The 57,671-nt window shown below is 41.9% G+C and carries 56 protein-coding genes and 3 pseudogenes (2 of these 59 cut by a window edge); 25 read left to right on the forward strand and 34 right to left on the reverse strand.

What is annotated here, in order from left to right:
- The 3 genes and pseudogenes from treC to ACTWPM_RS09965 all read right to left on the reverse strand — a co-directional run.
- Positions 1-77, reverse strand: partial view of an alpha,alpha-phosphotrehalase gene (treC, locus tag ACTWPM_RS09955; protein WP_443132956.1) — the beginning only. 1,606 nt of this gene lie to the left of the window's left edge; only the first 77 of its 1,683 coding nucleotides appear in the window; its start codon is at positions 75-77; its stop codon lies beyond the left edge, outside the window.
- Positions 78-92: 15 nt separating this feature from the next.
- Positions 93-1,502 carry a PTS system trehalose-specific EIIBC component gene (gene treP, locus ACTWPM_RS09960; protein WP_443132895.1) on the reverse strand — a complete coding sequence of 470 codons (1,410 nt, stop codon included), beginning with the start codon at positions 1,500-1,502 and terminating at the stop codon, positions 93-95.
- Between the two features lie 125 nt (positions 1,503-1,627).
- Positions 1,628-1,729 (reverse strand): annotated as a pseudogene (locus ACTWPM_RS09965) (PTS sugar transporter subunit IIA); the annotation flags it as partial.
- 431 nt (positions 1,730-2,160) lie between these two features.
- On the opposite strand from ACTWPM_RS09965, the gene ACTWPM_RS09970 reads away from it, so the two are divergent.
- The 6 genes and pseudogenes from ACTWPM_RS09970 to ACTWPM_RS09995 form a co-directional block, all read left to right on the forward strand.
- A complete protein-coding gene (locus tag ACTWPM_RS09970; protein WP_443132896.1) occupies positions 2,161-3,348 on the forward strand; it encodes an MFS transporter in 1,188 nt (395 codons plus the stop codon).
- Positions 3,349-4,446: 1,098 nt separating this feature from the next.
- Positions 4,447-4,995: a cysteine hydrolase family protein gene (locus tag ACTWPM_RS09975; protein WP_443132897.1), complete on the forward strand. Its 549-nt coding sequence runs from the start codon at positions 4,447-4,449 to the stop codon at positions 4,993-4,995.
- A 140-nt stretch (positions 4,996-5,135) separates the two neighbouring features.
- Complete coding sequence (locus ACTWPM_RS09980; RefSeq protein WP_443132898.1) at positions 5,136-6,497, forward strand: MFS transporter; 1,362 nt, start codon at positions 5,136-5,138, stop codon at positions 6,495-6,497.
- A gap of 84 nt (positions 6,498-6,581) precedes the next feature.
- Positions 6,582-7,523 (forward strand): oxygen-dependent tRNA uridine(34) hydroxylase TrhO, encoded by a 942-nt coding sequence (trhO, locus tag ACTWPM_RS09985; RefSeq protein ID WP_443132899.1) that lies wholly within the window; start codon positions 6,582-6,584, stop codon positions 7,521-7,523.
- A gap of 161 nt (positions 7,524-7,684) precedes the next feature.
- A pseudogene (locus ACTWPM_RS09990) lies at positions 7,685-7,882 on the forward strand (transposase family protein); the annotation flags it as partial.
- A pseudogene (locus tag ACTWPM_RS09995) lies at positions 7,879-8,337 on the forward strand (RNA-guided endonuclease TnpB family protein); the annotation flags it as partial. The pseudogenes ACTWPM_RS09990 and ACTWPM_RS09995, both read left to right, overlap by 4 nt.
- 57 nt (positions 8,338-8,394) lie before the next feature.
- On the opposite strand, the gene ACTWPM_RS10000 reads toward ACTWPM_RS09995, so the two are convergent.
- From ACTWPM_RS10000 to thiD, 3 genes are all read right to left on the reverse strand, one after another.
- Positions 8,395-8,643, reverse strand: coding sequence for a YrvL family regulatory protein (locus ACTWPM_RS10000; protein ID WP_443132900.1), 249 nt, complete (start codon positions 8,641-8,643; stop codon positions 8,395-8,397).
- Between the two features lie 100 nt (positions 8,644-8,743).
- Positions 8,744-9,379 (reverse strand): Type 1 glutamine amidotransferase-like domain-containing protein, encoded by a 636-nt coding sequence (locus ACTWPM_RS10005; protein ID WP_443132901.1) that lies wholly within the window; start codon positions 9,377-9,379, stop codon positions 8,744-8,746.
- A 65-nt stretch (positions 9,380-9,444) separates the two neighbouring features.
- Positions 9,445-10,245 carry a bifunctional hydroxymethylpyrimidine kinase/phosphomethylpyrimidine kinase gene (thiD, locus tag ACTWPM_RS10010; protein WP_443132902.1) on the reverse strand — a complete coding sequence of 267 codons (801 nt, stop codon included), beginning with the start codon at positions 10,243-10,245 and terminating at the stop codon, positions 9,445-9,447.
- A gap of 114 nt (positions 10,246-10,359) precedes the next feature.
- On the opposite strand from thiD, the gene ACTWPM_RS10015 reads away from it, so the two are divergent.
- The 4 genes from ACTWPM_RS10015 (at position 10,360) to ACTWPM_RS10030 (ending at position 13,808) form a co-directional block, all read left to right on the forward strand.
- Positions 10,360-10,704: an MGMT family protein gene (locus ACTWPM_RS10015; protein ID WP_443132903.1), complete on the forward strand. Its 345-nt coding sequence runs from the start codon at positions 10,360-10,362 to the stop codon at positions 10,702-10,704.
- Positions 10,705-10,734: 30 nt separating this feature from the next.
- Positions 10,735-11,670: a PD-(D/E)XK nuclease family protein gene (locus ACTWPM_RS10020; protein WP_443132904.1), complete on the forward strand. Its 936-nt coding sequence runs from the start codon at positions 10,735-10,737 to the stop codon at positions 11,668-11,670.
- 99 nt (positions 11,671-11,769) lie between these two features.
- Complete coding sequence (locus ACTWPM_RS10025) at positions 11,770-12,402, forward strand: SDR family oxidoreductase (protein WP_443132905.1); 633 nt, start codon at positions 11,770-11,772, stop codon at positions 12,400-12,402.
- 143 nt (positions 12,403-12,545) lie between these two features.
- Positions 12,546-13,808 (forward strand): helix-turn-helix domain-containing protein, encoded by a 1,263-nt coding sequence (locus ACTWPM_RS10030; RefSeq protein WP_443132906.1) that lies wholly within the window; start codon positions 12,546-12,548, stop codon positions 13,806-13,808.
- A 30-nt stretch (positions 13,809-13,838) separates the two neighbouring features.
- On the opposite strand, the gene ACTWPM_RS10035 is transcribed toward ACTWPM_RS10030, so the two are convergent.
- On the reverse strand, positions 13,839-14,714 hold the full coding sequence (locus ACTWPM_RS10035) for a 5'-3' exonuclease (RefSeq protein WP_443132907.1): 876 nt from the start codon (positions 14,712-14,714) through the stop codon (positions 13,839-13,841).
- Positions 14,715-14,912: 198 nt separating this feature from the next.
- Here ACTWPM_RS10035 and exaC point away from each other — a divergent pair, with 198 nt between their 5' ends.
- Both exaC and ACTWPM_RS10045 read left to right on the forward strand, forming a co-directional pair.
- A complete protein-coding gene (gene exaC / locus ACTWPM_RS10040) occupies positions 14,913-16,433 on the forward strand; it encodes an acetaldehyde dehydrogenase ExaC (RefSeq protein WP_443132908.1) in 1,521 nt (506 codons plus the stop codon).
- A 25-nt stretch (positions 16,434-16,458) separates the two neighbouring features.
- A complete protein-coding gene (locus ACTWPM_RS10045; RefSeq protein ID WP_443132909.1) occupies positions 16,459-16,824 on the forward strand; it encodes a DUF779 domain-containing protein in 366 nt (121 codons plus the stop codon).
- A 32-nt stretch (positions 16,825-16,856) separates the two neighbouring features.
- On the opposite strand, the gene ACTWPM_RS10050 is transcribed toward ACTWPM_RS10045, so the two are convergent.
- Positions 16,857-17,567 (reverse strand): alpha/beta fold hydrolase, encoded by a 711-nt coding sequence (locus ACTWPM_RS10050; RefSeq protein WP_443132910.1) that lies wholly within the window; start codon positions 17,565-17,567, stop codon positions 16,857-16,859.
- Positions 17,545-18,309 carry a GNAT family N-acetyltransferase gene (locus ACTWPM_RS10055; protein WP_443132911.1) on the reverse strand — a complete coding sequence of 255 codons (765 nt, stop codon included), beginning with the start codon at positions 18,307-18,309 and terminating at the stop codon, positions 17,545-17,547. The genes ACTWPM_RS10050 and ACTWPM_RS10055 overlap by 23 nt, the downstream gene beginning before the upstream one ends.
- 147 nt (positions 18,310-18,456) lie before the next feature.
- Here ACTWPM_RS10055 and ACTWPM_RS10060 point away from each other — a divergent pair, with 147 nt between their 5' ends.
- The 5 genes from ACTWPM_RS10060 (at position 18,457) to ACTWPM_RS10080 (ending at position 22,142) form a co-directional block, all read left to right on the forward strand.
- Positions 18,457-19,467 carry an NADP-dependent oxidoreductase gene (locus ACTWPM_RS10060; RefSeq protein ID WP_443132912.1) on the forward strand — a complete coding sequence of 337 codons (1,011 nt, stop codon included), beginning with the start codon at positions 18,457-18,459 and terminating at the stop codon, positions 19,465-19,467.
- A 332-nt stretch (positions 19,468-19,799) separates the two neighbouring features.
- Positions 19,800-20,366 carry a biotin transporter BioY gene (locus ACTWPM_RS10065; RefSeq protein ID WP_443132913.1) on the forward strand — a complete coding sequence of 189 codons (567 nt, stop codon included), beginning with the start codon at positions 19,800-19,802 and terminating at the stop codon, positions 20,364-20,366.
- Positions 20,367-21,421: 1,055 nt separating this feature from the next.
- Positions 21,422-21,631, forward strand: a complete 210-nt coding sequence (locus ACTWPM_RS10070) for a helix-turn-helix transcriptional regulator (RefSeq protein ID WP_443132914.1) — start codon at positions 21,422-21,424, stop codon at positions 21,629-21,631.
- Positions 21,624-21,935 (forward strand): DUF2178 domain-containing protein, encoded by a 312-nt coding sequence (locus ACTWPM_RS10075; RefSeq protein ID WP_443132915.1) that lies wholly within the window; start codon positions 21,624-21,626, stop codon positions 21,933-21,935. The genes ACTWPM_RS10070 and ACTWPM_RS10075 overlap by 8 nt, the downstream gene beginning before the upstream one ends.
- A gap of 30 nt (positions 21,936-21,965) precedes the next feature.
- Complete coding sequence (locus tag ACTWPM_RS10080; RefSeq protein ID WP_443132916.1) at positions 21,966-22,142, forward strand: hypothetical protein; 177 nt, start codon at positions 21,966-21,968, stop codon at positions 22,140-22,142.
- A gap of 12 nt (positions 22,143-22,154) precedes the next feature.
- On the opposite strand, the gene ACTWPM_RS10085 is transcribed toward ACTWPM_RS10080, so the two are convergent.
- Genes ACTWPM_RS10085 through ACTWPM_RS10095 form a run of 3 tightly spaced genes read right to left on the reverse strand, consistent with a single transcriptional unit; the run spans position 22,155 to position 24,925 of the window.
- Positions 22,155-22,523, reverse strand: a complete 369-nt coding sequence (locus ACTWPM_RS10085; RefSeq protein WP_443132917.1) for a thiol-disulfide oxidoreductase DCC family protein — start codon at positions 22,521-22,523, stop codon at positions 22,155-22,157.
- Positions 22,524-22,556: 33 nt separating this feature from the next.
- On the reverse strand, positions 22,557-24,281 hold the full coding sequence (pabB, locus tag ACTWPM_RS10090) for an aminodeoxychorismate synthase component I (protein WP_443132918.1): 1,725 nt from the start codon (positions 24,279-24,281) through the stop codon (positions 22,557-22,559).
- Positions 24,278-24,925 carry an anthranilate synthase component II gene (locus ACTWPM_RS10095; protein WP_443132919.1) on the reverse strand — a complete coding sequence of 216 codons (648 nt, stop codon included), beginning with the start codon at positions 24,923-24,925 and terminating at the stop codon, positions 24,278-24,280. The genes pabB and ACTWPM_RS10095 overlap by 4 nt, the downstream gene beginning before the upstream one ends.
- A 146-nt stretch (positions 24,926-25,071) precedes the next feature.
- Between ACTWPM_RS10095 and ACTWPM_RS10100 the strand changes: the two genes are divergently transcribed.
- From ACTWPM_RS10100 to ACTWPM_RS10110, 3 genes are all read left to right on the forward strand, one after another.
- Positions 25,072-26,424, forward strand: a complete 1,353-nt coding sequence (locus ACTWPM_RS10100; protein ID WP_443132920.1) for a sensor histidine kinase — start codon at positions 25,072-25,074, stop codon at positions 26,422-26,424.
- The gene (locus ACTWPM_RS10105) at positions 26,402-27,025 is read left to right on the forward strand and encodes a response regulator (RefSeq protein WP_443132921.1); all 624 of its coding nucleotides are present in this window, start codon (positions 26,402-26,404) and stop codon (positions 27,023-27,025) included. Before ACTWPM_RS10100 ends, ACTWPM_RS10105 begins: the two co-directional genes overlap by 23 nt.
- 126 nt (positions 27,026-27,151) lie before the next feature.
- On the forward strand, positions 27,152-27,874 hold the full coding sequence (locus ACTWPM_RS10110; protein WP_443132922.1) for a Bax inhibitor-1/YccA family protein: 723 nt from the start codon (positions 27,152-27,154) through the stop codon (positions 27,872-27,874).
- A 45-nt stretch (positions 27,875-27,919) separates the two neighbouring features.
- On the opposite strand, the gene ACTWPM_RS10115 is transcribed toward ACTWPM_RS10110, so the two are convergent.
- On the reverse strand, positions 27,920-29,224 hold the full coding sequence (locus tag ACTWPM_RS10115) for an alpha/beta hydrolase (protein WP_443132923.1): 1,305 nt from the start codon (positions 29,222-29,224) through the stop codon (positions 27,920-27,922).
- Between the two features lie 802 nt (positions 29,225-30,026).
- Positions 30,027-31,202, reverse strand: a complete 1,176-nt coding sequence (locus tag ACTWPM_RS10120; RefSeq protein ID WP_443132924.1) for an MFS transporter — start codon at positions 31,200-31,202, stop codon at positions 30,027-30,029.
- 238 nt (positions 31,203-31,440) lie between these two features.
- Between ACTWPM_RS10120 and ACTWPM_RS10125 the strand changes: the two genes are divergently transcribed.
- A complete protein-coding gene (locus ACTWPM_RS10125) occupies positions 31,441-31,545 on the forward strand; it encodes a putative holin-like toxin (RefSeq protein ID WP_014645089.1) in 105 nt (34 codons plus the stop codon).
- Between the two features lie 147 nt (positions 31,546-31,692).
- Here ACTWPM_RS10125 and ACTWPM_RS10130 read toward each other — a convergent pair whose 3' ends face one another.
- Positions 31,693-32,157: an NUDIX hydrolase gene (locus tag ACTWPM_RS10130; RefSeq protein WP_443132925.1), complete on the reverse strand. Its 465-nt coding sequence runs from the start codon at positions 32,155-32,157 to the stop codon at positions 31,693-31,695.
- A 356-nt stretch (positions 32,158-32,513) separates the two neighbouring features.
- Between ACTWPM_RS10130 and nagZ the strand changes: the two genes are divergently transcribed.
- Complete coding sequence (nagZ, locus tag ACTWPM_RS10135) at positions 32,514-33,755, forward strand: beta-N-acetylhexosaminidase (protein WP_443132926.1); 1,242 nt, start codon at positions 32,514-32,516, stop codon at positions 33,753-33,755.
- A 123-nt stretch (positions 33,756-33,878) separates the two neighbouring features.
- On the opposite strand, the gene ACTWPM_RS10140 is transcribed toward nagZ, so the two are convergent.
- Positions 33,879-35,276: an amidase gene (locus ACTWPM_RS10140; RefSeq protein WP_443132927.1), complete on the reverse strand. Its 1,398-nt coding sequence runs from the start codon at positions 35,274-35,276 to the stop codon at positions 33,879-33,881.
- Between the two features lie 189 nt (positions 35,277-35,465).
- Between ACTWPM_RS10140 and ACTWPM_RS10145 the strand changes: the two genes are divergently transcribed.
- Positions 35,466-36,101 carry a hypothetical protein gene (locus tag ACTWPM_RS10145; protein WP_443132928.1) on the forward strand — a complete coding sequence of 212 codons (636 nt, stop codon included), beginning with the start codon at positions 35,466-35,468 and terminating at the stop codon, positions 36,099-36,101.
- Positions 36,102-36,132: 31 nt separating this feature from the next.
- Here the strand turns inward: ACTWPM_RS10145 and ACTWPM_RS10150 are convergent, their stop codons facing one another.
- The 12 genes from ACTWPM_RS10150 to ACTWPM_RS10205 all read right to left on the reverse strand — a co-directional run bounded on the left by ACTWPM_RS10150 (position 36,133) and on the right by ACTWPM_RS10205 (position 46,735).
- Entirely contained in the window at positions 36,133-37,422 is a 1,290-nt protein-coding gene (locus tag ACTWPM_RS10150; protein WP_443132929.1) for a TRAP transporter large permease, read from the reverse strand.
- On the reverse strand, positions 37,419-37,898 hold the full coding sequence (locus ACTWPM_RS10155) for a TRAP transporter small permease (protein ID WP_443132930.1): 480 nt from the start codon (positions 37,896-37,898) through the stop codon (positions 37,419-37,421). Before ACTWPM_RS10155 ends, ACTWPM_RS10150 begins: the two co-directional genes overlap by 4 nt.
- Before the next feature lie 68 nt (positions 37,899-37,966).
- The gene (locus ACTWPM_RS10160) at positions 37,967-39,004 is read right to left on the reverse strand and encodes a TRAP transporter substrate-binding protein (protein ID WP_443132931.1); all 1,038 of its coding nucleotides are present in this window, start codon (positions 39,002-39,004) and stop codon (positions 37,967-37,969) included.
- A 40-nt stretch (positions 39,005-39,044) separates the two neighbouring features.
- A complete protein-coding gene (locus tag ACTWPM_RS10165; RefSeq protein ID WP_443132932.1) occupies positions 39,045-39,683 on the reverse strand; it encodes a bifunctional 4-hydroxy-2-oxoglutarate aldolase/2-dehydro-3-deoxy-phosphogluconate aldolase in 639 nt (212 codons plus the stop codon).
- Positions 39,684-39,697: 14 nt separating this feature from the next.
- A complete protein-coding gene (hxlB, locus tag ACTWPM_RS10170) occupies positions 39,698-40,252 on the reverse strand; it encodes a 6-phospho-3-hexuloisomerase (protein ID WP_443132933.1) in 555 nt (184 codons plus the stop codon).
- The gene (hxlA, locus tag ACTWPM_RS10175) at positions 40,224-40,874 is read right to left on the reverse strand and encodes a 3-hexulose-6-phosphate synthase (protein ID WP_443132934.1); all 651 of its coding nucleotides are present in this window, start codon (positions 40,872-40,874) and stop codon (positions 40,224-40,226) included. Before hxlA ends, hxlB begins: the two co-directional genes overlap by 29 nt.
- Positions 40,875-40,883: 9 nt before the next feature.
- Positions 40,884-41,837 carry a sugar kinase gene (locus ACTWPM_RS10180; protein WP_443132935.1) on the reverse strand — a complete coding sequence of 318 codons (954 nt, stop codon included), beginning with the start codon at positions 41,835-41,837 and terminating at the stop codon, positions 40,884-40,886.
- Positions 41,838-41,863: 26 nt separating this feature from the next.
- Complete coding sequence (locus ACTWPM_RS10185) at positions 41,864-42,868, reverse strand: LacI family DNA-binding transcriptional regulator (protein WP_443132936.1); 1,005 nt, start codon at positions 42,866-42,868, stop codon at positions 41,864-41,866.
- A 265-nt stretch (positions 42,869-43,133) separates the two neighbouring features.
- Positions 43,134-43,892 carry a CAP domain-containing protein gene (locus ACTWPM_RS10190; RefSeq protein ID WP_443132937.1) on the reverse strand — a complete coding sequence of 253 codons (759 nt, stop codon included), beginning with the start codon at positions 43,890-43,892 and terminating at the stop codon, positions 43,134-43,136.
- 184 nt (positions 43,893-44,076) lie between these two features.
- A complete protein-coding gene (locus ACTWPM_RS10195) occupies positions 44,077-45,216 on the reverse strand; it encodes a DEAD/DEAH box helicase (protein WP_443132938.1) in 1,140 nt (379 codons plus the stop codon).
- A gap of 111 nt (positions 45,217-45,327) precedes the next feature.
- The gene (locus ACTWPM_RS10200) at positions 45,328-45,768 is read right to left on the reverse strand and encodes an SRPBCC family protein (protein ID WP_443132939.1); all 441 of its coding nucleotides are present in this window, start codon (positions 45,766-45,768) and stop codon (positions 45,328-45,330) included.
- A gap of 106 nt (positions 45,769-45,874) precedes the next feature.
- Entirely contained in the window at positions 45,875-46,735 is an 861-nt protein-coding gene (locus tag ACTWPM_RS10205; protein WP_443132940.1) for a GAF domain-containing protein, read from the reverse strand.
- A 208-nt stretch (positions 46,736-46,943) separates the two neighbouring features.
- Here ACTWPM_RS10205 and ACTWPM_RS10210 point away from each other — a divergent pair, with 208 nt between their 5' ends.
- Positions 46,944-48,353, forward strand: a complete 1,410-nt coding sequence (locus tag ACTWPM_RS10210) for a Na+/H+ antiporter NhaC family protein (RefSeq protein WP_443132941.1) — start codon at positions 46,944-46,946, stop codon at positions 48,351-48,353.
- Positions 48,354-49,123: 770 nt separating this feature from the next.
- On the opposite strand, the gene ACTWPM_RS10215 is transcribed toward ACTWPM_RS10210, so the two are convergent.
- The 4 genes from ACTWPM_RS10215 to ACTWPM_RS10230 form a co-directional block, all read right to left on the reverse strand.
- Positions 49,124-49,651: an RDD family protein gene (locus ACTWPM_RS10215; RefSeq protein ID WP_443132942.1), complete on the reverse strand. Its 528-nt coding sequence runs from the start codon at positions 49,649-49,651 to the stop codon at positions 49,124-49,126.
- A gap of 132 nt (positions 49,652-49,783) precedes the next feature.
- Positions 49,784-50,989, reverse strand: coding sequence for a type III PLP-dependent enzyme (locus ACTWPM_RS10220; protein ID WP_443132943.1), 1,206 nt, complete (start codon positions 50,987-50,989; stop codon positions 49,784-49,786).
- 24 nt (positions 50,990-51,013) lie between these two features.
- Positions 51,014-53,002 (reverse strand): IucA/IucC family protein, encoded by a 1,989-nt coding sequence (locus ACTWPM_RS10225; RefSeq protein ID WP_443132944.1) that lies wholly within the window; start codon positions 53,000-53,002, stop codon positions 51,014-51,016.
- Between the two features lie 6 nt (positions 53,003-53,008).
- Positions 53,009-54,904 (reverse strand): IucA/IucC family protein, encoded by a 1,896-nt coding sequence (locus tag ACTWPM_RS10230; RefSeq protein WP_443132945.1) that lies wholly within the window; start codon positions 54,902-54,904, stop codon positions 53,009-53,011.
- 262 nt (positions 54,905-55,166) lie between these two features.
- On the opposite strand from ACTWPM_RS10230, the gene ACTWPM_RS10235 reads away from it, so the two are divergent.
- Positions 55,167-55,913, forward strand: coding sequence for a hypothetical protein (locus tag ACTWPM_RS10235; RefSeq protein WP_443132946.1), 747 nt, complete (start codon positions 55,167-55,169; stop codon positions 55,911-55,913).
- Between the two features lie 809 nt (positions 55,914-56,722).
- On the opposite strand, the gene ACTWPM_RS10240 is transcribed toward ACTWPM_RS10235, so the two are convergent.
- Both ACTWPM_RS10240 and argF read right to left on the reverse strand, forming a co-directional pair.
- The gene (locus ACTWPM_RS10240) at positions 56,723-57,208 is read right to left on the reverse strand and encodes a GyrI-like domain-containing protein (RefSeq protein WP_443132947.1); all 486 of its coding nucleotides are present in this window, start codon (positions 57,206-57,208) and stop codon (positions 56,723-56,725) included.
- Positions 57,209-57,416: 208 nt separating this feature from the next.
- A protein-coding gene (gene argF / locus ACTWPM_RS10245; RefSeq protein WP_443132948.1) for an ornithine carbamoyltransferase crosses the window boundary here: on the reverse strand, positions 57,417-57,671 show its final stretch. The gene runs 702 nt beyond the window's last position; the window shows 255 of its 957 coding nt (coding positions 703-957); its start codon lies beyond the right edge, outside the window — the gene reads right to left on this strand; the stop codon is at positions 57,417-57,419.

Genomic DNA, 57,671 nt, shown 5'->3' on the forward strand with positions numbered 1-57,671 from the left:
CCATTGCCGGTTGTATCATTAAAGCTTTTTGGGTAGATTTGATAAACAACAGCTTTTTTCCACCATGGTTGTTCAATCACAATAACGCCTCCTTACACATCTTTTTTACGTTTCGCGTATAAATACGTACCTACTAGCGGTAGGACGATAACGATAACCATCCCAATAATGAAGTCGAACCAATAATCCGATACGATGGAAAAGATTCCCGGAACACCGCCGACTCCAATTGAGTTTGCGAGTACGCCTTGAGCAGAAATATACAAACCAGCGATCGCTGATGAAGAAATAGCGATAATAAATGGATATTTGAATCGTAAGTTAACACCAAACAACGCAGGCTCCGTAATACCTAGCCATGCGGAGACACCAGAAGATAATCCAAGACCTTTCAGCTTCTCATCTCTTGAGGCAAGCATGATCGCAAAAGCGGCAGACCCTTGAGCGATATTGGATAGGGCTAGCATTGGCCATAAGAACGTTGTATTTGTACTGCCTATCAATTGAATATCAACAGCTAAGAACGTATGGTGCATACCTGTAATAACAAGAACTCCGTATAGTGCACCGTAAATAAGTCCGCCTAGTGCAGCAAAGTTATCAAAAATAGATACAAGACCGTCAGTAATAGCATTACCGATCGCAAATGTAACCGGTCCGATGAATAAGAAGGTTAAGAAACCTGTTACAAGGAGGGCAACCGGTCCGACGATAAGCAATTGAATACTATCCGGTACACGGTTTCTCATGAAAACTTCAATCTTCGTTAATACATAGGACGCAACGAGAACTGGTAATACTTGTCCCTGGTAACCAATTTTTTCAATTTCCCATCCGAAGAGGTTCCAAGTAGGAACAGTCCCCTCTTTTACGGCTTCCCCGTAAGACCAAGCATTCAGTAACTCTGGATGAACAAGAATAAGACCCATAACAATACCTAGAATTGGGCTACCACCAAATTTCTTAACGGCAGACCAGCCAATCAGCCCGGGTAAGAACGTAAAGGCTGTATTCGCTATAATGATAATCATGTTGGCAATATCTGACCATTGCGGATAAACATCAATAACAGATTGCTCGTCCCAGAATATACCTGGAGCTGTAAGTATGTTGTTTATACCGAGCAGCAAACCAGCTGTAACAATGGCTGGCAGAATCGGAATAAAAATATCGGCTAATGTTTTGATCGCTCTTTGAATTGGATTCATCTTTTGTGTGGAAGCTTCTTTTACTTCCTCTTTAGATGATTCACCAATTCCCGCTAAAGCTACAAATTCTTTATAAACTTTATCTACAGTACCTTGCCCTACCACGATTTGAAATTGACCGTTGGTAGAAAAAGATCCTTTTACAGCATCAATGTTGTTCAATTTTTCCTGATCGACAATGCCTTCATCGTGAAGGGCCAATCGAAGACGGGTTACACAATGAGTAGCAGCTGATAAGTTCTCTTTTCCACCTATTGCTTCCAAAATCTGCTCGGCTTGCTCTTTGTGATTCATTTCCATTCCTCCCGAGTGTGGGTTATTTTTTCTTGACGGTCATTAATTGAGTTGAGAAATATATGCCTCAAAGCCTCTTCCTTCCATACTGACCGATTCCAAACCGATGTGAATAAGTGTTTAAGCTATGTTTTCTGCTTTAATCCTTTCACATGTTTAATATGGAAGATTTGTACCACCACTCCTTTCACTGGACTAAGAATCATTCCATCAGTTAATTCGATGGCAAAACCTCTCCCCTCATCTTCTGAGAGGACACGGGGCGCGACACTTTTTCTAGTGCAACTTTGCTACTCTCTAGTGCCGCTGCGATAATCGCCCCATTTTTATATCCAAAAAGCTTCAGGAACGTGAATCTTCCTCCAAAACCACAAACTTGTATATACATCAATTACTTACGATTATAATTTGTATATACAAGTTTTGCAACCGTTATCAAAAAATATTTATAGTATCCATCTATCACTCTTTCACCTTTCCAAAACCTGGTGACAGATCCTTTTTTGTGGGCATATTCCACAATTTCAGTGTATAAAGTTAATTTTCTTTTATATACCAGGGATTCGTGGTATATATTTAGAGTGTCGAAATTTCGTTTTTGGAAGAAGGGATTTCTATCCTTAGGACAAAACACCAAACACAAAAAAATTTATGGATTATGTGGTTTGCCAATTTTTTTATTGCTGGCAGTATCACAATGGTTTTACCTTTTTTGTCTTTATATATTGATCAATTAGGTGATTTTTCAGATTCATACGTTCAAACTTGGTCCGGCTGGATCTTTGGGATTACCTTTGTGACCGCTTTTATTTTTTCTCCGATCTGGGGTCGTATTGGTGATAGATACGGCCGAAAAAATATTTTGATTATGTCTGCTGTTGGTCTCGCCGTCTCTGTACTGCTTATGGGGTTTGTTTCAACTGTGTGGCAATTATTCTTATTGAGGTTGTTTATGGGGGTATTTACAGGATTCATCCCTATGTCACAAGCGCTCATTTCAACTCAGACCCCAAAAGAAACCGCCGGACAGGTTCTTGGAACCCTGCAGACTGGAAGCATAACAGGCAGCTTGCTTGGTCCTATGCTCGGTGGGTGGATTGCTGACCAAATCGGTTTCGCATCTACATTCCAACTAGTATCGATAACCGTAGCTCTATCCGCGGTGATCGTTTTCCTTGGTATTTCAGAAGAGCGGGTGGAAGTAGAGGGAGTAGACGAGAAAACCAGTTATAATTCAAAAGAAGTGCTTTCTCATATTGTGAAACACCCCACCCTCCTAATCGTTATGGTCATTTCACTATTTGTTCAAATAGCTCATTTTAGTATTCAGCCGATCCTGTCGCTTTTTGTAGGAAATCTACATGGACCTGAGAATTTAGCTCTTTTCTCTGGAATTGCCTTTTCGGCTGCTGGGTTAGGGAACCTATTAATGGCCAAACGATGGGGAAGAATATCGGATCGAAAAGGCTATATCAAGATATTGATATTCCTTCTCTTTATGGCCGGTATCGTGTACTTTCCAGCTGCATTTGTAACAAATATCTGGCAGTTAGTGGTATTGCGCTTCTTGCTAGGGATATCTATTGGAGGAATCATCCCTGTACGAACTGCTTATATTCGTCAGGAGGCTCCCATTGCTATGCAAGGGGAAGTCCTTGGTTATAATACAAGCCTGCGTTTTTTAGGGAATATTATCGGTCCTGCTATGGGAGGCGTTTTGTCGGGAGCTTTCGGTTTTTCAGCTGTATTTTTTGTCACAAGCGGTCTCCTCCTTTCTTGCGGAGTTCTATTACTCATCACAAAACAAAAACATCCACAATCAATGACTCAGGCCGCCTCCTATTAGAATGGTCTGCTGTTCCTTATCCTTTAGGATCTTTTAAACCTTCGTATCTTAAAGAATAGCTCCCTTTTCTGTAATACTCAGTTTCGAGATAATCGGGGCCCTTTACTATATTTGGAAGAGGCTGGTGGGGAAATAACTCGTCTTGTTCCATCACCCAGACCCTCGAGACATAAGCCGTTCATCAACGGATGGAAAAACCGCCATCCTTTTGATGGTCGGCTTATGCTGTTCGTGTCTATCGGGGTGATTCCACATTTGAACACTTTCCTATGGCCCTACACGAGGTAGGGTCGATCGACGGTGCCACAGGACGTGGCGACCTTAGTCGATCCTCCTTTTACCATGAGCTTCCTCGCTCGTTTCACTCCCTGCGGGATCTCACCTAGTTCCTTCTCCCGCTCTTACACTTATTAGAAAAGTAAGCGTAAATGAGTGCCTAAACGTTGAAGAGAGCTATCCAGCTCCAGCACCTAGCGGCTAGTGAGACTTCCCTCACTTCTGTACGATAAGTCAACATCGAATCGCTACGCTCTTCGTGTTTCCTTTATCTCCGCCAGCTCAGTCCAGTCCATACGTCGCTGACCAAGGTGCCTCCGCTTTTAACCGGGGAGTCTCGCCATTTCCCCACCAACCCAGCCATTTCTTGTGAACGGACCCTGCTATAGGAGATAGAATCCATGCCACATCTGCTTCCAATGCTTATATAACAGGGTTTCTACAGCTAAACACACGTAAAGACCAGTGTGAAACATAGATGATCCTTGTTCATTGGAAGACGTTTATGCAGACAATTTTGAGCTCTCAATGATCACAAAGGGGCGGAAGGGAACGGCGAAGACTCCTGCGGGATGAACATGACCGGTGAGATCCCGGAAGGCGAAGCCTGAGGAAGCTCACCACATGCCCGCGGAAAGCGAGTCGTTCCCTGGAGCCCCTTTCTCTACAAAATATCTCGAAACTGAGTCTTCAACTATACGGCCCTATAGCTTAATAAACCTCATGCGAAAAGTCAGTAGCCCCTTTTAACAGAACTATATTTAATGTGGAAAGTATTTCTGTCTGTTAATATAAGTGTATAGACATATTAGGAGGGATTGGATGAAGCAAGCCTTGATCGTTATTGATTATACGAATGACTTCGTTGCTTCTGAAGGTGCGTTAACCTGCGGGGAACCTGGTCGGCGAATTGAAGAAAGCCTCACTCAATTATGTAAGGAATTCTTATCCAATGATGATTTTACGGTACTCGCGGTGGACCTTCACGAAGAAAATGATCCTTACCATCCAGAAACAAAGCTTTTCCCACCCCATAATATTCGCGGTACTGAAGGTAGAAGGTTATACGGCGAGTTGCATCATTTGTACGAAAGAAGCCAATTCAAGCCCAATCTCTATTACATGGATAAAACCAGGTATAGTGCTTTCGCCGGAACAGAGCTTGATATAAAGCTGCGTGAACGAGGAGTTACAGATGTTCATCTATCCGGGGTCTGCACAGACATTTGCGTTCTCCATACAGCTGTTGACGCTTACAACCTTGGATATAATTTGACCATTCATAAAGATGCTGTAGCCAGTTTTAATCAACTGGGTCACGAATGGGCGCTTGAACATTTTGAATCCGTACTAGGAGCTTCTATCAGATAACACTAAGACCGCCTGAGAATTGCAGGCGGTCCTTTTTATTTACTACTCGTAAAGCCGCCTTAGTCTATTTCCTATTAAAGGATGTTATGGTATAGTATTTCGAGTGTCTAAATATTTTAGTAGAAAGGAAGGGACAAAGAATGATTGAAAGCCCCCGCCCTTCAAATAAGCATTTCCGTACGGTGCTCATTTTAAGTGCCTCTATCCTGATTGTAGTTATGAATACTACGATGTTTAATATCGCCTTACCTAATATATTAAGAGACTTCTCTTTACAACCTTCAGAAGGCGCATGGATTGTATCGGGATATTCTATTGTACTCGCTATTTCCACTATTACATTCACCCGTCTTTCTGATTACCTTCCCATACGTAAGCTTCTGACCATCGGCATTTTGATCTTCGGCTTATCCTCCATTCTTGGATTCTTTGCTGATTCTTATTTCTGGCTGTTATTTGCGAGACTTTGTCAGGCCTCTGGGGCAGCAGCGATTCCAGGGTTATCAATGGTGTTCGCCGGAAGATATATACCGATGTCACGCCGGGGAAGTGCTTATGCGTTAATAGCTTCGGCTACTTCATTAGGGTTTGGCCTTGGTCCTGTAGCAGGCGGCTTTATTACAGATTACTTAAACTGGAATTTTTTATTTATCGTCACTATTTTAGTAGTTTTTGTTATCCCTGTTCTCTTTAAATATATGCCGGTAGAAACTTCTACTAAAACTAGTTTTGATGTGTTGGGCGCTCTACTTTCTGGAATTAGCGCCACATTGTTTCTATTATATATATCTACATTCAACAACCTTTATCTTCTTGGCGGGTTGCTTTCTGCTGCCCTGCTCTGGTGGAGGATTAACAAAACATCCACTCCTTTTATACAGCCTGAGTTAATAATGAATAGACTTTACCGCCGCATTGTTTTTATGAGTTATATCGGATTTACTCTCCATTTCGCTGTGTTATTCTTAATGCCTATCATGCTTGAACAAGTATATGATCGGGGAGCAGCTGCTATTGGGCTGATCATCTTTCCAGGAGCTATGCTTTCTGCAGTGGCTGCTATTTATGTAGGCCGACTCATTGATGCTTATGGAAACATTAAAGTACTTTTCCTGGCGCACGGGCTTTTACTAATCTCCGCTCTTGTATTTTTCTTGTTAGCCAGAGTAAGCCCCTATATGATTATGCTTGCTTATATGTTTACTAGTTTTGGCTTTTCAAGCTTATCTTCCAGTTCAACAAACGAGGTGTCCCGAATATTACCCAGCGAGCAAATTGGTGCAGGGATAGGATTGAAACAGCAGACACATTTTATAGGCAGTGCCACCGGATCAGTGCTGGCCGGTATCTTGCTTGAACTGAATCGTCAGCCTTATACTGCTCAAGATTTCAGCCTCCCGTTTGGCATTCTAATCGCACTTATGTTTGCTTCAAGTGCAGTACTGATGGTCTATTCCGCTAGAATTAAGAAGTTTATACCTGTTCAAGAAATTGACATTTGAAATTTAAGATCGAATCGAATATGATTGAGTATGGACATTTATGCTAATAACTGATATATAGATCCTATATAGGAGGAATCACTTATGAGCTCAAAGGATTATCGAGTTCTGCTGTATTATAAGTATGTCGACCTTCCTGATTATGAAGAATACTGTCAAAACCACCTGAAGTTCTGTAAAGACCTTGGTCTTAAAGGGCGAATTATCGTAGCTCCAGAAGGAATAAACGGAACCGTTTCCGGCACCGTGGACCAAGTAGAGGAATATATGGACTTTGTCCGTTCAGATGAACGTTTTGCAGATATCCAGTTCAAAATGGATGAACATGAAGGCCATGCCTTTAAGAAGATGCATTGCCGAGTGAAACCAGAACTTGTAAACTGGAGCATTGAAAATGATGATATCGACCCTAAAGAATTTGGTGGAAAGCACGTAAAACCAAAAGAATTCTATGAACTTCTTCAAGAAGAGGACACGGTGGTCATTGACGGACGTAACGAATATGAATACCGTATCGGGCATTTCCGTAACGCCATTCGTCCAGAAGTGAACCATTCTCGTGAGTTTCCGGAATGGATCGCTGAAAACGCAGATGAATGGAAAGATAAACGAGTAATCACTTACTGCACAGGTGGAATTCGGTGTGAAAAACTGACTGGAATATTGAAGAAGAATGGTGTAGAGGATGTCTATCAGCTAGAAGGTGGAATTAACACGTATAGTAAAGACCCAGAAATAAAGGGCCAGCTCTTTGATGGTAAAATGTATGTGTTTGATGAACGTATCTCTGTACCTATTAATCAGGTGGAGGAAAAAGTTATCGCACAGTGTGAACACTGCGGTAAACAAGAAGATCGCATGATCAATTGCAGCAACCCGGTATGTAATAGACAATACGTTTGTTGTGAAGATTGTGAAGAGGAACAACATGCGGCATGTACAGCAGAATGTAAAGAGCACCCTGAGAACCGTTGGGATGCGGAACGTAAAAAACAAATCGATAAATATGACAGGATTTCTAAATAAATTGAAATCATTGTAAAAAACTCGTCTTGACTCAATGTCAGGCGAGTTTTTTGGCTCTAAAATATTTGTTGGGGTAGATAAAAAATTTGGTATAAAAAAACACGCAAGCTCCAATCTTTACTACACTTGAATTGTCGAGAAACAAGCAGTAAAGGAGTTGCGTGTACGTGTATTCTAACATGCCCATACCAGGACTACAAAAGGCGATAATAAAGAAAAGTGAAGAAGTAGAAGGAGAATTTCATCTTCATGTGGAATTGCCGAGAAAGAATCACAGGTGTACGGATTGCGGAGAATGGACCGATCGCATCCACGACTACAGAATACAGAAAATCCAACACCTTAAAATCTTTGAAAGGGATCTTCGAATTGGCATAAGCAACGGATTAAAGTAGCCAGACTCCACGAAAAGATTACGAACTCTCGCAAAGATTATCTGCATAAGATTTCTACCGAAATCATCAAAAACCACGATGTGATCGGGGTAGAAAATCTCCAAATTTCCAATATGCTCAAAAACCGAAAACTATCCAAATCGATTAGTGATGCGAGCTGGTCGATGTTCACTACTATGCTCGAATACAAAGCAGAATGGTACGGAAAACAATTACTACCCGTATCGAAAATTTTTGCGAGTTCGCAACTGTGTTCCTATTGTGGATACCAAAACGGTGAGGTGAAGAATCTCGCTGTTCGAACGTGGGATTGCCCGAATTGTGGCAGCCACCACAACCGCGATCTAAATGCGAGCTTAAATATATTGAAGGAGATTCAGAGGATCCTTCCAACCGTCGGTGCGACGGGGCTAGCCTAATCATTTGAACGAACCGTTAGGTTTGTGCTCTTAGGAATCCCCCTACTTCAAGAAGCGTCAGCGAGTAAGTGGGGGTAGTGCAACTGCCGCTTCAAAGAATAATCCTAAAATAGAAATAAGTACTCCAAACAAGAGCAGCGACCAGCCAGACTCATACGAAACCCCCATCAGCTCAAATAAACCGACCATTCCAAAGAAAAAGACGCCAAATACTGTGGTTATTCCAAGCAGAAGCAAGAAACCCACACTTATAAAAACCATGGATTTATCTTTTCTAAAAGAATGACGAAACCTATGTTTTTTCATTCTTTTCCTCCCTTATAGACCACCAGTATATCCATTAACTCCCACCTCAGGTCATCCATATTATGGATGACCTGAGGTGGGAGTTTTACCTAAATCTTCTTTAGTTTTTGTTTTCAATATGGATATAACCTTCTATATCGCTAAGACGTCCATTTTTTAAATAAACCCCTGAGCTTTCTGCAATTCCATATCCTTTGGTTACTTCAGTCTTCTGAACAGCCTTTTTGAGATTGAGTTCCTCTTCCCATTCAAGATAATGAGCTGAAACAACTGTATCCGGCAGGAGACCTAAGCCTTTTTCGAAAAGCTGAACTTCTTGTATGTTATCGTTAGGAGAAATAACACATTCTTCAGGAGAGATCAGTGCTCCCGCTGAGAAACCAGCTAAAGGTCTTCCCTGTTCAAACAACTTTCTCACTATCTCCCCCACTGACGTTTCTACAATAAATTTTCTGTATAAAACAGTGTCTCCTCCCCCTATGACTATTGCGTCTGCACTTTCGAGAACTGCTATATCCTCTTGCGAGTATTCGTCCCCTAAAGGCAGATAAAAAATTTCAGGATCGGAAATACCTAAACAATTGGTATAACGGGGAAGGTATTCGGCAGCCCCCTCCCTCTCTATATAAAGGACAGCAATTTTGCTTCCTCTTGCTAAACTTTTAAATTGTTCAGCTAGTTTCGGAGTAAAGGGCGGCCCCGAACCAAATAAGAATAAATGAGTAGAGCTCTTCAACCTTATGTCCCTCCCCCCTCTTTATACACTTGAAAACGAAATATAAGCAAAAGGATGTTCTATTACTAGTTCTTGGTTCGATGAGCAGCATGATATGCAGAGCCGATTCCTCGATCAAAGGACAAAGCATAAACGATGGCGCTGGTTACAAATGACTTCGCTTTCCGAACAGCTTCTTCCACCGATTTTCCTTTCGCAAGTTCGGCTGCAATTGCGGCAGAATAGGTACAGCCTGCTCCGCTTGTATGAATAGTCTCCACACGCTCTGATTCAAGTTCTACCATACTTGTTCCATCAAACAGAATATCAACAGCAGGATAATCGGTTAAAGCACCGCCTTTAACAAGGACATACTGCGGCCCAAGGCTTTGCAGATCTCTTGCTAGAGCTTTCATATCCTCAGGACTCTCTGGTACAGGGGCTTCTAATATACGTGCCGCCTCCTGCAAGTTTGGTGTAATAATCGTTGCCATTGGCAGCAATTCCTCAACAAGCGCATCAATAGCATCATCTTTTAACAGCTGAGATCCCATTTTACCTACCATTACAGGGTCAACGACTATGTTTCTCACTTGAGAGTAGCGAATCAGTTCAGCCGAACGCTTAATAATATCTTCGGTAAACAGCATCCCTGTTTTAAGAGCATCTATTCCCACGTGTTCAAGAGAAGCATACACCTGTGCTTCAATCGCTTCTAAAGATTGGGTGAAAATCCCTTGAGAAGTTGTTTTATTATTAGCCACAATGGCTGTAATAGCGCTCATGCCATAAACATCAAATTCTTCAAATGTCTTTAAGTCAGCTTGAATTCCCGCACTCCCCTGCGACGCAGAACCTGCAATGGACAATACTCTTGGTATACTCATACTTATTTATCCCCTCTCGTTATCTTATTTAAATTGTAACAAATCCTTTTTTCCAGAATCTATTCATACCTCCTTTTTTTACTGTAAAATTAAAGTGTGAGGAGGGATAGACCTATGCAAGCTTTTACCCAGAATGTCCTGAAGATCATTAAGCTAATACCTGAAGGAAAAGTGATGACCTATGGGCAGATTGCGCGGCTAGCCGGAAACCCACGTGCAGCAAGACAAGTAGCCCGGCTCCTTCACTCCATGAGCCAAAAACACGACCTGCCGTGGCACCGGGTAATTAATGCACAAGGTAAAATTGCCATACATGATGAAGCCGGAGCAGAAAGTCAACGAATGACTCTTGAAGGTGAAGGGGTTCCCGTTATCCAATGGAGAATCAACTTGCAGGAATTTCAAGCAAGTGCCTCCGAGCTCCCTATTCATTCTAACTTTCCCGAAGATCAATTATAAAAACTGTTACATATACAGTGGAGGTTTTCTATGTTTGAAATTAAGCCCTATCCCGAATTATCATGGTCCCTTTCACGTCACAAAACGATGCTGACGTGTTCTCGTAAATATGCATATGATTACTATTTTTCGCATAATGGCTGGCTGAAGGATGCTGACTCTCTTGCCAGACAAACGTATCGTTTAAAAAAGATTACAAATTTGGAGATGCATTTTGGTAGTATCGTTCACGACCTGATTTATCAGACCATACAGCAAGTATTAAAAGATCAGCACCTTCCTGATGAACAAGCCCTGACTGAAGAAATACGGAGGCATTTAAATCGAGGGTTTATTGAATCCACACGTAAAGAGCATTTATGGATGAACCGGCCTAAACACTACACAATGCTTCACGAGATTTACTATAGTCAATCCAATAACCTTCCTGAAGCTAAAGTTAAGAAAATAACAGATCGGCTCCAAACTACGGTAAAGAATTTTTACTCCAGCCGTTCTTTTAAAGACGTTTTAAATAAAAAGCACATGCGTTTTATCGAATCGGAGGACTTCCGTTTTATGAAAGCCAATGGAGTTAAGATCTTCATTGTGATGGACCTTGTCTACAAAGATTTATTAAAGGATAAGTGGGTCATTGTAGACTGGAAAACCGGTAAATCTTCCGATGAAGACCGAAACCAGCTGGCTCTGTATGCTTTGTATCTCAAACAGAAATATGACATTTCGTCCATTGGAGATATTATTATCCGAAATGAATACTTACTTGAAGGTACCCATGTTGAATACCAACTAAAAGAGCAGGATTTAATCAATGTGCAGCATTTATATCAGATCAGTATGGAGCAAATGAAAGCTTATCTTGAGGATCCCTCTAAAAACAAACCTCTTCCAATCGAGGAGTTTACCATGCAGGATGACCCTCGCATCTGTGCTCGCTGCAACTATCAGGAACTTTGCTTTCCATAATTCACCCTCCTTTTGACCTGCTCCTATGTTTTAACCTCTGGAAAAAAGGCTAAATAAGGAGTGGACAAAACATATTTATCGGAAGGAGTTGTTTTAAGCATGCAAGTACTAGTAGCAGGAGCAAACGGACATACAGGCCGTTTACTTATCCAATATCTAAAAGAAGATGGTCATGAGCCATTTGGTATGGTACGTAAAGAGGAACAAAAAGCAAAGATTGAAGAACTCGGAGGTACTCCCGTTTTAGCGGACTTGACTAAAGATGTAGGTCATGCAATCAAAGGAAAAGATGCTGTTATCTTTGCAGCAGGTTCCGGAGCAAGTACAGGAGCAGACCAAACCGAAGCGGTCGACCGTGACGGCGCTATTAATTTGATCAAGCACACAGAGAACTTAGGTATTAAGAAATTCATTATGCTGAGTGCCATGGCAGCCGGTGACCCGGAACGCGGCCCAGAAGAATTGAAGCATTATTTACAAATGAAGGGCGAAGCGGATGATTATTTGAAGTCCACTGAACTCGACTTTACTATAGTTCGTCCAGGTGGACTGACGCATGAAGAAGGAACGAGCAAAATTGAAGTAGGCGAAACGGTTGAGCAAGGCTCCATCCCTCGCGCGGATGTTGCAAAAACCATGATTGCTGCTTTACAGGAACAAAGCGTTTTCCATAAAACGTTTGAAATGATTTCAGGCGATACTCAGATTGAAGAAGCTTTACGCTCCCTATAATTAGCCTGGATAAAAGCCATCTCCGCCTGGAGATGGCTTTTATTATTTTGGAAAAGAATCGAGAAAAAATAGAGAAAAACACGGAGAGCCGGCATGATTTGATATAATATACATACTTATGCGCTTTAAAGGAGTTGTGCACATTGAAAGGTTCATTAATTAAACAACATCGCAAGTTCAATAATATGACCCTCGAAGACCTGGCGACCGGGATATGTTCGGTCTCTTACCTGAGTAAAATTGAACATAATACCATTAACGCCAGTGAAGAAATATACAGACTCCTTGGCGAACGTTTAAATATTAAGCTTAACGATATTAATCAGGATTTTGATGAAAAAATTTATCAAGATCTCCTTGAGTGGCACGAAGCAGCTCAACTAAGAGATTTGTCTTTAATGGATGAGTTGAAAAGAAAATGTGAGCTGGCACTAGAAGATAATCGTAACATTGAATTAGTACATTTATATAAAATCTTTCAGGCCCGTCATATACTTACAAGGGAAGATCAACTGCTAAATAAGAGTTTTCTCAAAGAATTGACGGACATTTTCCCTGACTCTTCATTAGAGTTCCAATTTTTCTATCATAAAACCTTAGGGATTAATCATTTAATGATGGATGAGGTAAAAGAAAGTTTACACCATTTTTTGCAAGCCAATAACCGGATGGAAAAACTTCCGATAAATGAATATGAAAACTATTTTCATATTTCACTCGCCTATTTAAAAATCCGATCATCTATTGAGTCCATTTATTACGGAGAGAAAGCTATAGAAGGATATAAAAACAACCTCAATTATTCAAGACTTATTGATACTTACATGATCGTTGCCTTGAATTACAGATATTTGAACATCCATTCCGTGGCGGAGGAATATTTTCTTAAATTACTTAAGTTTGCTAAGTACCATCTTCCCCAGCTAGAAAAAAGAAGAATCTTTCATAACCTCGGGTATATCTACGCAAATCAAGAAAACCATCAAGAAGCCTTACATTATTTACAAAAGGCACAGGGTATCGAAACGTCTGAAAAATACTTTGAGATTAGCACCCTCTACCTTCTCGCCTCTACAAGTTATTACTGCAACGACATGAAGGCTTGCTGGGATTATATTCGTTTAGGAGAGCAAAAAGCAAAAGACTCTAGCAGTATATTTTTCATTCATAAGTTTTTCGTACTACGTCACACCATTAATGAGACAACTCATAATGACGAATTCATCGACAAACTCGAGAATGAAATTATACCAAGCATGCGAGAATTAAATGAATACGAAGATTATAAAACCTACTTGGAAATGCTGGGTAATATTTTCTATCAAAAGCGATTATATAAGAAATCAGCCATGTGTTTTAAAGAAGCCAACAATTTCAGGTTCACACAAAAAAAAGATTTATTATAAAAAAGTCGGGAGCGTGAATGCTCCCGACTTTTACATGCGAACTAAATTCTTTTTCCAATTTCGGAACTCCAGTTCATCAAATTTAGCTTCCATTTTCACATCATCAATATAGAAAAGTGCTTCCTCCAGGGAACAGTTGACATCTGCTTCACAATTAATTCTGGCAAGCTGTCTGGATAAGTGAAGCATTTCTAAATCTTGTTCAATCTTGGCACGCTGCCCTTTTGTCAGCTTATCTAAATTCTCAAGAATCCCTTCAATGGTCTGGTGCTCCATTAAAAGCTTAAGAGCCGTTTTTTCACCGATCCCTTTTACTCCTGGATAATTATCACTACTGTCTCCCATTAGAGCTTTTAAATCCACCATTTGAGAAGGAGTGATTCCTTTTTCCTCATAAAAAGAATCTTGATGATACTCAGCATAATTACCGTATCCTTTTTTTAATAGGACGACATGAACATTAGGCTGCAACAACTGAAGCAGATCCTGGTCGCCTGTAAGCAGAAATACTTGAGAGTGCTCGCTGTAAAGGCGGCTTAATGTTCCCATACAATCATCAGCTTCATAACCAGCTTGACCTACATTTGGTATATTGAGAGATTCGACCACTTCTTTAGCCAGATCAAACTGAGGAATTAATTCTTCGGGCGGTGCCCCTCGATTAGCTTTATAATCCGGGAATAAATCATTGCGGAATGTCTGACTCCCCATATCCCAGCAGCAGACGACATGTGTGGGCTGATACTTTTCTATCGCTGTAAAAAGGTGCTTCACCATACCATAGACTGCATTAGTCGGAGTCCCCTTACTATTAATCATATAATAATTACTCATAGCTGTAGCATAAAAAGCACGGAATAACAAAGCCATTCCGTCCACTACCATAATTCGGTTAGTTGTTGTCATTCACCTGTTCTCCTTTATTGGTAAGTTGACTCTATTATAACAAATAGAAGCAAATGGGCATTAAGAGGTTTATATCCCCTTTTCGTCTAATAATTGACAAAATTCTGTTAACATGCTAGTTTCAAGATAAGTGTCTACTCTTTACATAAAGTTTTTTGTAAGCGTTTACACTTCATTATGCACTGAGGAGGAATAAGAATGGTCTATGCATTTCCGAATACAGAAGGATCGATTGTCCAATACAAAGAGCGTTATGATAACTTCATTGGCGGCAAATGGACGCCTCCAGTAAATGGGGAATACTTTGAAAACGCAACACCTGTGACAGGTCAGAATTTCTGTCAAGTAGCTCGTTCAACAGAAGAAGACGTTGAGTTAGCTGTTGAAGCTGCTCATCAGGCAAAAGATGCCTGGGGGAAAACCTCCGTTACCGAACGATCGCTGATCCTGAATAGGATCGCAGACAGGATGGAAGAAAACTTAGAAAAATTAGCAGTAGCTGAAACATGGGAAAACGGAAAAGCGGTACGTGAAACTCTAAATGCTGATATCCCTTTAGCCGTGGATCATTTTCGCTATTTCGCATCAGTGATACGTGCGCAGGAAGGATCGATTGGCGAAATTGATCAGGATACCATCGCCTATCATTTTCACGAGCCTTTGGGAGTCGTAGGTCAGATTATTCCATGGAACTTCCCTATCCTGATGGCAACTTGGAAGATTGCCCCGGCTCTTGCAGCAGGGAACGCAATTGTATTAAAACCAGCCGAACAAACGCCAGCATCCATTATGTACTTACTCGAAATAATTGAGGATCTTCTTCCGGCAGGAGTACTAAATGTAGTCAATGGGTTTGGGTTAGAAACAGGTAAGCCTCTTGCCCAGCATCCACGTATTAATAAAGTAGCCTTCACTGGTGAAACAACAACCGGACGAATGATCATGCAATATGCTTCCCAGAACATCATCCCTGTCACGTTAGAGCTTGGAGGAAAATCCCCAAATATCTTCTTTGAAGATGTTATGCGTGAGGATGATGACTTTTTAGATAAAACAATTGAAGGTATGGTCATGTTTGCCTTAAACCAGGGTGAAGTCTGTACATGTCCATCAAGAGCTCTTATTCAGGAATCGATTTATGACCGGTTTATGGACCGTGCCATTGAGCGTGTGAAATCCATCAAAACCGGGAACCCACTGGACCCTGAAGTTATGATGGGAGCTCAAGCCTCCTCTGAACAGCTGGAAAAGATCTTATCCTACTTGCAAATCGGAAAAGAGGAAGGTGCGGAATGCCTTGTTGGCGGTGAAAGGAACCAGCTGGAGGGCGACTTTAAAGATGGCTACTATGTAAAGCCTACCATGTTTAAAGGAACAAACGACATGCGTGTCTTTCAGGAAGAGATCTTTGGGCCTGTCCTCTCCGTTACCACCTTTAAAGACAAAGAAGAAGCCATGTCCATCGCTAATGATACATTGTATGGCCTGGGAGCCGGCATCTGGACTCGGGATATGAATACAGCTTATCGTTTCGGACGGGGCATTGAAGCCGGTAGAGTCTGGACAAACTGTTACCATACTTACCCTGCACATGCAGCCTTTGGTGGATACAAAATGTCTGGGGTTGGGCGAGAGAATCATAAAATGATGTTAAGCCACTATCAACAGACTAAAAATATGCTCGTCAGCTATAGTCCTCAGAAACTAGGATTCTATTAAATCTTAAGTGAGGAGGTGACAAACGATGGTCGAACGTGTGACTGCAACCGATGCCGCCCTCGAATTGATTGAACAGCTGAAAGGTAAGCATGGACCTCTCATGTTTCATCAGTCTGGAGGGTGTTGTGATGGAAGTTCGCCGATGTGCTATCCAGACGGTGACTTAATGATAGGCAATCAGGATCTTCTACTAGGTGAAATTGGTTCTTCCCCCTTTTATATAAACAAAAAGCAGTACGACTACTGGAAGCATACCCAATTGATTATTGATGTAGTAGATGGACGCGGGGGAATGTTCTCTTTAGAAGGAGTAGAAGGAAAAAGATTTTTATCCCGATCCCGCGCTTTTACAAAAGAAGAAGCCGCTGAACTTCAAAGCGCAGAACCATAAGGAACAGCCCTCTTCATTGGAAGAGGGCTGTTTTAAATGGGCTGTTTTTGAAAAAACTGCAGAAGAATATCGTTATAAAGAACTGGCTGATCTTTATGGACGCGGTGGCCGGCAAAAGGAAGGACCGCTTTATGAATATGGGGAAAAGCTCCATAAATCGAAGCACCACTTGCTTCCTGCTGAACTGACTCGCCAGCTATGAAAAACACAGGCACCCTTAAATCTACTAAACCTTCGGCTAAATAAAATGGATACCAATCGGGGTTTCTTGCAAGGTAAATAAATTCTCTCCAGTTTGTATTATGTAGCCGGTTGTAATAATCGATTTTCGTTTTATCACGAAGAAGATGTCTTTGTTTCTCTAACTCTTTTCTATGCATCTGTTTCCAGCGGGCAGGTTTTTTAGGATACATGCCTGAAATCGTCAGACTCTTTACTCTGTGAGGATGATTACGGGCCAGTAAAATCCCCGTAAATGCTCCCAGGTCACTGCCGATGATGTGAGCTTTATTCACTTGTAAGTGATCCATAGTTTCAGCAAGATCACGGGCTGCATTCTCAAAGTAGTGGTTGAATTCATCACTGAAGGAATTGCCATGGCCTCTTAAATCAGGAAGTATTACCTGATACTGGTCACATAACTGGTCACACTGGTATTCAAAGTCTGTGATCCCTGTTTCCAGCCTACTATGCAGAAACACTAAAGGCTCCCCTGCTCCTTTAATGGTGGTATGAAGAATCATCGAATCCCCCTCTATTCGACCTTTTAAATAATTTAATTTTTCCTACAACCTCGCAGCCGTTCCGCTTAAATACAGAAAGCATGGGATAATTATGTACACTTGTAGCCCCCACACTATACGAAGCCCCAAATTTCTTCTTCAACATATGTAATCCCTGGCTGTAAAGAATCGAACTTTTCCCTTGGCCACGTGCTTCTGGAACCAGCCCAAAATAAAACATCCGCCCTTCATCCTCTGTTCCAGGCTCGATGTGAGGCATCACCACTCCAATGGCTTTTCCATCTTCATAAGCCACATTACATGTATCTATGTATGAAGAGCCCAATTCCTTTCTTACGCTTTCTATTTGTTCATCCATACTTAAATATGCTGAAGCGTTTAAAGACCCTTCCATAGATCTTTTCCAAACTTCTTTAAAGTGTTCCACAGAGACATCTCTCAAAGATTTTATGGTAAAAGCTTCTGCCTCTTTCACCTCTTCTTTGAGCTGAAACCTTACGAAGGTTTTCTCATCATGAAATTGGAACAGATGGGATTTCAGATGCTTTTCTATCTCTTTTGATCGATCGCTGTTCACTAGAATAGTCAGATGGTCCGCCTGCTGAATATTTTTATCTTTAACCAGAAAATCTGTTAATTGACAGAATTCCCGCTCTGTTAAGTGACCTGTTTCTTCTATGGTTATAAAATTTTCCCCTGTAACAAATTTAACTTTTTTATATAAATTCTGCTTTTGCTCCATAAGGCCTCCTAGCTATTAGTTCTATACTGTTCCCCTTTCATCCTACCTTATCTGCGGCCGATATGGTATTAACAATCACTTTATTTTCATTTAAAGAACCTTACGCGATACAATGAAGATTGAAACCCATGAAAGGAGTTTTTTTAAATGAACCGTGAAATCCATTTAGTAGAAAGACCAGAAGCCACACCTACACATGAACATATTAAAATTGTAGAAAATAACCAGCCTGAACCAGGCTCAGGAGAGGTACTCCTAAAAATGTTATACGTATCAGTCGATCCCTACATGAGAGGGCGAATGAGCGATGCCAAATCATATGTCGCACCTTTTCAACTAAACGAACCTATTGAAGGCGGAGCTGTGGCAGAAGTCGTTCAGTCCAATTCTGACCAATTAAGTGAAGGTGACATTATCACTGGAATGCTTCCATGGAAAGAATATACAGTACAAAAAGCAGAAGGACTTCGTAAAATCGATCCAAGTCTAGGACCGATTACAACATCTCTCGGCATTCTTGGCATGCCAGGCCTTACTGCGTATTTTGGCTTGATGGACATCGGTCAACCTAAAGAAGGAGAAACTATTCTTGTTTCCGGAGCAGCAGGTGCTGTTGGTTCAACCGTCGTTCAAATAGGTAAAATTATGGGCTGCCGCGTTGTGGGCATCGCTGGAACGGACGAAAAAACAAGTTATTTAACAGAAGAACTTGGCGTGGATGCAACCATCAACTACAAAAAAGAAAATGTATCTGAAGCCCTTCAGGAGAAATGTCCAGATGGTATTGATGTATATTTCGATAACGTAGGTGGAGATATTTCCGATGCGGTTTATCCTCTTCTAAATAAATATGCAAGAATTGCCCAATGTGGTACCATTGCGTCCTATAACGTTCCGAATGACCAGGGACCGCGTATTCACATGCACTTAATTAAGTCCAGTGTATTAATTAAAGGATTCACTGTAGGGGATTATCAAGACCGCTTCTCCGAAGGTTTTCAGCAATTGTCCAAATGGTTGAGCGAAGGGAAACTGACATATGAAGAAACGATCACCGAAGGTTTCGAAAACATTCCTGACGCTTTCTTTGGGCTATTTGAAGGAGCTAACCTTGGTAAGCAGCTTGTTAAAGTAGCAGAACCTGCTCAAAAATCCTAATCCAATTATTGCAGGTTTCCTTTCTATTACAAACCTGTCTATTTGAAAGAGCGCACAGATGATGTGCGCTCTCTTTTTGTTCTATGCTGCGTCAATTCTATTTACAGAATACGCATTGCTCCTCAATCACAATTCCTTAATATCCTCAAAATTGAAATTCCAGATCACGGGCTCCCTCTGCCATGAACCACAAGGTTTAACGGGTTATTGGCTTTAGCACCAGGGAAAATGAAATAAATAATTCATTTATTTTCAGGCAACTAAAAAATATATTCACTCTCAAAACATTTATGTTAACCTATAATAAAATAAGTTAACAAGGTGGGATTTATTTGAACTCCGAGAGCAGACGACTTCGAATTATTATTAATTGTGCTATCTTTGCAGCCATCACAGCTATATTGGCTCAAGTAGAAATTCCTCTTCCGGTGGTTCCGATCAGTGGCCAGACATTGGCGGTAGGATTAACGGCGACCATTCTTGGAAGTCGCCAGGGAGCTGCAGCAATGACATGCTACGCTGCTTTAGGAGCTGCCGGCCTGCCTGTATTTGCAGGCTTTAAAGGCGGGGCTCAGGTGCTGGTTGGTCCAACAGGCGGTTATATCATTGGATTTATTGCTGCGGCATTTGTCACTGGGTATATTTTAGAAAAAACGTCATTCAACTTATCCTTGGCTCTAATTGCCAACACAGCCGGAATGATTATCACCCTTTTATTTGGTACCATCCAATTAAAGTTTGTGTTAGATCTCACTTGGCCGCAAGCTCTGGCATCCGGCGTATATCCATTTATCGCTGTAGGGCTGATTAAAGCCTTTCTGGCAAGCTGGATTGGAATAACTGTCAGAAAGCGTCTGGTCCAAGCGAATTTAATCCATCCCAAGAAAGCTGTGGCTTAAATACATTTACTATTAAATCGAAGGCTCTGCTAAAGTTTAATGTTGATTATTCACAAGAGATTATTACACAATAGGGCCGGATTTTTGAAGACTCGAATTCGAGATACCTTGGATCCGTTACGATATGAAGAAGGGGCTGGTGGGGAAATAACTCGTCTTGTTCCATCACCCAGACACTCGATACATAAGCCGTTCATCAACGGCTGGAAAAACCACCAGCCTTTTGATGCTCGGCTTATGTATCGAGTGTCTTTCGGGGTGATTCCACATTTGAACACTTTCCTATGGCCCTACACGACGTAGGGTCGATCGACGTTGCCACAGGACGTGGCGACCTTAGTCGATCCTCCTTTTACCATGAGCTTCCTCGCTCGTTTCACTCCCTGCGGGATCTCACCTAGTTCCTTCTCCCATGGGATTCTCGCCTTTTCCCCATCAACCCAGCCACGGGAGAATAACGGACCCTTCCAGAAGAGAGAATGCTCTCCTTCTAAATAGGTCCTAAATGCTTCTATGACAAGCTTTTCCACATGGTGCTAGTATGAAAATACTCTCTCACCCCATGCTTCTTTCTCACTAAGTAAACAGTGTATGAAGTGGTTTCGAGTTTATGATTAGGCCAGGTCCGGAGGGGGACGATGAAGACTCCTGCGGGATGAACATGATCGGTGAGATCCCGCACCGAGGAAGCTCAGCACATGCCCGTGGAAAGCGAAATCGTCCCCCGCAGGACCTAATTCTCACAAAAGTCTCGAAACTGAGTCTTCCAGTAAGGGGAGCTTATCTTTAAGATCAAGAAGGAAGATAAACAGAGTTTAATCGAAAGGAAAAATTTGACCAAAGTTGTTCGATAAAGACGTTCGTGCTGAAGTTTTTAGTACTATAGGTGATGAAACTAATTCGATTGTTCAATTTCAATAAAAGCTTACAAAATAAGCTGGAACTCCGTTCCGGCTTATTTTTTACTTTCAACACAAATTTAACTTGACTGCCTCATGTTGGTAAAGTAAACTTTACGTAAAGTCACCTTTACTAATTTGTAATTGGAGGAAGCTATGAAAAATGTCATCAAAGATCGACGAATCGCCCACCAATTGACCCAGGAGCGACTCTCAGAGCTGCTGAATGTTTCAAGACAGACAGTGATATCTCTTGAAAAAGGAAAGTATAAGCCATCATTAGTCCTTGCTCACAAACTTGCCCAGGTTTTTAGCTGTCATATCGAAGATCTATTTATCTTTGAAAGAGATGAAAACATTGAATGATTTCTGGAATAACATGGTTGGACTTTCAGGACTAATTTTGGGATTATCGATTGCATTAGCGGCTATTTTAATTAATCGTAAGTATATGAAGAAAAATAGACAGCTCGATGAGCGTCAGCAGACCATTAGTGTCCATGCGCGAGCAGGCGCCTGGATGGTTACCTCCGGCCTGATTATTATCGCCTGGGCGGTGGAAATCGTAGTTGAAGGAGTTACCTTCTCTTTCTTTCTGCTCACTTTTCTATATATTGGACACATGACAGCCTATGGTCTGTTTGCTTATCACCACGCTACACATAACTAATATCAAACTTAAAAGTTAAGGAGTACAGCTATGAATACGATCTCACTTATGATTTTTCTGTTACTATGTTTTTTGTTTCTTGGGAATGGCATTTACCAGGGGGTTGCAAATGACAGCTGGACAGCGCTCCTCATAGCCATTATCGTTATTATTTTTGGCGCAAGAAGCATGTGGAAACGTCAGAATAAAAAACGCCCCCGCGACTAGGGGGGCGTTTCACTAGGAATATCTAGGGTATTCATAGCGACCGAACCATTGGTACCGGTGGCTTGAAAACCATTGATAAAGAGGAGAACCGATAAGATTCAAACCTGGTAAATAGAGAAGAAGACCGATCATAGAAACCGGCGGCAGCACAAGCAATAATCTGCGTATAGTAAAGAATCCTTTCTTGATCTCTCCCTCCTTTGTCAGCATATGAATCTCATCCATGGTATTCCGGCCTTCTAAGTAAGGGTACTTTCCACTTTGGTCGACCTCTTGAGCAGATACCCACTTAATTTGGTCCAACCAGTCAAACTTACTGAACACTCTCTTGATCTGGTAACAGAACGGACATTGAGCATCATAAAAAACCACATGTTTCATTCCAACATCTCCTTTGTTTCTTCAAAGTGATTGCTAATCCATAAGGTGGATTCTAACCCACCCACGAACGCTGTTAATCATCCATATTTCCTGGTATTTCTCCAGTTCTTCTTTCCTCAGAACCTTCTCCTTTAGTCTTCCCTCTTCTACTAACTGTTTTCTGTAAGTACCTGATAGCAGACCACAGGAAATAGGCGGCGTGAAAAATTCTCCATTAAATTTCACCACAAGATTGGCTATGGTAAACTCCGTTAATTCGCCCTGTTTGTTCCAAAGCAGCACCAATGCATTCTCCTTTTGATGCTTTTCATAAACCTTTCTGTGGGTTGTTTTATGGAACAAAAAAGGATCTTGCTCGTCAACTGGTTCATCGGCCAATTCAGCGTTTAAAACTGCCGGGGATTCACTTAATTGTTTGCACTCAATTTCAGGCTCGCCTTCTTGATCTACTAACATTCTTACCTTGTACACCCCTTCTTGATGGAAAGATGAGATTTTACTTAGTGATTGCAAAAGCAAGTCCTGATCGACTTTAAATCCAAAATAATCTCCTGAACTCTTCACACGTTTCAGGTGGTAAGGAAGTAAAAAAATCATTCCGTCTTCCATCTTCATCGTTTCCAACAATCGAAATTCAGGAGCGGATTCTGTCAGAAGCCTGGCCTTTGTATGGATCTCCTCATACTCTCCCTCAGAGGTAGACTCCCATGTCACTCCTCCGCCCGTTCCATAGGCGGCCGTTCCTTCATCCAACATTACCGTACGGATGGGAACGTTGAAAACTGCCTCCTTTTCAGGGGTCATATATCCTATGGCTCCGCAATATACTTCACGAGGACTCGGCTCTAATTTTTTTATATATTCCATCGTCCGAACCTTAGGGGCGCCTGTAATCGAACCGCATGGGAATAAAGCTTGAAAGACTTCCCACATGCTGAAGGAATCAGCGAGCTGTCCTTTTATCGTGGAGGTCATTTGATGCACGGTTGGATAAGTTTCCACCTCAAAGAGCTCAGGTACATGAACGGTACCGGGTAAAGCAATCCTCCCGAGATCATTTCGAAGTAAGTCCACAATCATCAAGTTTTCTGAGCGTTCCTTCTCTGAACAATGAAGGTCTGCTTTTAATTTCTCATCTTCCGCAGGGAATCTACCCCGCGCAGCTGTACCTTTCATCGGCTTTGTCATAATTGTTCCCTCATCAATGCGGAAAAATAACTCCGGTGAAGCGGACAATAGCTGGTGCCTCCCCGTATTAATATAAGCACAGTATGAAGATTTTTGTGCAGCAGCCAACTGTCTGTAAAAAGCATATTCATCTCCTGAGAAGTCAGCTTTCAGCCTTGTTGTATAGTTTACTTGATAAGTTTCCCCCAGCTTAATAGCCTGTTTAATCTGGCTTATACCATTTTTGTATTGGTTGTAATCGCCTTCCATATGCCAATCGGATACTTGAAACGATCCCAATTCGGCACTTGCTTCGCTGGAAACCGGTTCATTAAATATTCCAAACCAGACCAGCGGCCATTCTGGGCTTGAATGAACTTGAAAAGAAGGATCAAAGGCAGGCGCAGCTTCGTAGGAAACGAACCCAGCAGCATAAAAGCCTTGTTTTAATGCCTCATTAACTTCAAGAAACGCTTGCTCTACCTGTTCGATTGTTTCAGCGGAAATAATACGGTCTGGATCAGCAAATCTTTTGGGAGTTTTGTTTCCATAGCGGTCACTAAACTCAAATATTAAAGTCGCCCCTTTCATTGAAGCGCTCCCTCCAATTCCCTGCTATAGGTGGAAACAGCGGAATGATAAGCATTAAAGAGCATCTGAAACCCGTAATCTGTCATGATGGACTCTGGATGAAATTGAATGCCCTCTATAGATAGTGTGCGATGCCTCACGGCCATTACGACCCCGTCCTCCGATACAGCACTAACTTCAAGAGTATTTGGAAGCTCCTTCGCAGGGGTATGGAGGGAGTGATAACGAGTGACTTGAACATTCTCTGGAACGTCCCGAAAAACTGAATTCCCGTCGTGGTTGATTCTCGTGACTTTTCCGTGCATTGGCCGGGTCCCCTCTCTGACCGTACCCCCGAAAAAATCTACAATTAATTGATGGCCTAAACATATCCCAAGGATGGGGATCGTTTTATGAAAATACTCCAGGACATCCCGGCACACCCCTGTCTCTGCGGGAGACCCAGGGCCGGGGGATAAAACGATAAAGTCGGGATTAAGTTTCTTAATACACTCAATGGATGTCTGATCGTTTCTATATACTTTCACATCTTTATCGATTTGTTTAAAATATTGGGCAAGATTATAAGTAAATGAATCATAGTTATCTAAGATTAAAATCATAATAGCAGCACCTTCACTTGATGTAATGGTTTCTTTTATCATTATACAAGCTTTCTCATTTGATTCTATAATTTCTTAGAGGAAAAATCATCACCTTATATTAACGCTTTTACGTAAAAAAGAATCGAAAAAATTCCTCTCCTGTATTAGAATGAAAAGAAAGAATCGCGGCGTTAGGATGGTTTAGGATGAATAAAGCTTTATTACGCTCCAAAAGTATCTGGATAAAGATCCTTCTAATCGTACTGGGAATAACGATGCCTTTATGGTTGAGCGTGGAGGTCTCCGGGCTTTCCTCTCTAATGAGAAAGTTAAGAGAAGAACCAAATGGAAGCACATTAATGATGGCCGCTTTTGCTCTTGTTTTATTAAACACCATTCGTGCCTTTCCACACTATATAGGAGCCTTGCTTCTAGGAGATGAGGTAGGTGCCCATTACGAGAAGTCCTGGCTCAAGGTGCTTATCCCCTTGTCCATTATTCCGCTAAGTTACCTGATTATTAACGGGTATAACTCCATTAATTATCATTTCGGCGCCCCTGCCCTGCTCCTGTTATTGTCCATTACACTTCTGCACATGCTCGGTAAAGGAAGGCTTCGTCCTGTTTTTAAATCCTTTGTATTAGCACAATTACTCTTTGGGGTCCAATGGCTCGATACCGTATTATTTTTAAGCGCATTTGGATTCGGAGGCGGCACGATTTCAATGGAAGTGAAGACGATCGCTGAACAACTTGGCTTTGGTACAACACTATCGTTTTACAGTCTGGTTTTCAGTGCCGTATTTATCGTCAACGCTATCGTGCTGGCTGTTTATTTAACGGTCTCAGAACAAAAATGGAAAATGCGCCAGGACCTGGACATTGCCCGCCTGGAAATGGTGGAGTCACGCTCTGGGCGAGAAGCTCTGCATCTTGTACATGACCTGAAGACCCCACTCTCCTTGATGGAAGGGTTGAATTCATTAATTCAAATGAAAACAGAGGATCCTGAAATTCTCCGCTACACCAATAAAATCTCCTCATCCATCCAATCAACCAGCGACATGGTTTCTGAAATCTTGTACCATGAAAAGAAAAATTGGTGTACATTAAAGACATTCATTGAATATGTGCGTGCTAATAAACTTTCAGATTCGGCTACCATTTATGAGTTTGATCTGCAAGCAGATGAGGATATTCAGATTTATATTAATAAAATCAGGATGACTCGAGCACTTGTAAACTTAATTGATAACGCAAGTGACGCCGTAGAAGGTCTTAGTGACGCCACCGTAACTATCTGTTCGAAAGTGGGTGAAGGCGGTGTCTATATCGGTGTGAAAGATAATGGACATGGGATCAGCGAAGAAAATATAGAGAAAATATGGAATGCCGGATATAGTACCAAGTCCCACCCTGGAGTCGGCTTGACGTTTGTAAAAAATGTAGTCCAAGAACATGAAGCCGAGTTGTCCATAGAGAGTGAACATGGAATTGGCACTACATTCTGGATTCATATACCGAAGGAGAGAGTGAATGATGAAGATCCTGATCATTGATAATGACGAATCCCTGCGTTTCATGCTAACGGAATTCTGCAAACATGCGGAGTGGGAATCCGATACAGCAGTGAACGGCAGAGAGGGGATAGAGAAATTCCTAAAAGGGACATTCGATGTGGTGTTAGTTGACTACCATATGCCTGAAATGGATGGTTTACAGACCGTTCGCGAACTGCGCAAGCATAATCAGCAGATCCCGATCCTTGTCCTGACGGTAGATGAACGGCAGGAAGTGGCCGACCGCTTCCTGGAAGAAGGCGCAACTGATTTCGCATTAAAGCCCGTGAAGGCACCTGACTTAATATCACGGATCCGTCTTCATGCTCAAATCGCCAATATGAAGAGTGTTCAAGATGAAGAAGAGGACGTCTTCACAGTGAAGGGGATCAGTAAGGGAACATTACAAACGGTAGCCAGTTTCCTGAAGAAACATAAATCGCCGATTTCAGTAGATGGCATTTCTAAAGAAGTTGGGCTCGCTTACCCTACCGTTTACCGCTATCTTATGCATCTTTTAGAAGAAGGCAAAGTAAAACAAGTGGTCAGTCATCAGAAAATCGGACGCCCAAAGAAGCTTTATAAATGGTACACCCGTTAAACAATTTCTGAAGTCACCTGTGCGGCTCTAAGTGTAAATTCGGACTGTAAGGGTACTATCTTACAGTAATGAAATATATTTTGCTCTAATACACTACTATGACAAGCTATCCAAAGGAGTGACAACATGAGAACAGGAAATCCTGTATTAAAAAACGATACATTCAGAAGCCGCAGCCAAGGGGAAACTATGACACTTGGTGGCACAGTAGCTAAAATTGCACTCTTATTCATTTTTCTTTTAGGGACTTCCCTATACACCTGGTACCAGTATTCTTTAGGAGTAGATGTTACGGTTATGATGCTGATCGGGGCAATCGGCGGCTTGATTTTTGCTTTGATCACAGCATTTATACCTAAAGCAGCCCCTATAACTGCTCCAATTTATGCTGCACTCGAAGGCTTCTTTATCGGAGGAATTTCAGCCTTTTTTGAAAGCAGCTATCCCGGCATCGTTATTCAAGCAGCATCCTTAACTCTTGCCGTTATGGGTGTGCTGCTGTTCCTATATGCGACTCGAGTCATTAAAGTGACTAAAAACTTCAGACTGATGGTGGTGTCCGCTACTCTCGGCATTTTTGTCGTTTATCTCATCAACTTTGTCATGAATATTTTCTTCGGGATGGAAGTCCCTTATCTTCACTCCAGCGGTCCGATCGGCATTGGCATTAGTTTATTTATTGTCGCAATCGCTGCGCTGAACCTTGTTTTAGACTTTGATTTTATCGAAGAAGGCGTCAACCGCGGTGCTCCCAAACATATGGAATGGTACGGCGCTTTTGGACTGATCGTCACACTTGTATGGCTGTATATTGAAATTCTCCGTCTGCTTCAAAAACTTAGGCGATAATATAAAAGGAGCCTTTCCAAATCCGGGAGGGCTCCTTTTACTCTTCTACTTAACTCCATGCTGTTGCAAAAATTCCATAATTCCCGGGACTAATTCCTCCGCTAGTGATAAATCAGGATCTCCGTACGTCTTCAGATTCCCCTCTCGATCCGCGGGTGCTTTTTTCAGCACATGATTCATATCCTCAATGAGCAGTAATTCCGCCTCAGGATTGGCATTTGCTAGAATTTGTGCTTCCTTTTCGGGAACTTGAAGGTCATTCGTTCCATTAACAATCAGCGTTGGAATGTCCATTTCCTTCATCTGTTCAGCGGGATCATAGGCCATCCACGATTGTAAGAAAGGCTGTATGGAGGGCTTAAACACACTCATTAGAGGATCGCTCACTTCCTGAACGTTTTCCCCTCCTCTTAACTTATCAAGGATCTTGAGGCTTTCCTGATATAAATCATCTGGCAAACTTTCAGCCAGCTGGTTTTCTAACAATTGATCAAACGTTCGTCCAGCTCCTGCTATGGATACAAAAGCATCTGTACTTTCTGGTTCAGCAGCAATCATGCCAACCAGAGACCCTTGACTATGCCCAATTACGATTACTTCGGAGAAGCGCTTATCTTGATTAAGTTTATCAATCCATTGCTTAGCATCATCTACAAATTGATCGAAGCGTATGTCTCCTTCCTTCGTAACTGCTTGAGCATTTTTACCTGCCCCTCTTTTGTCATACCGAACACTTGCCACTCCCCTATCCGCAAGTTCTTCCGCAAGAAGTTTCAAGCTATTGTTTTTTCCTTGAATGCCGGGGCTGTTGCCATTACGATCTGTTGGTCCTGAGCCAGGGATAATCAAGGCAACCGGTTGTCTCGAATCTTTTTCGGGTAAAAGCAAAGATCCATATAAGGTACCGGTAATTGTTTCAATGGTCATAAAGTTTTCCTTACTTGCATTGGAGGAAGAAGATTTTTGTTTCTCTAATTCAAAGTTAAAATTCTTCCCGGACTGTGTAAATGTACCGCTTATTGAATCCTTTTCTACCGCTCCAATAAAACGGAGAGACTGACCTGAAATAGACATTTGAAAAGCCAGTTCCTTCCCATTCAAACTCACTTGACTCAAAGGGTAGTCTTCTATATTTTGAGCAGGTATAGATATACTACCTTCCAGAGATTCCTCATTACGAAACTTAACGGTGATATTTAAGGGCTGATCGGGGACTTGAATAGAACCGCTCCATTCCCCCTCTATATTATCTCCTCCCACTTTATCACTTCCTTTAGATGTCTGATTTCCTTCACTACAGCCAGCTGTTATTAAAAAGACCAACATGATGATCGGCAGCCAAACACGCATAATGAACCTCCCTTTTTCCTCAAAGATACGCACTTAAGACAGAATAATATTCCATAATAAATATTATAAGAATTTTAATAATTAACCTATTTATAACATATGTGTGCGTTAAAATCTGTAATTTCTAGGTTCTGTAAAAGATTATAGTTAATTTTCCATCCCAAAATGGTCTTCAACTATCGGGCCGGATTGTGTAAGACTCGAATTCGAGATATCTTGGGTCCGTTACGAAATGAGGAGCGGGCTGGTGGGGAAATAACTCACTTTCCTGTGGGGGAACCGGCAAGCTTCCTCGGGTTGCGCCCTGTGGGATCTCGCCTACTCCCTTCTCCCACAGGAGTCTCACCATTTCCCCACCAACTCAACATGTTTAAGAAAAACGGACCCTTCTAGAAGAGAGAAGAATCTCCTTCTTAACTGGTCTTAAATACTTCTATGACAGGATATTCCACATCTTTACAGCATGAAATAGCCTCGGATTCACTTGCTTTTTTGCTCATCTAGAAGATATCTTAAGTGGTTTCGAGTTTCTGATTCGGCCAGGTCTGGAGGGGGACGACGAAGACTCCTGCGGGATGAACGTGGTCGGTGAGATCCCGCAGGGCTGTTAAGCCCGAGGAAGCTCACCACATGCCCGCGGAAAGCGAAGTCGTCCCCCGAATGACCTTCCTCATAACCAATTTCTCGAAATCAGTCTTACAATATCGGGGGCTTAACTATAATATATTTGAAGATTTCACAGAGCTAATTTATAAAAAAGCATGGTCTTTTGCGAGACCATGCTTTTTTGTATCCTTCTGATTTACGATTCTTTTAATTGGCTGGACTTCTTACTATTCATAAAGAAGGTTGTAACGAGCATGAGAAGCAAGAATATAAGCACAATGCTGAATCCTCCTGCCTGACCAAACATTTCTGAAGCCAAACCTACAATATAACCTGCAATACCGCCGCCGATACCGGAAGCAATATAGATTAAACCGAGCGCAGAACCGCCCGTTTTAGAAAGCTGCGTACCAAAGGCTGTCGCGGTAGGGAATAGCGTTGAGAAGAACAATCCCGCACCGGAGAAAAGATAAGGGAAATCATTAGCAAACAAGAAACTGATTCCTACCATAAGCAGGGAACCTGCTGAGAACGTAATCAATATAATGCGTTCATTGATCCAGTTGGTTAGGTAAGCAATAGCAAGTCTGCCTGCCATAAAGAATACAGAGAACAGCGATAGAATGGTAGCTACCATGTCTTCTTTGGCTGCTGTAGAAATACCGCCTAAATCAAGAGATTTAAGGTAACTCGGAAAGAAGTTCATAAAGGAGACTTCCGCTGAAACTTCAAAGATTAAGAAAAACATAAGAAATACGAATTGAGCATCTTTTAACATAGGAATGAAGGCTTTCAAATCAATCTTCTCAGCTTTTCCAGACGGGAAATGAACGGAAGTAATGTAGATAATAACAGCTACAAGGCTTGCCGCAATCCCTATATAGAAATAACGCCAGGAAGCAAACTGGAAAAGATAGTTCAAGAACTGAGGAAAGACGACCATTCCTAATCCATATACACCCATTGCTAAATTAAACATCTTGTTTTGCCGATCTGGATAAGCAGCCGGTACGATTGCGTTAGACGCAACCCCCAGAGAGCCCAGCCCAAATCCGACAATCATATAAAACCCTAAAAAGAACGTAATATTAGGAGCAAGACCAGTACCGAGAAATCCAAGTCCCATAATAATCGAGCCGATGATTGTCATAATGCGAAGTCCTTTTTTATCGGTATAATAACCGATCAGCACACTAGCTAGCGTAAAACCTAATTGAAATATAAAAACGACAAGACCGAATTGGCTCATATCAAGCCCTAAATCCTGTTCTACTTGATCAAGCACAATTCCTTTTGTATTTGTCACTCCACCCGATATAAACTGGGTGAACATGAGAATGATAAGAGCATGAATACTCTTTCCTCGGGACATGTGAGTTACCTCCTGATGGTTAAAATATACATTCAAACTGTTTGATTGCTTGGAGGGTTTTCCCACGGCTTCTTTACTTAAAACCATAAAAATAAATGTAAACGATTTACTATATCAAAAAAATTATAAGCCTTTTATTTTCATACCATTGAACTAGATTAGTTATGATAAAATGACAATCAGGTAGTGTTTCTATATAGGAGGTCGGCTGCCCCCTTATCGAAAAGGAAAGGGGGTGATGCCTTTTTTGAGTATCTATGAGGTGTTCATGGTTCTATTTTCTTTTGGAACTTTCCTTATTGCTCTGCTTGCGTTGGTCATAAAAATGACCAACAAAAAATAGACCTCCTGTCTGGTAACGGGAGAGGTCTATTCCTCAGTGAGTAGCCGATCCCTTCGGAACAGCTGCCTGTCAGGCCGCAGTGGACGCTGCGGCCTTTCGAATGTTCAATTCTGACTTTATTGTACCACAAGTATATTCAGCCATGCATCATCCTATAACGGGTGGCTGCTTGTTTATGTAATCATCTAAGAATCTTCTGTGTTTCTCAAATATATGATCCGGTAATTGATCCAATGAGAAAAAGCGGGCATCTAATGTCTCTCCATCCTGAAAATTGAAGGCCCCGGAGAACTCCCGGCAAGTAAATAAAATCTGGACAAGGGCTACCTGGTCACCATTTGGAAAAGTTTTATGCAGTTGTGTCCCTGAATACACCCCAAACAGTTCCATTTCCCCTAGCTCAAGTCCTGTCTCCTCTTTGGTTTCACGTCTAGCCGCTTCTTCCACTTTTTCATCCATCTCCATAAAGCCTCCAGGCAGCCCCCAGGTCTTCGTATCAGCTCTGAGTTGTAATAACACCCGGTTCTGTTCATCAATAACAAACGCGCCGCATACTGCCATAATGACGCGATCCTTTCCTACTTTAGAGCGGATATACGTTATATAATCCATACCATGATGTACTCCCTTATTCTTATTTGGATGTGCCTCGTGCAGGTCGCCTCCCCCCTAATTGAACCACCTTTTCTGATCCAACTTCAAACATTATTGAGATTTTATTTAAAGAGCATTCCCTTCCGCCTATGTTAAAATAGATCAAATGGTAATATCTGTTTGACCTGAGGTGGAATAATTTGGATGAAAACCACCTGCCCTGCTGCTTCTCACTTATAAGTGCTTGCTGGTTCTTTCCACAGCATTTTCAATCAACTCGACACTTTTGAAAAGCAGAATCTTCAATGGCTAAAGGACTATTTATAAAAAGCAAAACACAGTTCAAACTCCCCTTCTGAAAGCGAGGATTTACTTTGAAACGAACCATTACAGCTCTTGGTCTAACACTCCTACTCGTGTCAGCCGTGATTCTTTTAATTAATCTCAGAGGCAACTCTTCTCAAAACGAGCAAAGAGAAGCTTACCTTCACTCTCCTATGCCTCCAAAAGCGGACGAAGAGAAAAATACACTTTCGCCTCTTTTACAATGGTCCCTGGAGCAAAAAGTCACTCAGACCCTTTACATTGGCGTTCAGGCCCTTACTTTAAGCAATCAGGAAAAAGAGATGATCAGCCAGGAGCAGGTCGGAGGTGTGATATTACTCGGACGAAATGTGGAAAGTGCCCAGCAGCTCCAGGACTTAGTGGATTCAATTCGTCAGGCAAATGCGGAAAATCCAACCCCTCTGTTTCTTGGGATTGATGAAGAAGGTGGACGAGTTAGCCGGATTCCGGATAGTGCTATTACGAATCTTCCCGCTAGTGAGAAAATAGGCGACCTCACCGATCCGCAGCTTGCCAAGAAAACAGGTCATCTATTAGCTGAAAAAGTAAAAAAATTTGGCTTCAATATGAACTTTGCGCCTGTTCTTGATATTGTAAACAATCCAGATAACCAAGTGATTGGTGATCGTTCTTTCGGAGAAACAGCAGAACGTGTTAAACATATGGGGATCCCCGCGATGCAGGCCATACAATCCGAACGCGTCATTCCAGTGGTGAAACACTTCCCTGGTCACGGCAATACATCTGTCGACTCCCATCGTGACCTTCCCATCGTTGACCAATCGATGAATGAGCTGCAGAATTTCGAGTGGGTGCCTTTTCAAAAAGCTATCCAAAAGGGTGCAGATGCTGTCATGACTGCTCATATTTTATTTCCTGAGCTGGATCCAGATTATCCAGCCACCCTGTCTAGAACGATTATTACAGACGTTCTCCGCGAACAACTTGGTTTCAACGGGCTTGTCATTACGGACGATATGGCTATGGGGGCGATCTCTAATAATTATGGAACGAGTGAAGCCGCGGTGCTCTCAATCCAAGCGGGAGCCGACATGGTCTTATTGACAGATACCAGTCAATTTCAACAAGTAAAGGATTCACTTCTCAAAGCTGTTAGTGACGGACAACTTTCAGAAACGCAGCTAAATACCAGTGTCACACGAATTCTTCAGAAAAAGGAAGCTTATAACTTAAGTGAATCGTATGATGATACCCTAGAAAACTCTCAGATAAATAAACAAATTCAAGAGGTATGGAACCAGATCGAATAAGCGTGCTTCCCGTTAATCGGGCAGCACGCTTTTCCTCTGTTTTTGTGGTGAAAATCTCTGCTGATTTTCTTTTGACTGGAACGGCAGAGAAGAGCAGCCTCACATTCAACATTGCTTTTATTTTTAAATTTCTTTATATCGATGCCACCAGGGCTTAGCTTTTTCAAGCTGTGCGGCCAATTTAAAAAGCGTAGCTTCATCCCCGAACTTCGCCATGAAATGAGAGCCAATCGGCACGTTCTGATCATTCCAGTACAGAGGAACACTCATAGCCGGCTGGCCGGTCACATTAGCGATAGGAGACAGGTGAGCATATTGAGCGGAAACAGCCAGAATTTCATCAATCGTCTTTTCTTCGCCGTTATAGCACCCAAGCGGCAATGCCGACTTAGAAGTAACTGGATGAAGCAACACGTCATAATCCTCCAAAAACAGATGTACCTTCTCACTTTCAGAAGCTAAGAACATCCGAGCCTGTTCGTATTCCATAGCTGTAAAGCCGGAAGCTTTATCGATCAAAGTAGAAAGCATTTTCTCCAGATTCTGTGCAGATGGATCCTTTCCATTCATTCGGGCGGCATCCTGAACAGCCAGCGCTCCTCCAAGTACCCACACCGTTACGTAAGCATCCATAAAACGGTGCAAATCAAAGTCAGGATAAGCGACTTCTACGTGGTGTCCTAAGGATTCCAGCAAATGAGCCGTTTCGTTCACTGCTTGCTGAACGTCAGGTGCAATGTCCATCAATTCCCCGAAATCAGCTAGATAGCCAACCTTAAGCGTACCTACTTCTTCTTTAAGCACCTCTGTGTAAGGTTTATGATAAGCAGGAGTAGCAAAGAGATCGCCTATCTGCGGACCTTCCAAAACGTCCAGAAGCGCCGCACTGTCCCGCACAGAACGGGTTAGAGCGTGACTAACCGCGAAACTATTCAAACGCATGGAAAATGGCGTCCTTCCTCTCGTTGGTTTGAGTCCGAAAACCCCGCAGTTCGAGGCCGGAATTCTAATGGATCCACCTCCGTCACTGCCATGAGCGAAAGGGATCATGCCCGATGCTACAGCCGCTGCCGCTCCTCCACTCGATCCTCCGGGAGAATAATCGGGGTTCCACGGGTTTTTTGCAAAACCAAGATGTACAGATTCCGTAGCAGGAGTAAAACCGAATTCAGGTGTATTGGTTTTTCCTAAAATCGTTAATCCAGCCCGCTTATAACGTTTAACAATCTCATCATCTGCTGGGGCTGTAAATCCATCCATGATCTTAGAACCGTAAGACAATGGATATCCTTCCATCGCATTTAAATCTTTAATAAGAAACGGCAGTCCTTTAAAATCACCATTTCTATTTATATTTGCTGCTTCCTCAAAAGTCTTATGTACAACCGCATTCAACTCAGGATTCTTTCGCTCAATCATTGACTTATAGTGAGCCACTACTTCTTCAGGCTTCACCTTGTTTTCCGTAATTAAACGCCGCTGACCTATTCCATCTAAGTTATGAAGCTCATGTATTTCCATTTGATCAGCCTCCCTTTCTTTTCCTTTTATTTTCTATGAAACACGCTAAAAAATAAACTATTTACTACCTAACCCTCCCTCCTTTGACAGAAAACCAGCGTTTTAAAATTCAACAGGAAAATTAAAAGCTAGCGTTTATTTTCATTCAGCCGGGGAAAATTATAGCAAAGAAAAGGAGAGGATACGTGAATGAAAAGCCGTTTTCCCCTTAGAAGTCAAAAGTTTGTCTGGCCTGTTGGATTCGCCTCTTTCCTGATCGTTTTGTTCCTTTTAAATTTACTTACTTCTCATACTGCTGTAAATTTGACACGCAGCTTCGTTGCTTTTGGTGCCGCTCCTTTGTTTATTCTCTATGCGAACCAAAACCATCTCTGGTTTCGTAAATCCTTTCGCTGGCTGGTCTCAAGCAGCCATCACCTGCTTTTCAGCACTTTCATTTTCTTTTTTGGAGCAGTAGTCAGCTTTGAAGTTTTATCGATGATCCCGGGTGGATACGACTTTTTACTGCATCTTTTTCTATTAGCTGTTTCTTCCATTGTTTACTGGGCGCCACTGCTGCTTTCCTGCTCCTTTCATAAACCTATACCATTCATATCTCGCTTTGGCTATTTCACTCTCACCACTCTTTTATTTTTTATTTACCACGAAGTCGCTTTTTACTATTACGGTTCGCGTCCTTCAGCAGGCTTTATGAATACAGGCCTCGCCGCCATGCTTATCACCCTGTTTTATATCATTACTCAATGGTCTAAGGTGGAAAGTCATACCGACAGACCTACTGTAAAAGGGTATGTCCATTCTCTGTCAGAAGAAAAAAAGTCATAAAAAAACAGCCAGCTAAGCTGACTGTTTTTATTTAAAATAAATTGGGACTAATTAACTCTGGGAGGTAAAATGCCACCCCCGGAATAAAAGCAATTACTAGAAGCACTACCAGGACAACTGTGATGTAAGGAACGACAGCCACAAATGATCGTTCGACCGGCAGTTTCCCGATCTTCGCTGCTAATAATAAACAGAGTCCATACGGTGGTGTAACAAGCCCTACCGCTAAGGTCATGATCGTTATGATCCCTAATAATATAGGACTCACATCAAAGCTGATCGCTACCGGCAGAATGACAGGAATAAATAAAATCATTGACGGAATAGCATCCATAAATGTTCCTACAAATAAGAAAAAGCCAATGATGATTAACAAGAACAGCCATTTGCTGCCGATATTATTCGTGAAAAACTGCTCCGCCCACATCGACAATTGGTAGTAACTCATTAGTTCACCAAGTGCATTAGCTGCTGCTAAAGCAAATAAAGAAAGAGAACTTAACGTAAGAGTATCCACTAAGATCTTAGGGAAATCTTTAAGTTTTAATGTTTTATAATAAAACATACCTACAAGGACTGTGTATAAAGAAGCGAATGCTGCTGCTTCTGTAGCTGTAAAGATCCCAGTAACAATACCTCCAATTAAAATAACAGGGGTCATTAATGCAGGTATCGTATCTAGAAATTGCTTAACAAAATTTTTCATAGAAGCCTTTTGATAGGTAGGATAATTTCTTTTCAGTGCTAATACATAAACAATAATCATCATACCTAATCCGACCAATATCCCAGGAATAATCCCTACCATAAATAGAGCACCAACGGATACATTAGTAAGACCTGCATAAATAATCATAGGGATACTAGGGGGAATAATAACCCCGATTGTAGATGATGCAGCAGTTATTCCTACAGCATTCTCCGTATCATACCCCTGCTTCTTCATATTAGGAATAAGGATTTTACCCACTCCGGCTGTATCTGCCTGCGAAGCGCCTGACACCCCAGCAAATATCATTGATACCAGGATGTTAGCATGGGCGAGTCCGCCGCGTATATGACCTACGATAGAGAGAGAGAAATCAATTAGCTTTTGAGAGATCTGACCACTGTTCATTAGATTAGCCGCAAGGATAAATAATGGAACAGCTATTAGTACAAAGGAGTCTAAACCATTTAACATCTTAACTGGAACGGTGACCTCAGGAATATAAGGAACATTGAAAATCCCGATCATCGCCACAATCCCTATTACGAAAGCAATCGGTATTCCAATCAGCATTAATAGGATGAATAATACTACTAGAATGGAACCAATCATTGGGCCGCCTCCTTCTGACTGAAGTTTTTAAGCGTTCTTACAATGTGGGCGAATGTATAAATCACCATGGTCCCCCCCATGATCGGAACAGAAATCCAAACATATCCCATCTTTAATTGCGGGAGCGAAACCCAATTGTAGTTCCAGAAGTTTAGTACTGCCTGCCAGCCATAATACGTAATAGCCAGCGTGAACACTAAGAGAATTAAATCATTTATCAAATATAAAGTACTTCTGCCCTTCCCTTTAAACTTCTTTAAAAGCATATCAAAATTGAAATGCTCTCTGCGGTTGAGCATGACAGAGGCCCCCATAAAAACGGCCCAGATAAAAGAATACGTAGCCACTTCTTCTGTCCATACTGCCGACACTCCCATAAACCTTGTGACAACCTGGATCACAATCGTGATAAAGAAAGCGACAAGAAATAAAACGCCAATAACCAATTGAATTCGTTCTAATAATTTTATAAGCATGCTCTCACTTACCCTCCTTAAAGAAGACTAAAGGGAAGGGCACAATTTTAACTGTGCCCAGCCTTCTTCTACTTCATTTCTCTTATTTTCTTAAGCATATCTTGAGTGCCTACTCTTTCTGCTGTTTCATCTTGAATGGTTTCTGCCTTTTTAATGAATGGTTCACGATCGATCTGGTTAACTTCTGCACCATCATCTATGGCTTGCTGCTTATGCTCTTCTTCTTGAGCATATAAAGCTTCGCGTTCTTTCTTCACAGCCGCTTCGGCCGCTTCCATAACTGTTTGCTTTTGTTCGTCGCTATATGAATCAAATTTTTTCCCATTGATTAACAAGAAACGTGTGGTGTAATCATGAGCTGTTTCAGTAATATATTTTCCGTTTTCCGTTTTGTGGTGATTCTGCTGGACAAAGTAAGGATAAGCATTTTCGGCAGCATCTACTACACCTTGCTGAAGGGCCTGGTAAAGCTCACCCCATGCTACTGCCGTTGGAACTGCCCCTGTGCTTTCCCAATATTTAGCAACGGCACCGGAAGTTTGAGTACGGTATTTCATTCCACTAATGTCTTCCATGGAATTCAAAGGCTTCTTACCATAGTAATGGCGAACTCCAGCTGTCCAGTAGCCAAGAAGCTTAAAGTCGTTATTAGATTTTTCATTAATGATATCTGCCATTTGATCGCCAATTTCTCCATCTACTACTTTTTCCCAATGCTCATAGCTATCAAAAATATAAGGAGTAGCAAACATATCAATTTCTTGGATCCCCGTCTTAGACATGAATCCTGGAGATACTAACACAACATCCGCCCCACCTAGTTTAAGCTTTTCTACTAACTCAGACTCGCTAGTTCCTAATGTTCCAGCGTGTACCTCTACCTCTACGTTTTCATTTTCTTCTGCAACTTTCTTGAACTCTTTCATTCCAATTTGATAAGGGTTTTCCGGTGAAGTCTGGTTATGCGCTGCAATAATCTTCAAACTTTCGCCTTCACCCTCGCCTGATGATCCTCCTGTTTCGTTTCCACTTCCGCCACAACCTGTTAGCGCAAAAACCATACCGGCGATGAAAAGAACAATGATAGAAAATGATTTTTTCTGCATAAATAAACCTCCTATTATTTGAATACGCTTTCAATTTTTATCAACTTTCCATTACAGAAACTTGGTTCATATACTCTTTCGCTAATTCTTCCAATCTCTCATAGTCTTTTTCACTATTGAGAGTACTTGCGGAAACTAATTGACTTCCTATCCCGACAACTTCTGCTCCACTTTCTACGAACTCCTTCATGTTACTTAAATGAATGCCTCCTGTAGCCATAATTGAAACTTGAGGAAGAGGTCCTTTTAAACTTTTTATAAATCCTGAACCAACTGTGCTCGCTGGAAAAACCTTCACCATATCCGCACCATGTTCATAAGCGGTCAAAATTTCGGTAGGGGTGAACGCCCCTGATATACAAAGTTTTCCATACCTCTTAGCTGCGCGTATCATTTCAATGTTAAATGTTGGAGCAACGATAAAATCTGCACCAGCAGCTATCATTTGGATAGCCGTCTCTCCATCAAGTACGGTGCCTGCCCCTACCAGAAAGTCTTCCTTACACTCTTGCTTTACCTGTGCGATCATTGCGGCACAGCCTGGTGTTTCTGCTGTGATTTCAATAGCTTTAATCCCGCCATTTTGCAAAGATTTGGCTATGCTTGCGATCTGGTCTTGTTGGGCCTTTCTTATAACTGGGACAACTTTCGCATTTTTCAACTGCTGTAAATGTGCCATGTCCGCCTCCTCTTTCACTCTAAATTGGCATGCCGTTTCGTCATTTCTTCATATGAACTCATCGGACGCTGGTTTAAGCTGTAAATGATAATAGCATCTAAAAGTAAGTGGAGAGATTGATCAAATTGATTTCCGAGCGGCTGGATCGTTTCTGGTTCACTCGGCAATCGCTTCTTAGTAGCTGCCGGTACAATCAATTTCTTATCACTGATCTCGGCAAGCTTAGAATCTGGGTTAGTCGTGATGGCTATAATCTCTGCCCCTGCCTGTTGAGCACTTAAAGCCTGTTGATAGATAGAAGCCGTCGAACCAGATCCGGAAATGGCGATTAGCAGATCACCATCTTTAATACTTGGGGTTATGGTTTCTCCTGTGACATACACGGGATAGTCTCCATGCATTAACCTCATGGCGAAAGCCTTTCCCATCAGCCCTGAACGTCCTTCCCCAGTTACAAAGATTCTGGCTGCCTGGTTGATAGATAACGAAACCTCTGTAGCCTGATTTTCATCAATACGTGATAAAACTTGGGTAACTTCATTACTGACCGTCTGAATCGTTTGCTTCATATTTATCAATTTCTCCTTTCAGAAGAGATGCCGTTTCTTTAGGGTCAGGCTGCTTGGTTATCCCACTCCCTATGATTAAAGTGTCCGGTTCATGGGCGAGGATCGTTGGCAGAGAGGGTAAGTTAATTCCACCCGCAACCGCTACTTCAAGAGATGGAAGATCCTTTACTAATGAAAATAAGTCATCACTCATCTCTCCTGATTGCTGCATATCCTTACCAAAATGCAGGCTGACTAAACCCACTCCCATAGCTGCCAACTGCTTCAATCTCTCTTGATCTGTTATCCCTAACAGATCTACCATAATTCTTTTGTTTCGGTCTTCAGCAACTTGGAGCATATCTTGAATGGTCTGATCTGCAGCAAAAGCCATAACTGTGGTAATATCTGCCCCAGCATCAAATGCCTGAGCTGCCTCATGCTTTCCTGCATCACACGTTTTCATGTCTGCCACAATCACTTTCTCAGGATACTCTTTTCGAATGCGCCGAAGAATACTCATTCCGTATTCTTTTATGACGCCTGTACCTACTTCAATCCAGTCTGTAGACTCATAGGTTTCCTGAATCAAATGCATACATTCTTCCTCGGTTAAACGATCTAACGCAATCTGAAGATTCATTTAATCACCTCACCGTTCTACAAATTCTCTTTCGCCTAATTGAATTAACACTTCTTCCAGTTCCGGCAGTCCTTCATTATCGCCATAAACACTAACAACCATGGCGCCAATTGTATTAGCAAATCTTAATGTCCTCTCAAGACCCCATCCTTTAAGAATCCCGAATATAAAGCCGGCGTCAAATCCATCTCCAGCTCCCACGGTATCGACCACTTTCACCGGTTTGCTAGGCGGAAGACTCAATGTTTCGTTACCACAGTAACCAATAGCGCCTTCTTCCCCTTTTTTAATAGCAATGGTGGAGATTCCGTATTGCTTGCAGGCATCGATGATTTCATCAGGCTGACTAACTCCGAGGAGCAGGTCAGCTTCGTCCACCCCCGTCAGCATAATATCTACGTAAGGGAGTAATTGTTTTAGGTTTTTCTGTGCTTCTTCTTTACTCCATAGTTTCAATCGAATATTTGGATCGAAGGAGATAAGAGCTCCATGATCCTTAGCGATGGTTATGGCCCGCTTAAGTAAAGGAATGTTCTTTTGGGGATCAATGGCTGCAAATACTCCTGTAATGTGAAGTAATCTAGTATTTCTAAGGGAATTTATATCTAAGGTTTTCTCCGTCAGTTCTGTTGTAGGAGAGGGATAGCGGTAGTAGAAGGTCTTTCCATCGCCTCCTTCACGGATCTCTTTAAAGTTAAGAGAAGTTTGGTAATGATCCAGCAGTTTCACAGCAGAAGTATCCACGCCTTCCCCTCTGGCAAAGTTCCTAATATACTTTCCAAACTCATCATTTCCTAGGCGGCTGACCCATCCCGTCTGCAGTCCCAGACGAGCACATCCGATAGCAACATTAAATTCTGCTCCTCCTGCTTTCCTTTGAAAAGTGGAGGCAAACCGCATTGGTCCCGTCTGGGAAGGGTCAAGCGTGATCATTGCATCGCCTATAGTTAAGACATCATTCATATTGTTGATCCTCCTCAAGTGGCTAGTTAAACCGATTCCCTGATCATTAAAGTTGGCTTAAAGCGGTAATCAGGCCGATCGTCTCGAATCTTGTTTTGCTTAATTTTATTTAATAATAGATCCGCGGACATCTTTCCCATTTTGAATGTAGGCTGAGCTACTGTTGTAATCGTGGGGGTATAAAAGCTTGCAAAAGATACATCATCAATCCCGATAATAGCTAGATCTTCCGGTATTCGAAGATCTTTTTGCTTCACATATTTTAAAATCTCCATTAAAACCAGGTCGTTACCTGCCAGTATCGCATCCGGAGGTTGATTCTGCCCCAGCATTTGGCCTAAAGCTGTTTGTACCTCCTGCGGGGCTACACTGCTGATGTAATTCTCATTTTCTGCTATTCCATGCTTTTTCAAAGCGTTTTGATAGCCTTTCAACCTTTCCAAACGCGGTGTGATGCTATCGATGATAGAAGTAGTAATGAGTGCGATTCTGCGGTGGTTTTTTTCTACAAAATGATCTACCGCAAGTTCGGAAGCCACTTCATTTTCCAGCATGATCGAGGAAACTGGGATATCCGGAACAGAACGATCCAGAAATACTACAGGGTATTTTTCATCGAGCATGCGCTGGTACAACTCTCTGTTATTTCCTGTAGGAAAAATAATAAGTCCATCTACCTGCTTCGCTCTTAGCATTTCAATGTACCGCTTCTCCTTTACTGGATCATCATCTGCGTTACATACAATGGTATGAAACCCTTCCTCGTTGCACACATCTTCAATGGCTCTGCTCACCTCTGTTGAAAAGGTGTGTAATATGTTCGCCACGATAACTCCGATGGTTTTTGTCGACTTTTGCTTCAGACTTCTAGCCACTATGTTCGGTTGATAGCCAAGTTCTTCTATTGCTTTTTTGATTCTATCTTTAGTTTTTTCACCCATATAGTCATATCGTTCGTTTAAATACTGAGACACAGTACTCTTTGAGACTGCTGCTTGATTAGCTACATCGGCTATGGTTATTTTTTTCATTTGGCTAGTCTCCATATCTATTTTTTATTACTATTTATTTTATTACTAAACCGATTTACTAAATCGATTTAGTGAAAGTATATAACACATGTAAGCGCTTTACAACCTATTTTCAGAATTCTTTCGTTTAATTTCAATCTTAGGAGGTTTCAAATTACTTATATATTAGGCTTCCAACAGATTTTCATTTACCAGTAAAAAATTTTTATTTTTTATATTCCAGTAAAAAAAGCTGCCCAAAAGGGGCAGCTTTCATTCTATATATTTAGCGGGGCTTCATAAATAATTGCGTCCAGTACGTACCATATCTCCCAGCATCTTCTATATAACCTACACCAATGTGTGTAAACTGATCATTTAAAATATTGGCCCGGTGTCCTTCACTATTCATCCAGCCTTCCACGACTTCTTCAGGTGTGCGTTGTCCAGCCGCAATATTTTCACCGGCTGCCCAATAAGTAAAATCAAATTCGTCCATCATTTCAAATGGCGACCCGTAGGTAGGAGAAGTATGACTAAAATAATTTTTTTCGGCCATATCCTGGGATTTCACAACCGCAAGTCCGCTTAGACGATTGAACATTTCCAGAGGTTCCAAGCCCTCTGCTGCCCGTTCTTCATTCACCAAATCTACGACTTCTTTTTCGTACTCAGATGGTTCGTAATCTTTAAGAGAAGAAGAGGAAAGGTCTGTTTGTTGCTTTTTACCTTCTTCTTCCGGAGTACGTTCTTTAGGCGAGGTATTCTGGCTATTTTCCGGGACCGCAGGCGTTTGGCGAGTTTCTATTTCAGGCTCCGGTTCAGGTTCCGGCATTTCACCGTTTCCAAAATACTTTTTCAACTCTTCTATTAATGGACTGGAAGCATCCCAGCCGCTGAACCAATTTCCCACTTGCTGTGCTTTCTCCGTTACCGAACCGATGTGGTCGTCTTTATTTTCCCATATTTCCTGAGCGTAGGACGGGGCTGCTATTGAGCCTATAGTGACAGCTGCTATTATTACTAACAGGAGTTTTTTAATCATATACTCCGCTCCTTATCATCAAGTTGCCTAAAGTCTGGAGGTTATTGATAAGTCTATTATCTCATCGAAGGTAAATCACCACAAGCAAAGGGGACGAGCCAATCGTTTCCAAAACTTATTTTCAAATTTATTTAAACTAAGCTTTAACACATCTATACTAAAGAATACCCCATAAACCAATTAATCAAGCATTTTTTAAAGAACCTTTATAAATCACTTTCTCCTGCAACGACAAATCAAGATCGCGAGCATGCTTCATCAAGCGTTTTTGCTCTACTGGATTGACAAGGGATATGACTGTGCCGTCGGATGCACCTAACCGGGCTGTACGGCCGGCTCTATGAATATAAGCCGTGGCATCTTTAGGAACATCTAAATTCACAATGTGGTTAATATCTTTAATATCAAGACCTCTTGCCGCCACATCAGTTGCTAAAAGAAGTGAATAGTCCCCTTTCCGAAATTCTCTAATCGCTTTAGCACGCTGTTCTTTCTTTGCGTCACTATGCAAAAGACCGAGGTCTAAGTTTTTATAGGTTAATTTTTCGGCAAAGACATTCAGTTTTGCAATATCCTGAAGAAAAGCAAGCCCTTTAAAACCCTCCATCCTGGCAAGCTTACGAAGGACTTCAATCTTATCCCGATCTTCACACACCATATACGTATGCTCGACATCCGGCTTTTGTATTTCTGTTTCTACACGCACGACTTCTGTTTCTTCATCCATGAACTCTTGCGCTACATCAATTACCTCTTCAGGCATCGTTGCTGAGAACAAAAGGATTTGACGATCTTTGAGCATGCTTTCCAGAATATCATTGACCGTTCGTATATGTTCTGGGACAAGCAGCTGATCTGCTTCATCCATGACCACTGTTTTGATTTCATGAGCTTTTACTTTCTTCTTTTTCATTAATTCATAGACCCGCCCTGGGGTGCCAATCACTACTTGCGGCTTTTTCTTCAGTTTCTCCATTTGGCGTTTGATATTTGCTCCGCCGATAAGGGCAGTACTGTTAATGCCGCTTCCTTTGGTCCAGTTCTGTACTTCTTCATTAATCTGCATCACAAGCTCATGAGAGGAAGCTAATATAAGAACCTGGGTGTGCTTTTTGGCTGGATCAATCTTATGAAGCAGAGGGATAAGATAGGCAAGCGTTTTTCCACTGCCGGTAGGTGCTTCCCCCAGTACGTCTTCTCCATTTAAAACGAGCGGAATAGCCCGCTCCTGTATCGTAGTAAGGGTTTCATACTGAGAGGTATTCCACGCTTCTTTTAAAAAAGGGGATAGTTCATTAAACCATTCTTCTCGGATGTCACTCATATTTTTCAAATCCTTTCTTTCTATATCATAAAAAAAAGAGGCCTCATACCATATTGGATGGTTAAGAGACCTTTTATACATAATCCATAGCTTGATTTATATTATACACGATTAACGGTTCGTTTCGATATAATTTTTCAAATGGACAAGGTGGTCCTGATCCTCTTTTCTAATAATTCTTTTGATCAGCGGTCTGGCCAGCTTGTTACGAAGCCCTTCCGTATAAAGTTCACCACGAAACTCAACTTTCGTACCATCACTCACTTCGGAAAACGTATAATGATACCTCAAATCAAGGCCATTCTGGACACTCTGCACAGAATAGCGCTGGTTTTTCATAAATTTAGTCACTTCAATCACAGAGGAAGCCTTTCTCCCTCTAATCTCTCTTGTCTCCTTAAACTGAAAACCTTCCTGTACCGGTCCCTCTGACAACAATTCCACATTAATTACGGCATCCATAATTTCTGGACTGTTCTTAAAATCGGTTGCGGCTTCAAAGACTTCATTAACGGGCTTCTTTATTATTATACTTTTTTCGAGAAAAGACATAAAATCCCTCCGAAATAAACAGAATCAATCCTTATAACAAATTTCTATTCCACCTTATTTCCCTGCCTCGATCAAGAAATAAATTACAAAAGATAGTAGAAACGTGTTATTCGTTTCTTTTTAAAGAAAAGCCCAATTTTTTCAACGCACTGCCTAAGTCCGGCTGACTATTTACTTCTTTTAAGTCATCTCGACTATCAACAGCTTTCACGGCAAGGTCTGGCTGCATCCCTGTTATAACAGGCGTGACCCCAATCAGCTTAAGTATATTTACAATTTTCAATAACGAAGCCCCGACAGTCTCATCGATATTAGAAATACCAGATAGATCAATCACAAGATCATCGAGATCCCATTCCTGGCTTTTCTGCAGAGTCATCTGAATGATCATATCAGCTCTCTCTTCACTTATTTCTCCTATTACCGGCAGAATCGCGACGCTTTCTGTAATGGGTACAAGCGGTGCTGACAGTTGATTAATCTGTTCCTGAGCACGCTCAAGCTCAAGCACATAGGTCAGAAGCGAGGCCATCGTTTCAAACAATTCAATATTTTCCCGGGAGAACTGAGTGGGCTCTGAATGCAGCCCGCAGATGGTTCCATAATTGGATCCATCTTTATAAAAAATAGGTACGGCTATAAAGCTTCCTTCTTCCAATGGGCGTTTTCCCAAAATAGCTTGACCATCTTCTTCTTTTGTAAGGTCAGTAATGGTTAGTGCTTTATTTCCGTGTTCGAGACTTCTTTTGCAGAGAGTACCGTCTAAAGGAAAGGTTTCTCCCTTTGATACAAGGGGTTCCTTTTGGCTGGCTACTTGTACGACTTTACAGGTCTTCCCATCATCAGAGGTTAAAAACAAAGTATCAAGATTCGTGGATTGATCCATCAGTTCTATAATACTTGTAGCTACTTCCTCAAAATCCTGGAAATTCCTTGGTTTAAAAAATCTTTGAGGTGGATGATTCATTACTAACTCACCTTTCTATACTCTTACATCATATATATTGACTATACTTGAAAATGCTATTCGTTATCTACCCTTTTACAGTAACAAATATGTCACTATTAAGTAATGTTCTAATATGAAGGATGAAATGATAGAAGCGAAAGGAATATCTTTAGCCAACTCCACACAACCTATAAGAACCAATCGAGCGAAAAGAGGTACATATACTATGGACTGGATTGCCATTATTCCTTTTGTTGTCGTCATAATTGCTGCCATTTGGACAAAGCAGGTAATTCCCAGTTTGTTATTCGCTGTCATTGTGGCTGGATACTTGGTAGATCCGCACTGGCTCAGAGGAATGATGACAGGCTTCACATTCATCGTCCAGGGGCTGACCGATGAAAATAATATGAAAATCATTATTTTTCTCTACGCCTTTTCTGCTTTAATCGGCATCGTGAAGGTATCGGGCGGTATTAAAGGATTTGTTCAGGAAGCAACTGAACGTATTGATAAAAAAAGGGGTGCTTTTATCCTTACCTGGTTATCATCACTCGGTACATTCAGCGCTCCTAGTTTTCGTATCGTAACCATTGCGCCTGTTATGAAAGCTATGCGAAAGAATATTCCAATGAGTAAGCAGGAACTTGGATTTGTCATCGAGACGACTGCCTCTCCTTTAGTCGTTTTGATTCCTGTAGCTACTGCCTTCGTAGGTTACATGGTATCGGTAATCGAGTTGTCTTTGCAGCAGGCCAATGCGGAAGGCGATCCTTATTCTCTTTACATCAGTAGTATACCCTTTAATTTCTTTGCTTTTTCTATGCTGATTGTAGGTTTCTATTTAAGTTTTTTCCATCGTAATAAAAAACCTGCGACAGATGCGGAAGACATGAGCCAGGATAAGGGAAAGGACGATGATAATTGGCAGGACTGCCACCCAGCCGTAACTAAAGAGCTGCCGGCAAAGCCCTGGAACTTAATTGTACCGCTTGCAAGCGTTATCGTATTAACCTTCTTCTTTATGTATATGGTAGGAGTCGAGGAAGGCGAGCAGGGATTTAAGGCCCTCATAAACGATGCTGTACTGGACGCCATGGTCTTAGGTGTAGTTACGACCCTGATTGGATTCGTCATTTATTTAAAAATAACAGCATTGCCGCTTAAAAAAATTATGGACAGCTTAATTTATGGTGGAAATGAAATTATGGGGGTTATTATTTTACTGGCAACTGTTTGGGGGCTTAGTAAAGGTTCTGAAGCTCTTGAATTTGCAGCTACGATTTCTTCCTGGTTCGGCTGGATTCCGCCTGGTTTTGTAGCCGTCATTATCTTCGTTGTAGGCTGCGGACTTTCTTATTTTATTGGTTCATCATGGGGAACATGGGGAATTCTTATGCCGGTCGGGGTTTCCATAGCTGTGGTTGCGGGCAGTTCTCTGCCGATGGTCATAGGTGCCGTATTTGCAAGCGGAACATTTGGGGCATTTGCTTCCCCTTTGAGCGACGATACCAATACGACCGCGGGGATACTAAATTTAAACGCCATTAAATACGCTAAATTCAAATTGAAGCCTGCTTTATTGGCCGCTTCTGCTGCCACTGTTCTGTACTTCACCCTTTCCTTTTTCCTTTAACAACCTATATTACATTCCCTTGTTGGTTTTATAGTTAAGCTCCCTTTTCTGGAAGACTCAGTTTCGAGATAACTCGGGTCCATCGCCAAAAAAAGGGTGGGGGCGGCTACGGAAACACCTCGTCTTGTTTCATCACCCAGACACTCGAGACATAAGCCGCTCATCAACGGATGGAAAAACCACCATCCTTTTGATGGTCGGCTTATGCTGGTCGTGTCTATCGGGGCGATTCCACATTTGAACACTTTCCTATGGGGGAACGGTGAGCTTCCTCGCTCGTTTCACTCCCTGCGGGATCTCACCTACTAGTTCCTTCTCCCATGGGAGTCTCGCTATTTCCCCACCAACCCAGCCACAGGAGAATAACGGACCCTTCCAGAAGAGAGAATCCTCGCCTTCTTAACTGGTCTTAAATGCTCCTGTGACAGGCTATTCCCCATCTTTAGAGCATGACAAACCCTCATGCTCCCATGCTCATTTTGTGCATCAAGAAGATATCTTAAGTGGTTTCGAGTTGCTGATTTAGCAAGTCCGGAGGGGGACGATGTAGACTCCTGCGGGATGAACATGATCGGTGAGATCCCGCAGGGCTGTTAAGCCCGAGGAAGCTCAGCACATGCCCGCGGAAAGCGAAATCGTCCCCCGAAGGACCTTCCTCATAACCAATATCTCGAAGCTGAGTCTTAAAGTAAATGGCCCTTTAGTGTAATAAGCCTTTTATGAAAACAACAACTACATTTAATAATCAACTAGAAAAAGAACTTCATCTATTAAGAAGTTCTTTTTTCGCTGATAACGACTGTGCCTGCAATCCAGTCATAGATATTTTTTCGCTTTTGATTGGTCAAAGGAATGAATAAATATAAAAGTACAATGATATTTACAGCACTTAAAATCAAATAAAGGGTCATTTCTGATAACCCAGCAGGAAGCATTAAATTCCAAACGGCAAAATGAGCAGCTTCCCAGGGGAGAAATTTAATAACTGTGCGAAGGATAGAGCGGCCAATTCCTATCCTTTTCCCTGCTTGATCAACGACTTGAACCCGCATCTTCCTTTTTCCAAGGGTGCCCTGCCATCTCGATTGCTCACTTATAATAAAATAGAGCGAAACAGGTAACGTCATCAGCAGAAAGCCGGTCCATTCAGCTGTTAATGGAGAATGCGAAAATAAGGGTTTAATCGATGGTTGAAATATAAGAGAAATTCCTCCCACTACGAAAATCCCATATAAAACAAGGATTAGATAGTCCACCAGAAAAGCATATATTCGAATTTTGAAGGGCGCAAAAGACATAGTCAGCACCTCTCCTTTACGTATTTAGTGCTTCCTCGTTTTCCTGCTCCTTTTGAAACTATTATACCTTCGTAAATATAGAAAAGCACCCCCATCTGTGTACAAATGGAGATGCCGGTGATATAAAACGAGTTATTGTTTAGAGGTGTTTAAATAGACAAGCTCGGGATAAGGATGACTTAAAAAATCATGGTGAGAAATAGTCCAGGCATAGGCGCCCGCGTATTCAAATATAACTACATCTCCTGCCCGCAGGTGGTCCACATACTCTTTACGTACGAGCACATCATTCGGTGTGCATAATTCTCCTGCCACTGTAACCTCAGCTTGTAATACTTCCGGCCGTTCAAAAGGATAGTGCCATTCTTCCACTGGATAGATTCGAAATGGATGGCTCATCTTCCAGGCAGCAGGTAGACGAAGATGATGTGAGCCGCCTCGGACCACGGCAAAATGCTGATCGTGATTCTCTTTTATATCAAGTATTTCGGTTATATAAGACCCACACTCTGCCGTCATATAGCGGCCGATTTCTATGATTAATGTAAGGTCTTCCGCTTCTTTTTCCAGTCCTGCAATACCGGATGCAAGCGTTTCCCAGTCAAAGGAGTCTTCAGGGTTCCAGTAATTGATTCCAATACCGCCCCCCAGGTCCACAATCGCCCCTGATAAACCAAATTGTTTTCGCCATGATTTTGATTTATCCAGGCAGACTTTAACGAAACGAATATGGGTCTCTGCATCTAAATTGTTGGACATAGAGTGAAAATGAAAACCTTCAATCGAGACAAATTCAGCTGCAAGTGCTGTCTCAATAAAGGAAGGTACCTCACGTTCATCTATCCCGAATTGAGAAGGTACACCGGCCATACGCAGGTGACTATCTGACATGTTCACACTCAAATTAACACGAATAAGAATAGGCACAGTTACATTATTCTGTTTGGCTAAATAATTGATTCGATTCAGTTCATGAAAACTTTCAACATTCAGGTATTCTACGTTTGAATGGATAGCAGCTTCAATTTCACGATCTTTCTTTCCAGGTCCTCCAAAAATCATTGATTTCTCTGTTTCGGCCGCAACTTTATTTATTTCCCCTTCTGAAGCCACTTCAAATCCGTCGACAATCGGATCTAACGTATTTAACAAAGGCGGATCGGAATTGGCCTTTACGGCATAATAAAGCCGGCAGAAGGATGGAAGACTCTCTTTGATGGCAGCTGCATGGTCCCTCAACTGTGTTAAGTCATAGATATAGGCACAGATTGGATCTTCCGTTTGTTTACGTTTTTCTTCGATATACTGTTCTACCGTAAGTTCTTTATTGATAATCAAGACTGACTCCTCCGACATTCCTGTTTAATAAGCTAACGGATTCGGGACTTCATTATAGCCGTAACCCTTACTGTCCGTCAGCCTCATTTTTGTGAGTGATTTATGCATCACAGCAGGTTGGTATAGAAAAGCACGATCTTCTTGTACAGCTGCTATTAAATTCGGGTCTTCCTCTAACGTTTCAAAGGTTTTCTCACAAGTTAGCTTTACCTGCCTCCAAAAATACTTTTCTTCCAGACCCGAATATTGCACCAGCTGCCTGATCATCTCACCCAGGTGGTTTTGAAAAACCGTATAGTACAGCTTATTGTGCACCTCAGAGAGTTTACTGGTAACAGAAACCGACCCTGGCGCGAATGAGGGGTTCAGGTCTTGTTTTTGAATCCTTTCTTTATAGATGCGTGACCCTCCCCAATCCCTGAAAAAGAAGCGGGTCAGCCGTCCCTTTTTAAAGACAGGAATACTATTTTGAAGGTGCCCTTCAAGCGCGACCCCATACTTAACCATGAGAGTAACATACGCAGGAATTACCGTTTGGATATAATCGTTAAAAAAGTCAGCTGCCGCCTGCGATTCCGTCAAGCTTTCCTCTACCCTGATCTGTTCTGCAAGTTCCTTAAGCACTGTCGTTTCTGTAACAGGAGACTCTGCATAAAGAGCCATTCCTGCAATAGCGGCTTCATCCTTCTCAAGCTTAGCATCAATATTTTCACGAACAAGCATCGTAAGGTTTCTGCTTTTTAACTGGTCTTCTGATTTAAAAGCGGCACCTGATAATTCATGGAGGGGAACAAATCCACTCAAGTGACTTTCTTGATCCATAATCTTCTCGATCATAGAAGAAAATACGGTAGAGTTCATAGCCGTTTGTGTGGAAATAGAACGAACCGTAGAAGTCATCTGACTATTTACCGCAAGCTTCATTACTGGTGCTTCATTTTCTAAGGGAGCTACCGTTCGAAAGGAAGAGGTTGCTTGCGCGCTTAGCTTTGTATCTTCCAATAGGATAATAACTTCACGGTGAATCTCTTCTTCATAGATAAAAGGAACGGCATGCTCAAACTGCCAGGGGTGAACCGGCAGCACGTCGAAATCATCAGCAATGTACCCTCTGCGCTTCAGCTCTTTGGCAGCATCGTGCCATTTCTCCGGAAAAAATTCTTTTATTATGTTCCCCTTTTCCAAGGTTGTTCGAAGATAATCCCTTCGAATGGCTGCGAATCGGACGCCAAATGACTGATGGAATTCACCGGAGTACTGAAAAACATCTTTAAAAGATAAACCAAGCTTCGTTTTGGCTCCTGGATGTAAATGGTGGCCTTCCACAACAAGTTGTTCAAAGAATAAACTCTTAGAGAAGCCGGAAGTTCGTTTCTGCTTTTCCGCTAAATACTCAAGCGTAGTTGCCGCCTGGAGCTTGGAAGATTCTTGTTTAATGGCATTTTTCCAGCGTTCGTTGTACATATAAGCGAGAGTCAAATTCGCTGTTCCATTATCCAGTTCCTTTATAAAGGTATCCATGTTCGGATACTCTTCTTTAGTGAACATGATCTGAACGAGCTCCGATGCCATCGAAATTATGCGTGTTCCCTGCTCGTCCAGATAAATAATCTCGCCACTCGTTTCAACGAGATGAAAGGAGTATTCTCGCTTCACTGGGAAAAGGATTGCATAGCGATTCAATGGAACGAATTTATACACTACTTCTTCTTGAAGCGGAAACAACTGCAGGTGCTTGTAAATCCCTTCCCAGGAATGAGTACTACCATTAATGATCAGGGTGCTTCCCCGTTTTTTTAAATCTATAGCACTGCTATAATAACCGCTAATGTTCTCCCTTAAGATGGAGTCGGCTAATTTGTGAAGGATGCCTTTTCTTCCTTTTTCCATTTGTGCAAGAAAGTGAGGAACGTACTCTGGTTTATTCTCGTAAAGAAACCGCAAACAACTCTGTTCTTCAATCAGCGATGGAACCTTGCCTTCTTTCCGTATCTTAGGTAAAGAGATCGTCATGATTCGTTACACCTCACTTTCTGGTGAAAATGGATTTGCCATGTCGACAAAACTGTTTTCCGTGTACTGGTTCAATAAACGCATCTGAACCAAAGCTTTCATCCTTGAAGGTCTTGAAAAAATTGTAGCTGCGTCTTCAAAAGCTGCTTCCGCTGTCAGGGAATCTTTTTCTAACGAAGCGTAAATCTGACGCAGAACCCTCTCTACTGCTCCCCATAATGCACTCTCTTCGACACCTGACTGTCTGACTAAAGCGACAATGATTTCCCCAAGATGGTTATGCAAAACAGCGTGCGAGAATATATCGAGGAGATCTTCCCGTTGTTCAGTCATTAAATTCGTACTCGGATCGATCGGCTGTTGAGAAAAGAAACGATTCAACCGCTCATTCATTATTCGAATACCGCCATGATCTCGAAGAATGACCCGCTTGGGCTGTCCATTTTTAAATACGATCACACAGTTCTGAAGGTGAGCTTCCATACTAACACCATACTTCGTGATAAGCGTAACGATTCCAGGTAATAAGGCCAAGGCATATTCCTGAATAAAAGCAGTCGCTGCCTCTGCATTGGTAGCTTTCCCTTGTCGGTAAACCAGTTCTGTGACCATAAGGTCCCCCGTTATTGGAGATTCAGCTAACAAAGAAGCGGCTGGTACAGCAATTTCATCCTCAGCGAGTGTTTTCTCCGGATTTTCACGAAGAATAGCCGCTATGTTTTTCTGAAGAAAATGATGATCCTCCTCTGTTACTGTCTCTTCCGGTTCATAATGAATCCCTGATGGTTCACTCATAATAGATAAGGATCGGGCGAGCGAGGCATCGTTCAAGAACACCTGTCTAAACAATTTTGATAAGGTAGGTCCATTTTTAGTAGACGCTGCTGAAACCGTTCGGACCGCACTTGTCATTTGGACATTCACAGCCGTTTTTATATGATGGTTCACTCGATTCTGAAACGGAGCCAAACTCCGGAAAGAAATAAGTGCTGCCGTTTTAATCCCTGCTTGTTCTAAGGGGATGATCCTCTTTTTTTCCAGTGCTTCTTGATAATAAACTGGAAGTGTATGACGGAACTGCCATGGATGAACAGGAATAATTTCGTATTCTTCAGGGTCGCACTGATTCTCAAAACACATCTCATTAAAAGCTTTCTTCAAATGAGGATACTCCTGGGATAAAATCGACTTTACTGACTGTCCTTCCATTGAGGTCATTCTGCTGTATTGGTGATGAACAGCCAGTGGAATGACGCACGGACTTCCTTCCCACTCCGGAGCATATTGAGTCATATCCTTTAAAGAGATTCCCAGTCGTGTACGGGAGCACGGGTGAATGGTATGACCCTGGACGACCCACTGTTCAAAGAATGTTAAAGGACTAAATAATGGACTCTCCTGCTTTTTCTTGAGGGCGTATAAAAAAACATCTGAAGCTTGTAAACGTCGCGCTTCCTTTTTTACACTCAAGGCACGTTCCTCAGCAATAGTCAATGCTAGTCCATAATTCACCACACTATTTTTGATCTCTTGATAAAACGCAGATTGATTCGAGGAGAGCTGGCCATCCCCATATAATAAATCGAGACAAACTTCAGGCGAGTACACGGGACAATTGTTCTCGTTCTCATCCACATGCCGTATATCTCCTTCTATATCCAGGTGCCCTAACCGATATCTCCCTGAAACCTTTACTTGCAGGGTGCCGCCCTTTTTCAGTGGAATAAAGATAGTGGATAAATCGGCAGACCACTCATAATGAACGATGCACTCACGGATAATGGCCTGAACCAGCTGATGAAGAATGATTTTTTCAGCTACCTTTGCATGAGCGGGGTAAGTTTCTCTGAATTGGGGATACTCGTTCTGTATGAAGGATGTTGCATGCGTTGTTTCTTCCATATGATTTCACCTCGTAAAGGATTGCCTGCGCAGCTCTTGAATTTATTTCCTTAATAAGCGCTTTTTCAATTATATATGCTTTTCATAATGATTTCTAAAGGTAGGATTGCAACTTGCCCACCGCCCAGACTAGCATACGTGCCTCACCCTATCGAATATGCTTATAAGCTGTTGTTTGAATTCTATAAATATTTTATAATTGATAACAGTTATCATTTCCAGAGTTTTTGATGGAAAAATATAAAGTGTGGGAGTCATTAAGATGAACACTGCATTTGAACAAATCAAAAACAATCTTCGAATCTATATTGGAAAGTCATACGAGGATCAGATCTCCTACAAGGTGGCTGAGCTCATTCACGATAAAGAACGTATTCAGCAGCTGCTTCAAATTCAAAAGCAGCAGTTGAATGCTCCGAACCTTGCCATAACGGGGCTTCTTTTTGGAAAGATGTACTCGGTTATTACAATGGGGTTATATGAGATGATCGTAAAACATAATCTCATTCTTGATATGATGCCCTCCCACGTGGGCATTGAACTGAAGGAAAAGAATGCGATGAATTATATCATCTCAGAAGACGCCGTTTATTCGACCAATGATCTATCAGATGAAAAGATCAAGAAATTGATCCATACGTTTCTTGTAAAACATTTACAACCTTTATTTCATCAGGTCGCTCAAACCACAGGATGTAAATCGACCCATATGCGGTCCATCGTTTCTCATAACCTTCATCAAAGGTACTGCAAACTTATTCAAACCCATCCTGAGCAAAAGGAATACGCAGAAGAAGTGTTTCGCCGGTTTACGACGGAAGCGTGTTTTGGCAAAAACATGAGGAACCCGCTACATTTTAATTTCCGTTTTTATGAAGCAGATAATGGCAAGAAAACATATGTACGCAGGCATTGCTGTATGAAATATATGCTGCACGGAGCAGATAAAACAAAATGCTGTCCTACGTGTCCCCTTATTGCTGACGAAGAAAGGGACCACCGTATATAAAAAAGGAACTTCCCAGGCCAGAAGTTCCTTTTTTAATAGTTCGGTTATTTATCATTTGCCCTATTACTCGAGAGGTCTGTAAATTCTATTACTAGCAAAGCATAAATAATCTCGTATTTTAAAATATCACGTTTCCCTCTAATTATCCTTTAAAGAATAGCTAAGTTAAACCTCACTTAGAATACTACACATAAGCTCCCGTTACTGGAAGACTCAGTTTCGAGACTTTTGTTAGAATTAGGTCCTGCGGGGGACGATTCCGCTTTCCGTGGGCATGTGCTGAGCCTCCTCAGTCTTCGACTTCCGGGGTCTCACCGATCATGTTTATCCCACAGGAGTCTCCATCGTCCCCCTCCGGACCTAGCCGAAACAGCAACTCGAAACCACTTAACACACTGTTTGCTTGGGGAAAAAAGCATAGGATAAAGCGTTTATTTTCATGCTAGCACGATGTGGAAAAACTTGTAACAGAAGCATTTAGGTCCTATTTAGAAGGAGAGCAATCTCTTTTGGAAGGGTCCGTTATTCTCCCATGGCTGGGTTGGTGGGGAATTGGCGAGACTCCCATGGGAGAAGGAACTAGGTGAGATCCCGCAGGGAGTGAAACGAGCGAGGAAGCTCACCGTTCCCCCATAGGAAAGCGAGTTATTTCCCCACCAACCCGCTCCTCATCTCGTGACGGCCCCAATATATCTCGAAATCGAGTCTTCAACTATCCGGCCCGATAGTTTAATAATCCTCTTATGAAAAACGACTAAGCAAAGGGTATATAAAAAAGCAAGGCCTGGTGAAACAGGCCTTGCTTTTCGTTATTTAATCGGCAGATAAAGAGAATATTTCGTCTGAGATCCTGTATAAGGGTGGTAAACTTCAAAACCAAACCCGTCTACAGGGATATATCCTTTTTCCTTTATCCATTTATGCAAGTAAGGGTAAGGATCAAAATCATGGACGGACGGATCGTATTCTACAACCGCATACGTGTGAGCAGGGATCGTTTTCGTAATCATATCTTGCGGGATCTTCTCATAGCTATCCACTTCTACAGCAGCAATCCAATAAAAAGACTCGGTATCTTCATTCCAATTAGGAGGATCGACAAACATTCCGATTGAACACGGAGGATTAATGCGATTTTTGACTTCATGAAGTTTAGAAGTGTGAAAACGCTCCATCAATCTCGGAATCTTTACATTCCTCTCATCCATCATCGTCTGACAATACGTGCCTACTACCTTGAAGTTGGATTTTTTCACGACCTTAGGTTCCACAGCCGTTGAAATTTGTTCACTCATTCTATGAGCCACTCCTTTATGATTTTAGTCACTCTCCCTGACTACTTCCACACGAATGATTGTATTCCTTGTTAAAATTCTCCATTCGATTTTATTCGAAGCGATTCGCTAAAATCTTTCCCAGACAAAGGATACAGGAGTAGAAAATCCTCATTGACTATCATAGTATAAGCCGCCGGCATTTTATGACGAGTTTATGAAATTATTTTTATTGAAAACCAATAACTGCCTGAAGAATAGCTTTTTGAACATGCATGCGATTCTCAGCCTGAGTGAAGACTTTGGAATGTTTCCCGTCGATTACCGAAGCCGTCACCTCCTCTCCGCGGTGAGCTGGCAGACAGTGGAGGAAGGTCACATTATTGTCGGCTTTACTGATCAGTTCTTCATTAACTTGATAGTCCTGAAAAGCTTTATACCGATCCTCAAATTCTTCTTCCTGCCCCATACTTGTCCAAACATC

The organism is Halobacillus sp. K22, assembly GCF_052246795.1.
Lineage (GTDB): Bacteria > Bacillota > Bacilli > Bacillales > Halobacillaceae > Halobacillus.

Bases quoted from the DNA above. Each gene is read 5' to 3' on its own strand.
- thiD (WP_443132902.1), bottom strand. From the start codon at position 10,245: ATGAGTATACCAAGAGTATTGTCCATTGCAGGTTCTGCGTCGCAGGGG.
- ACTWPM_RS10070 (WP_443132914.1), top strand. From the start codon at position 21,422: ATGAAAAATGTCATCAAAGATCGACGAATCGCCCACCAATTGACCCAG.
- ACTWPM_RS10160 (WP_443132931.1), bottom strand. From the start codon at position 39,004: ATGCAGAAAAAATCATTTTCTATCATTGTTCTTTTCATCGCCGGTATG.
- ACTWPM_RS10240 (WP_443132947.1), bottom strand. From the start codon at position 57,208: ATGAGTGAACAAATTTCAACGGCTGTGGAACCTAAGGTCGTGAAAAAA.
- ACTWPM_RS10020 (WP_443132904.1), top strand. From the start codon at position 10,735: ATGTTTGAAATTAAGCCCTATCCCGAATTATCATGGTCCCTTTCACGT.
- ACTWPM_RS10165 (WP_443132932.1), bottom strand. From the start codon at position 39,683: ATGGCACATTTACAGCAGTTGAAAAATGCGAAAGTTGTCCCAGTTATA.
- ACTWPM_RS10205 (WP_443132940.1), bottom strand. From the start codon at position 46,735: ATGAATCATCCACCTCAAAGATTTTTTAAACCAAGGAATTTCCAGGAT.
- ACTWPM_RS10190 (WP_443132937.1), bottom strand. From the start codon at position 43,892: ATGATTAAAAAACTCCTGTTAGTAATAATAGCAGCTGTCACTATAGGC.
- ACTWPM_RS10085 (WP_443132917.1), bottom strand. From the start codon at position 22,523: ATGAAACATGTGGTTTTTTATGATGCTCAATGTCCGTTCTGTTACCAG.
- ACTWPM_RS10230 (WP_443132945.1), bottom strand. From the start codon at position 54,904: ATGGAAGAAACAACGCATGCAACATCCTTCATACAGAACGAGTATCCC.
- exaC (WP_443132908.1), top strand. From the start codon at position 14,913: ATGGTCTATGCATTTCCGAATACAGAAGGATCGATTGTCCAATACAAA.
- ACTWPM_RS10105 (WP_443132921.1), top strand. From the start codon at position 26,402: ATGATGAAGATCCTGATCATTGATAATGACGAATCCCTGCGTTTCATG.
- ACTWPM_RS09980 (WP_443132898.1), top strand. From the start codon at position 5,136: ATGATTGAAAGCCCCCGCCCTTCAAATAAGCATTTCCGTACGGTGCTC.
- ACTWPM_RS10045 (WP_443132909.1), top strand. From the start codon at position 16,459: ATGGTCGAACGTGTGACTGCAACCGATGCCGCCCTCGAATTGATTGAA.
- ACTWPM_RS10015 (WP_443132903.1), top strand. From the start codon at position 10,360: ATGCAAGCTTTTACCCAGAATGTCCTGAAGATCATTAAGCTAATACCT.
- ACTWPM_RS10185 (WP_443132936.1), bottom strand. From the start codon at position 42,868: ATGAAAAAAATAACCATAGCCGATGTAGCTAATCAAGCAGCAGTCTCA.
- ACTWPM_RS10120 (WP_443132924.1), bottom strand. From the start codon at position 31,202: ATGTCCCGAGGAAAGAGTATTCATGCTCTTATCATTCTCATGTTCACC.
- ACTWPM_RS09975 (WP_443132897.1), top strand. From the start codon at position 4,447: ATGAAGCAAGCCTTGATCGTTATTGATTATACGAATGACTTCGTTGCT.
- ACTWPM_RS10155 (WP_443132930.1), bottom strand. From the start codon at position 37,898: ATGCTTATAAAATTATTAGAACGAATTCAATTGGTTATTGGCGTTTTA.
- ACTWPM_RS10025 (WP_443132905.1), top strand. From the start codon at position 11,770: ATGCAAGTACTAGTAGCAGGAGCAAACGGACATACAGGCCGTTTACTT.
- ACTWPM_RS10110 (WP_443132922.1), top strand. From the start codon at position 27,152: ATGAGAACAGGAAATCCTGTATTAAAAAACGATACATTCAGAAGCCGC.
- ACTWPM_RS10215 (WP_443132942.1), bottom strand. From the start codon at position 49,651: ATGTCTTTTGCGCCCTTCAAAATTCGAATATATGCTTTTCTGGTGGAC.
- ACTWPM_RS10125 (WP_014645089.1), top strand. From the start codon at position 31,441: ATGCCTTTTTTGAGTATCTATGAGGTGTTCATGGTTCTATTTTCTTTT.
- pabB (WP_443132918.1), bottom strand. From the start codon at position 24,281: ATGAAAGGGGCGACTTTAATATTTGAGTTTAGTGACCGCTATGGAAAC.
- ACTWPM_RS10130 (WP_443132925.1), bottom strand. From the start codon at position 32,157: ATGGATTATATAACGTATATCCGCTCTAAAGTAGGAAAGGATCGCGTC.
- ACTWPM_RS10100 (WP_443132920.1), top strand. From the start codon at position 25,072: ATGAATAAAGCTTTATTACGCTCCAAAAGTATCTGGATAAAGATCCTT.
- ACTWPM_RS10050 (WP_443132910.1), bottom strand. From the start codon at position 17,567: ATGATTCTTCATACCACCATTAAAGGAGCAGGGGAGCCTTTAGTGTTT.
- ACTWPM_RS09970 (WP_443132896.1), top strand. From the start codon at position 2,161: ATGTGGTTTGCCAATTTTTTTATTGCTGGCAGTATCACAATGGTTTTA.
- ACTWPM_RS10000 (WP_443132900.1), bottom strand. From the start codon at position 8,643: ATGAAAAAACATAGGTTTCGTCATTCTTTTAGAAAAGATAAATCCATG.
- hxlB (WP_443132933.1), bottom strand. From the start codon at position 40,252: ATGAAGCAAACGATTCAGACGGTCAGTAATGAAGTTACCCAAGTTTTA.
- ACTWPM_RS10055 (WP_443132911.1), bottom strand. From the start codon at position 18,309: ATGGAGCAAAAGCAGAATTTATATAAAAAAGTTAAATTTGTTACAGGG.
- ACTWPM_RS10200 (WP_443132939.1), bottom strand. From the start codon at position 45,768: ATGTCTTTTCTCGAAAAAAGTATAATAATAAAGAAGCCCGTTAATGAA.
- ACTWPM_RS10150 (WP_443132929.1), bottom strand. From the start codon at position 37,422: ATGATTGGTTCCATTCTAGTAGTATTATTCATCCTATTAATGCTGATT.
- ACTWPM_RS10225 (WP_443132944.1), bottom strand. From the start codon at position 53,002: ATGACGATCTCTTTACCTAAGATACGGAAAGAAGGCAAGGTTCCATCG.
- ACTWPM_RS10145 (WP_443132928.1), top strand. From the start codon at position 35,466: ATGAAAAGCCGTTTTCCCCTTAGAAGTCAAAAGTTTGTCTGGCCTGTT.
- treP (WP_443132895.1), bottom strand. From the start codon at position 1,502: ATGAATCACAAAGAGCAAGCCGAGCAGATTTTGGAAGCAATAGGTGGA.
- ACTWPM_RS10060 (WP_443132912.1), top strand. From the start codon at position 18,457: ATGAACCGTGAAATCCATTTAGTAGAAAGACCAGAAGCCACACCTACA.
- ACTWPM_RS10235 (WP_443132946.1), top strand. From the start codon at position 55,167: ATGAACACTGCATTTGAACAAATCAAAAACAATCTTCGAATCTATATT.
- trhO (WP_443132899.1), top strand. From the start codon at position 6,582: ATGAGCTCAAAGGATTATCGAGTTCTGCTGTATTATAAGTATGTCGAC.
- ACTWPM_RS10115 (WP_443132923.1), bottom strand. From the start codon at position 29,224: ATGCGTGTTTGGCTGCCGATCATCATGTTGGTCTTTTTAATAACAGCT.
- ACTWPM_RS10140 (WP_443132927.1), bottom strand. From the start codon at position 35,276: ATGGAAATACATGAGCTTCATAACTTAGATGGAATAGGTCAGCGGCGT.
- ACTWPM_RS10210 (WP_443132941.1), top strand. From the start codon at position 46,944: ATGGACTGGATTGCCATTATTCCTTTTGTTGTCGTCATAATTGCTGCC.
- hxlA (WP_443132934.1), bottom strand. From the start codon at position 40,874: ATGAATCTTCAGATTGCGTTAGATCGTTTAACCGAGGAAGAATGTATG.
- ACTWPM_RS10080 (WP_443132916.1), top strand. From the start codon at position 21,966: ATGAATACGATCTCACTTATGATTTTTCTGTTACTATGTTTTTTGTTT.
- ACTWPM_RS10180 (WP_443132935.1), bottom strand. From the start codon at position 41,837: ATGAATGATGTCTTAACTATAGGCGATGCAATGATCACGCTTGACCCT.
- ACTWPM_RS10195 (WP_443132938.1), bottom strand. From the start codon at position 45,216: ATGAGTGACATCCGAGAAGAATGGTTTAATGAACTATCCCCTTTTTTA.
- ACTWPM_RS10035 (WP_443132907.1), bottom strand. From the start codon at position 14,714: ATGACAACAACTAACCGAATTATGGTAGTGGACGGAATGGCTTTGTTA.
- ACTWPM_RS10095 (WP_443132919.1), bottom strand. From the start codon at position 24,925: ATGATAAAAGAAACCATTACATCAAGTGAAGGTGCTGCTATTATGATT.